The 54310-nt window shown below is 66.2% G+C and carries 62 protein-coding genes and 2 tRNA genes (2 of these 64 running past the window's edge); 41 read left to right on the forward strand and 23 right to left on the reverse strand.

What is annotated here, in order from left to right:
• Together trxB and AB0N75_RS10860 are read right to left on the reverse strand one after the other, a co-directional pair.
• Positions 1-852 carry the 5' portion of a thioredoxin-disulfide reductase gene (gene trxB, locus AB0N75_RS10855; RefSeq protein ID WP_364649204.1) on the reverse strand. 126 nt of this gene lie to the left of the window's left edge, so only the first 852 of its 978 coding nucleotides appear in the window; the start codon lies at positions 850-852; its stop codon lies beyond the left edge, outside the window.
• 29 nt (positions 853-881) lie between these two features.
• Positions 882-1322: a heat-shock protein HtpX gene (locus AB0N75_RS10860; RefSeq protein WP_364649207.1), complete on the reverse strand. Its 441-nt coding sequence runs from the start codon at positions 1320-1322 to the stop codon at positions 882-884.
• Between the two features lie 113 nt (positions 1323-1435).
• On the opposite strand from AB0N75_RS10860, the gene AB0N75_RS10865 reads away from it, so the two are divergent.
• Positions 1436-1858 (forward strand): low molecular weight phosphatase family protein, encoded by a 423-nt coding sequence (locus AB0N75_RS10865; RefSeq protein WP_364649210.1) that lies wholly within the window; start codon positions 1436-1438, stop codon positions 1856-1858.
• 65 nt (positions 1859-1923) lie between these two features.
• On the opposite strand, the gene AB0N75_RS10870 is transcribed toward AB0N75_RS10865, so the two are convergent.
• A complete protein-coding gene (locus tag AB0N75_RS10870; protein WP_364649213.1) occupies positions 1924-2379 on the reverse strand; it encodes a VOC family protein in 456 nt (151 codons plus the stop codon).
• Between the two features lie 232 nt (positions 2380-2611).
• Between AB0N75_RS10870 and AB0N75_RS10875 the strand changes: the two genes are divergently transcribed.
• The 3 genes from AB0N75_RS10875 to AB0N75_RS10885 all read left to right on the forward strand — a co-directional run bounded on the left by AB0N75_RS10875 (position 2612) and on the right by AB0N75_RS10885 (position 4577).
• The gene (locus tag AB0N75_RS10875; protein WP_364649216.1) at positions 2612-2815 is read left to right on the forward strand and encodes a hypothetical protein; all 204 of its coding nucleotides are present in this window, start codon (positions 2612-2614) and stop codon (positions 2813-2815) included.
• A 108-nt stretch (positions 2816-2923) separates the two neighbouring features.
• Entirely contained in the window at positions 2924-3346 is a 423-nt protein-coding gene (locus AB0N75_RS10880) for a universal stress protein (RefSeq protein WP_364649219.1), read from the forward strand.
• A 64-nt stretch (positions 3347-3410) separates the two neighbouring features.
• Positions 3411-4577 carry an aminotransferase class I/II-fold pyridoxal phosphate-dependent enzyme gene (locus AB0N75_RS10885; protein WP_364649562.1) on the forward strand — a complete coding sequence of 389 codons (1167 nt, stop codon included), beginning with the start codon at positions 3411-3413 and terminating at the stop codon, positions 4575-4577.
• A 73-nt stretch (positions 4578-4650) separates the two neighbouring features.
• Here the strand turns inward: AB0N75_RS10885 and AB0N75_RS10890 are convergent, their stop codons facing one another.
• The gene (locus tag AB0N75_RS10890) at positions 4651-5145 is read right to left on the reverse strand and encodes a pyrimidine dimer DNA glycosylase/endonuclease V (RefSeq protein WP_364649222.1); all 495 of its coding nucleotides are present in this window, start codon (positions 5143-5145) and stop codon (positions 4651-4653) included.
• 136 nt (positions 5146-5281) lie between these two features.
• Here AB0N75_RS10890 and rlmN point away from each other — a divergent pair, with 136 nt between their 5' ends.
• Positions 5282-6499: a 23S rRNA (adenine(2503)-C(2))-methyltransferase RlmN gene (gene rlmN / locus AB0N75_RS10895; RefSeq protein ID WP_364649225.1), complete on the forward strand. Its 1218-nt coding sequence runs from the start codon at positions 5282-5284 to the stop codon at positions 6497-6499.
• 203 nt (positions 6500-6702) lie between these two features.
• Here rlmN and AB0N75_RS10900 read toward each other — a convergent pair whose 3' ends face one another.
• The 5 genes from AB0N75_RS10900 to purB form a co-directional block, all read right to left on the reverse strand.
• A complete protein-coding gene (locus AB0N75_RS10900; RefSeq protein WP_364649228.1) occupies positions 6703-7413 on the reverse strand; it encodes a haloacid dehalogenase type II in 711 nt (236 codons plus the stop codon).
• Positions 7414-7560: 147 nt separating this feature from the next.
• Entirely contained in the window at positions 7561-7998 is a 438-nt protein-coding gene (locus AB0N75_RS10905; RefSeq protein WP_353917612.1) for a hotdog domain-containing protein, read from the reverse strand.
• A 77-nt stretch (positions 7999-8075) separates the two neighbouring features.
• Entirely contained in the window at positions 8076-10337 is a 2262-nt protein-coding gene (betT, locus tag AB0N75_RS10910; RefSeq protein ID WP_364649231.1) for a choline BCCT transporter BetT, read from the reverse strand.
• A 277-nt stretch (positions 10338-10614) separates the two neighbouring features.
• Positions 10615-10688 (reverse strand) — tRNA-Met (locus AB0N75_RS10915).
• 158 nt (positions 10689-10846) lie between these two features.
• The gene (purB, locus tag AB0N75_RS10920; protein WP_364649234.1) at positions 10847-12259 is read right to left on the reverse strand and encodes an adenylosuccinate lyase; all 1413 of its coding nucleotides are present in this window, start codon (positions 12257-12259) and stop codon (positions 10847-10849) included.
• A gap of 159 nt (positions 12260-12418) precedes the next feature.
• On the opposite strand from purB, the gene AB0N75_RS10925 reads away from it, so the two are divergent.
• Together AB0N75_RS10925 and AB0N75_RS10930 are read left to right on the forward strand one after the other, a co-directional pair.
• The gene (locus tag AB0N75_RS10925; RefSeq protein WP_364649237.1) at positions 12419-12718 is read left to right on the forward strand and encodes a hypothetical protein; all 300 of its coding nucleotides are present in this window, start codon (positions 12419-12421) and stop codon (positions 12716-12718) included.
• Between the two features lie 33 nt (positions 12719-12751).
• Positions 12752-14269: a hypothetical protein gene (locus AB0N75_RS10930; RefSeq protein ID WP_364649240.1), complete on the forward strand. Its 1518-nt coding sequence runs from the start codon at positions 12752-12754 to the stop codon at positions 14267-14269.
• A gap of 1 nt (position 14270) precedes the next feature.
• Here the strand turns inward: AB0N75_RS10930 and AB0N75_RS10935 are convergent, their stop codons facing one another.
• Positions 14271-14672, reverse strand: a complete 402-nt coding sequence (locus AB0N75_RS10935; protein WP_364649242.1) for a phage holin family protein — start codon at positions 14670-14672, stop codon at positions 14271-14273.
• Positions 14673-14745: 73 nt separating this feature from the next.
• On the opposite strand from AB0N75_RS10935, the gene AB0N75_RS10940 reads away from it, so the two are divergent.
• From AB0N75_RS10940 to AB0N75_RS10970, 7 genes are all read left to right on the forward strand, one after another.
• Positions 14746-15897: a histidinol-phosphate transaminase gene (locus AB0N75_RS10940; RefSeq protein ID WP_364649245.1), complete on the forward strand. Its 1152-nt coding sequence runs from the start codon at positions 14746-14748 to the stop codon at positions 15895-15897.
• A gap of 148 nt (positions 15898-16045) precedes the next feature.
• Entirely contained in the window at positions 16046-17227 is a 1182-nt protein-coding gene (gene pdhA / locus AB0N75_RS10945; RefSeq protein WP_364649248.1) for a pyruvate dehydrogenase (acetyl-transferring) E1 component subunit alpha, read from the forward strand.
• On the forward strand, positions 17227-18201 hold the full coding sequence (locus AB0N75_RS10950) for a transketolase C-terminal domain-containing protein (protein WP_364649251.1): 975 nt from the start codon (positions 17227-17229) through the stop codon (positions 18199-18201). The genes pdhA and AB0N75_RS10950 overlap by 1 nt, the downstream gene beginning before the upstream one ends.
• Before the next feature lie 13 nt (positions 18202-18214).
• Positions 18215-19777 carry a dihydrolipoamide acetyltransferase family protein gene (locus AB0N75_RS10955; RefSeq protein ID WP_364649254.1) on the forward strand — a complete coding sequence of 521 codons (1563 nt, stop codon included), beginning with the start codon at positions 18215-18217 and terminating at the stop codon, positions 19775-19777.
• A 100-nt stretch (positions 19778-19877) separates the two neighbouring features.
• A complete protein-coding gene (gene rraA, locus AB0N75_RS10960; RefSeq protein WP_364649257.1) occupies positions 19878-20393 on the forward strand; it encodes a ribonuclease E activity regulator RraA in 516 nt (171 codons plus the stop codon).
• Positions 20394-20413: 20 nt separating this feature from the next.
• On the forward strand, positions 20414-21454 hold the full coding sequence (locus tag AB0N75_RS10965; protein ID WP_364649260.1) for a serine hydrolase domain-containing protein: 1041 nt from the start codon (positions 20414-20416) through the stop codon (positions 21452-21454).
• 44 nt (positions 21455-21498) lie between these two features.
• Positions 21499-21726 carry a hypothetical protein gene (locus AB0N75_RS10970; RefSeq protein ID WP_364649263.1) on the forward strand — a complete coding sequence of 76 codons (228 nt, stop codon included), beginning with the start codon at positions 21499-21501 and terminating at the stop codon, positions 21724-21726.
• Here AB0N75_RS10970 and AB0N75_RS10975 read toward each other — a convergent pair.
• On the reverse strand, positions 21704-22993 hold the full coding sequence (locus tag AB0N75_RS10975) for a PLP-dependent aminotransferase family protein (protein WP_364649267.1): 1290 nt from the start codon (positions 22991-22993) through the stop codon (positions 21704-21706). The genes AB0N75_RS10970 and AB0N75_RS10975 overlap by 23 nt on opposite strands.
• A 66-nt stretch (positions 22994-23059) precedes the next feature.
• Positions 23060-24034 carry a helix-turn-helix transcriptional regulator gene (locus AB0N75_RS10980; RefSeq protein WP_364649269.1) on the reverse strand — a complete coding sequence of 325 codons (975 nt, stop codon included), beginning with the start codon at positions 24032-24034 and terminating at the stop codon, positions 23060-23062.
• Positions 24035-24439: 405 nt separating this feature from the next.
• Between AB0N75_RS10980 and AB0N75_RS10985 the strand changes: the two genes are divergently transcribed.
• The 3 genes from AB0N75_RS10985 (at position 24440) to AB0N75_RS10995 (ending at position 25846) form a co-directional block, all read left to right on the forward strand.
• Positions 24440-24589, forward strand: a complete 150-nt coding sequence (locus AB0N75_RS10985; protein WP_364649272.1) for a hypothetical protein — start codon at positions 24440-24442, stop codon at positions 24587-24589.
• A gap of 100 nt (positions 24590-24689) precedes the next feature.
• Complete coding sequence (locus tag AB0N75_RS10990) at positions 24690-25661, forward strand: lantibiotic dehydratase C-terminal domain-containing protein (RefSeq protein WP_364649275.1); 972 nt, start codon at positions 24690-24692, stop codon at positions 25659-25661.
• A complete protein-coding gene (locus AB0N75_RS10995; RefSeq protein ID WP_364649278.1) occupies positions 25658-25846 on the forward strand; it encodes a hypothetical protein in 189 nt (62 codons plus the stop codon). The genes AB0N75_RS10990 and AB0N75_RS10995 overlap by 4 nt, the downstream gene beginning before the upstream one ends.
• A 111-nt stretch (positions 25847-25957) precedes the next feature.
• Here the strand turns inward: AB0N75_RS10995 and AB0N75_RS11000 are convergent, their stop codons facing one another.
• Together AB0N75_RS11000 and AB0N75_RS11005 are read right to left on the reverse strand one after the other, a co-directional pair.
• Positions 25958-26251, reverse strand: a complete 294-nt coding sequence (locus tag AB0N75_RS11000) for a hypothetical protein (RefSeq protein ID WP_364649281.1) — start codon at positions 26249-26251, stop codon at positions 25958-25960.
• Between the two features lie 190 nt (positions 26252-26441).
• Complete coding sequence (locus AB0N75_RS11005) at positions 26442-26927, reverse strand: MarR family winged helix-turn-helix transcriptional regulator (protein ID WP_364649284.1); 486 nt, start codon at positions 26925-26927, stop codon at positions 26442-26444.
• Positions 26928-27119: 192 nt separating this feature from the next.
• On the opposite strand from AB0N75_RS11005, the gene AB0N75_RS11010 reads away from it, so the two are divergent.
• Positions 27120-28499, forward strand: a complete 1380-nt coding sequence (locus tag AB0N75_RS11010) for an MFS transporter (RefSeq protein ID WP_364649287.1) — start codon at positions 27120-27122, stop codon at positions 28497-28499.
• A gap of 113 nt (positions 28500-28612) precedes the next feature.
• On the opposite strand, the gene AB0N75_RS11015 is transcribed toward AB0N75_RS11010, so the two are convergent.
• Entirely contained in the window at positions 28613-29446 is an 834-nt protein-coding gene (locus AB0N75_RS11015) for an aldo/keto reductase (protein WP_364649290.1), read from the reverse strand.
• Positions 29447-29580: 134 nt separating this feature from the next.
• Positions 29581-30015, reverse strand: a complete 435-nt coding sequence (locus AB0N75_RS11020) for a helix-turn-helix domain-containing protein (protein WP_364649293.1) — start codon at positions 30013-30015, stop codon at positions 29581-29583.
• A gap of 139 nt (positions 30016-30154) precedes the next feature.
• On the opposite strand from AB0N75_RS11020, the gene AB0N75_RS11025 reads away from it, so the two are divergent.
• The 3 genes from AB0N75_RS11025 to AB0N75_RS11035 all read left to right on the forward strand — a co-directional run bounded on the left by AB0N75_RS11025 (position 30155) and on the right by AB0N75_RS11035 (position 31738).
• Positions 30155-30307 carry a hypothetical protein gene (locus AB0N75_RS11025; RefSeq protein WP_364649296.1) on the forward strand — a complete coding sequence of 51 codons (153 nt, stop codon included), beginning with the start codon at positions 30155-30157 and terminating at the stop codon, positions 30305-30307.
• 16 nt (positions 30308-30323) lie between these two features.
• Positions 30324-30803, forward strand: a complete 480-nt coding sequence (locus AB0N75_RS11030) for a VTT domain-containing protein (protein WP_364649299.1) — start codon at positions 30324-30326, stop codon at positions 30801-30803.
• Positions 30804-30892: 89 nt separating this feature from the next.
• Positions 30893-31738, forward strand: a complete 846-nt coding sequence (locus AB0N75_RS11035; protein ID WP_364649302.1) for a CoA ester lyase — start codon at positions 30893-30895, stop codon at positions 31736-31738.
• A gap of 94 nt (positions 31739-31832) precedes the next feature.
• Here AB0N75_RS11035 and AB0N75_RS11040 read toward each other — a convergent pair whose 3' ends face one another.
• Positions 31833-32693, reverse strand: coding sequence for an SDR family oxidoreductase (locus AB0N75_RS11040; protein WP_364649305.1), 861 nt, complete (start codon positions 32691-32693; stop codon positions 31833-31835).
• Positions 32694-32846: 153 nt separating this feature from the next.
• Here AB0N75_RS11040 and gluQRS point away from each other — a divergent pair, with 153 nt between their 5' ends.
• The 16 genes from gluQRS to AB0N75_RS11120 all read left to right on the forward strand — a co-directional run bounded on the left by gluQRS (position 32847) and on the right by AB0N75_RS11120 (position 48333).
• On the forward strand, positions 32847-33779 hold the full coding sequence (gene gluQRS, locus AB0N75_RS11045; RefSeq protein ID WP_364649308.1) for a tRNA glutamyl-Q(34) synthetase GluQRS: 933 nt from the start codon (positions 32847-32849) through the stop codon (positions 33777-33779).
• A 67-nt stretch (positions 33780-33846) separates the two neighbouring features.
• Positions 33847-34653 carry an SGNH/GDSL hydrolase family protein gene (locus AB0N75_RS11050; protein WP_364649311.1) on the forward strand — a complete coding sequence of 269 codons (807 nt, stop codon included), beginning with the start codon at positions 33847-33849 and terminating at the stop codon, positions 34651-34653.
• 153 nt (positions 34654-34806) lie between these two features.
• Positions 34807-36078: an MFS transporter gene (locus tag AB0N75_RS11055; RefSeq protein ID WP_364649314.1), complete on the forward strand. Its 1272-nt coding sequence runs from the start codon at positions 34807-34809 to the stop codon at positions 36076-36078.
• A gap of 407 nt (positions 36079-36485) precedes the next feature.
• Complete coding sequence (locus AB0N75_RS11060; protein WP_364649317.1) at positions 36486-37658, forward strand: cytochrome P450; 1173 nt, start codon at positions 36486-36488, stop codon at positions 37656-37658.
• Entirely contained in the window at positions 37655-37849 is a 195-nt protein-coding gene (locus AB0N75_RS11065) for a ferredoxin (RefSeq protein ID WP_364649320.1), read from the forward strand. Before AB0N75_RS11060 ends, AB0N75_RS11065 begins: the two co-directional genes overlap by 4 nt.
• Positions 37846-39030 (forward strand): FAD/NAD(P)-binding oxidoreductase, encoded by a 1185-nt coding sequence (locus AB0N75_RS11070; protein ID WP_364649323.1) that lies wholly within the window; start codon positions 37846-37848, stop codon positions 39028-39030. The genes AB0N75_RS11065 and AB0N75_RS11070 overlap by 4 nt, the downstream gene beginning before the upstream one ends.
• Before the next feature lie 90 nt (positions 39031-39120).
• Positions 39121-39735: a TetR/AcrR family transcriptional regulator gene (locus AB0N75_RS11075; protein ID WP_364649326.1), complete on the forward strand. Its 615-nt coding sequence runs from the start codon at positions 39121-39123 to the stop codon at positions 39733-39735.
• 396 nt (positions 39736-40131) lie between these two features.
• Positions 40132-41307, forward strand: a complete 1176-nt coding sequence (locus AB0N75_RS11080) for a zinc-dependent alcohol dehydrogenase (RefSeq protein ID WP_364649329.1) — start codon at positions 40132-40134, stop codon at positions 41305-41307.
• Between the two features lie 96 nt (positions 41308-41403).
• The gene (locus AB0N75_RS11085; RefSeq protein WP_364649332.1) at positions 41404-41589 is read left to right on the forward strand and encodes a hypothetical protein; all 186 of its coding nucleotides are present in this window, start codon (positions 41404-41406) and stop codon (positions 41587-41589) included.
• Positions 41590-41849: 260 nt separating this feature from the next.
• The gene (locus tag AB0N75_RS11090; protein WP_364649335.1) at positions 41850-42818 is read left to right on the forward strand and encodes an asparaginase; all 969 of its coding nucleotides are present in this window, start codon (positions 41850-41852) and stop codon (positions 42816-42818) included.
• A gap of 29 nt (positions 42819-42847) precedes the next feature.
• Positions 42848-43735 (forward strand): polysaccharide deacetylase, encoded by an 888-nt coding sequence (locus AB0N75_RS11095; RefSeq protein ID WP_364649338.1) that lies wholly within the window; start codon positions 42848-42850, stop codon positions 43733-43735.
• 27 nt (positions 43736-43762) lie between these two features.
• The gene (locus AB0N75_RS11100) at positions 43763-45100 is read left to right on the forward strand and encodes an MFS transporter (RefSeq protein ID WP_364649341.1); all 1338 of its coding nucleotides are present in this window, start codon (positions 43763-43765) and stop codon (positions 45098-45100) included.
• 46 nt (positions 45101-45146) lie between these two features.
• Entirely contained in the window at positions 45147-45926 is a 780-nt protein-coding gene (locus tag AB0N75_RS11105; protein WP_364649344.1) for an SDR family oxidoreductase, read from the forward strand.
• Positions 45927-45946: 20 nt separating this feature from the next.
• Positions 45947-46699 (forward strand): SDR family NAD(P)-dependent oxidoreductase, encoded by a 753-nt coding sequence (locus tag AB0N75_RS11110; protein ID WP_364649347.1) that lies wholly within the window; start codon positions 45947-45949, stop codon positions 46697-46699.
• 235 nt (positions 46700-46934) lie between these two features.
• Entirely contained in the window at positions 46935-47543 is a 609-nt protein-coding gene (locus AB0N75_RS11115; protein WP_364649350.1) for a VTT domain-containing protein, read from the forward strand.
• A gap of 148 nt (positions 47544-47691) precedes the next feature.
• On the forward strand, positions 47692-48333 hold the full coding sequence (locus AB0N75_RS11120) for a potassium channel family protein (RefSeq protein WP_364649353.1): 642 nt from the start codon (positions 47692-47694) through the stop codon (positions 48331-48333).
• A gap of 23 nt (positions 48334-48356) precedes the next feature.
• On the opposite strand, the gene AB0N75_RS11125 is transcribed toward AB0N75_RS11120, so the two are convergent.
• Positions 48357-48848 (reverse strand): SHOCT domain-containing protein, encoded by a 492-nt coding sequence (locus AB0N75_RS11125; protein ID WP_364649355.1) that lies wholly within the window; start codon positions 48846-48848, stop codon positions 48357-48359.
• Positions 48849-49080: 232 nt separating this feature from the next.
• On the opposite strand from AB0N75_RS11125, the gene AB0N75_RS11130 reads away from it, so the two are divergent.
• Positions 49081-49575, forward strand: a complete 495-nt coding sequence (locus AB0N75_RS11130) for a DUF456 domain-containing protein (protein WP_364649358.1) — start codon at positions 49081-49083, stop codon at positions 49573-49575.
• Positions 49576-49578: 3 nt separating this feature from the next.
• On the opposite strand, the gene AB0N75_RS11135 is transcribed toward AB0N75_RS11130, so the two are convergent.
• From AB0N75_RS11135 to AB0N75_RS11145, 3 genes are all read right to left on the reverse strand, one after another.
• Positions 49579-50040 (reverse strand): Lrp/AsnC family transcriptional regulator, encoded by a 462-nt coding sequence (locus AB0N75_RS11135; RefSeq protein ID WP_364649565.1) that lies wholly within the window; start codon positions 50038-50040, stop codon positions 49579-49581.
• Between the two features lie 280 nt (positions 50041-50320).
• Complete coding sequence (locus AB0N75_RS11140) at positions 50321-51460, reverse strand: thermonuclease family protein (RefSeq protein WP_364649361.1); 1140 nt, start codon at positions 51458-51460, stop codon at positions 50321-50323.
• Positions 51461-51726: 266 nt separating this feature from the next.
• Positions 51727-52254, reverse strand: coding sequence for a hypothetical protein (locus AB0N75_RS11145; protein ID WP_364649368.1), 528 nt, complete (start codon positions 52252-52254; stop codon positions 51727-51729).
• Between the two features lie 204 nt (positions 52255-52458).
• On the opposite strand from AB0N75_RS11145, the gene AB0N75_RS11150 reads away from it, so the two are divergent.
• Positions 52459-52531 (forward strand) — tRNA-Ala (locus AB0N75_RS11150).
• Positions 52532-52761: 230 nt separating this feature from the next.
• Positions 52762-53328 (forward strand): hypothetical protein, encoded by a 567-nt coding sequence (locus AB0N75_RS11155; protein WP_364649371.1) that lies wholly within the window; start codon positions 52762-52764, stop codon positions 53326-53328.
• A gap of 43 nt (positions 53329-53371) precedes the next feature.
• Here the strand turns inward: AB0N75_RS11155 and AB0N75_RS11160 are convergent, their stop codons facing one another.
• Positions 53372-53542: a hypothetical protein gene (locus tag AB0N75_RS11160; RefSeq protein ID WP_364649374.1), complete on the reverse strand. Its 171-nt coding sequence runs from the start codon at positions 53540-53542 to the stop codon at positions 53372-53374.
• A gap of 76 nt (positions 53543-53618) precedes the next feature.
• Here AB0N75_RS11160 and AB0N75_RS11165 point away from each other — a divergent pair, with 76 nt between their 5' ends.
• Positions 53619-53822: a hypothetical protein gene (locus AB0N75_RS11165; protein WP_364649377.1), complete on the forward strand. Its 204-nt coding sequence runs from the start codon at positions 53619-53621 to the stop codon at positions 53820-53822.
• A 386-nt stretch (positions 53823-54208) separates the two neighbouring features.
• On the opposite strand, the gene AB0N75_RS11170 is transcribed toward AB0N75_RS11165, so the two are convergent.
• Positions 54209-54310: the end of a VOC family protein gene (locus tag AB0N75_RS11170; protein WP_364649380.1), read on the reverse strand. 372 nt of this gene lie beyond the right edge of the window; the window shows 102 of its 474 coding nt (coding positions 373-474); its start codon lies off the right edge, out of view; its stop codon occupies positions 54209-54211.

Consider the following 54310-nt stretch of genomic DNA (forward strand, 5'->3'; position numbering starts at 1 on the left):
GTAGCGGTGGTCCACCGCATCGCCGCAGGCAAAAACGCCGTGGATATTCGTGACGGTGGTCGGCGAATCCACCTTGATGTAGCCGGCATCGTCCAGTTCCACCTGGCCCTTGACCAGTTCGGTGCGCGGCAGATGCCCGATCGCCACGAACAACCCGGCCGCCGGCAGCTCGCGGGTGGCACCGGATACGGTGTCGGCCAGCGTCACGCCGGTGACCTTGCTGTCGCCGTGGATCGCGGTGATGGTGCTGTTCCACTCAAACCTGATCTTGGGGTTGTCCTTGGCCCGCTGGGCCATGATCTTGGAGGCGCGCAGCGTGTCCCGGCGGACGACGACGGTGACCGACTTCCCGAAACGGGTCAGGAACAGCGCTTCCTCCATCGCCGAATCACCGCCGCCGGCCACGAAGATGTCCTGATCGCGGAAGAAGAAGCCGTCGCAGGTGGCGCACCATGACACCCCGTGGCCGGAGAGCCGTTTCTCATCCGGCAGCCCGAGTTCCTTGTAGGCCGAGCCGGTAGCCAGGATGACCGCCGGCGCCTGATACTCGTCGCCGCCCAAAGTGGTCACGCTCTTCAGGTGGCCCGAGAGCTCAACGGAGGCAACGTCGTCGTACTCCACAGTTGCGCCGAATTTCTCCGCCTGCTTCTGGAGCAGCTCCATCAGCTCCGGCCCCTGCACGCCGTCCGGGAAGCCCGGGAAGTTCTCCACCTCCGTGGTGTTCATCAGCGCGCCGCCGGCGGTGACCGAGCCGGCCAGGACCCGCGGCGCCAGACCGGCCCGAGCGGCGTAGATGGCCGCGGTGTAACCGGCCGGACCGGAACCGACAATGATGAGCTTCTCGCTGTTCATCCTGAGCTCCTCCAGAGCGTGGACAGGGTTTACTGGGCGTCCGGATGCAGGGCCGGCTGCAGCTCGGACATCAATTGCTGGACGCGGTGCTTGATGTCATCCCGGACCGCGCGGACACCATCCGGCGACTGCCCGGCGGGGTCGTCCACGTCCCAGTCTTCGTAGCGCCGGCCCGGAATCACCGGGCAGTCGCCGCCGGAGCCCAAGGTCACCACCATCTGGGCGTTGTTGATGGACTCCACGGTCACTTCCGCCGGCTGCGCCGAGGACAGATCGATCCCGTCTTCCGCCATGGCATCAACCACGGCGGGGTCCAGCCTGGCAGCCGGCCGGATGCCGGCCGAGCGCGCGTTGAGGGCGCCGTCGGCCAGTTGGGTCAGGTAGGCGGCGGCCATTTGCGAGCGTCCGGCGTCGCGCACGGCCACGAACAGGACGGTGGGGCGGACGGCGCCCGTTGGTTCGGCAGTCATGGCGGCCCCTCGCGTCGATCGGCTCCCGGCCACCGCTGCCGGCGCCGGCTGCTTCCTTCACTGTGCCAGAAGTTCGGGCAGACCCATAGGGTGCGCCGGAGATAATGGCAGGCATGAGGTACAAAGCCGAGAAGCCCAGCGTCCTGTTCGTCTGCTCCAGCAACAGCGGGAAATCGCCGATGGCCGCGGGGCTGATGGAAGCCGCCGCGGCCGGCACGGTTGACGTCCGCTCCTGCGGCACGAAGCCGGGGGAGTCCGTCAACCCGGAATCCGCCGCGGCCTTGGCGGAACTGGGCATCGACATTTCCGGCCAGGTCCCAACGGCGGTGACCGAGGAAGCGCAGCGACGCGCCGACGTCGTGGTCATCTTGGGCAGCAACGCGCGGCTGGAGGAACTCCCCGGCACCCGGTACGAGCGCTGGGAAATCGAGGAACCGAGCCTGCGCGGGATCCACGGCGAGGAGCGGATGCGCCTGGTCCGCGACCAGATCGCCGCCAAGGTGCGCGGCCTGCAGCAGGAACTGACCGGCCCCTAGCCCGGGGTTCTTGGCGCGGCGATAGCGGAGGCGGCAGCCAACTCGCCGGCGCGGCGCCGGCGGATCTAGATGCCGGCGCCGGTGTCAGTGGCGGCGGTGTTTTCCCCCGCTGCACCTTGCAGCGCCTCCGGCGACATGTACATGATCTCCCAGACGTGGCCGTCCGGATCCGCCATAGCGCCCCCGTACATCCCTGGCATCTCCTCTTCCGTCGGCCGGTAGGCGGTGCCGCCGCCGGACTGCGCGTTGGCCAGGAAGCGGTCCACTTCCTCGTTCGATTCGGCGCTGAGGGCCACCAGTATTTCCTTGGCATCCGAGCCCAGATGCGGGGTGCCGTTGCGCAGGAACTTGCCGAAGTACTCCTCGGTCAACAGCATCACCGCGATGGTGCCGGAAATGGTCATGTAGGAGGCATCCGGGGAGGAGAAGTCCGGATTCTGCGTGAAGCCCAGACCCTTGTAGAAGTCGGTGGACTTCTTCAGGTCGCTGACGGGGAGGTTGATGAAAACCATGCGGTCCATGTGTGGTCCTTTTCAGAAGACGGCCGCCGTTGGCGTTGGCGGGCGGGTGATTGCGGACGAAGTCCACCTTGGCACTCCGGTGCGTTCCCGCCAATGGCTATCGGCGGAGGTATTTGGCCGCGGCACCGCCGGCGCCACGTCCTGTTCCGCCGGCGGTGCGGGCCACACGTCCCTTGTCCGCCGCGACCGGCCGACCTACGGTTGAAGTACCGGCGAGCAGAGGATGCGTGAGATGGCGGAATTGCGGATTGAACAGTGGTGGCTGAAACTGCCGACGGGGCACAAGCAGTGGTTCCGGGAGAACCTGCGCGCCGACGTGGTGGATCCGGATGCGGCCGCCGCGGTCTACGAGGCCGGCGGGCCGGACCTGAAGGAGGCCACGCTGCCGGAAGAGGACTGGGAGTTCATTGAGACCCAGTCGGAGTTCGTGGACTGATAACGACGACGGCGGTCCGCGGCTGACGGCGGATCGGCGCCGGTGCGGGTAAGTTGGTGTGAAACGGCCCACATGGCCGCTAGACGACGCGCTCGAAGGGGTGGCCCAATGGCCGGAATCATCATCGTAGGAGTAGACGGCAGCGAAACCGCCATGAAGGCGGCGCGCACGGCGGCGAAACTTGCCGCGTCCATGGGCGCCGAGCTCCGGGTGGTTACCGCCCATGAATCCGATACGACGGAAGTTGTGGAGATCGGCAACGACAAGTGGTTCATCCACGAGTCCGAGAAGGCCGAGAAGGTTGCCCGCGATGTGGCGACGGAGCTGGGCGCGGAAGGGCTGCGGACCAGTTTCACCGCGGTGCTCGGCAAGCCCCAGGACGCGCTGGTGGCCGAGGCCGAACGGGTCAACGCCCGCTTGATTGTGGTGGGCAACGTCGGGATGCAGGGGCTGGGTCGGGTGCTCGGCAGCGTGGCCAGCTCGGTGACGCACAAGGCGGCCTGCGACGTGTACATCGCCAAGACCGCCTAGCGGGCGCCGGGACGTGAGCGAGCTGCAGGTATCCGGCCGGGCGCAGGTTCCGCCGTTCCAGGTGATGAACATCCTGGACCGGGTGGCGCAGATGCGCGCCGCGGGCCGGGACGTGATTTCGCTGTGCGCCGGCGAGCCCTCGGGCGGCGCACCGCAGGCCGTCTCGGCGCAGGCCGCAAGGATCCACGCCTCCGGCCAGGCGCTGACCTACACCAGCGCGTTGGGCATCCGCGAACTGCGGACGGCGATCGCCGGGCACTACCGGCGCTGGTACGGGCTGGACGTGTCGCCGGAGGAAGTGGCCGTGACCACCGGGTCATCGGGCGGGTTCCTGCTGGCGTTCCTTTCCGCGTTCAACGCGGGGGACCGGGTGGCGTTGGCGCGGCCCGGATACCCGGCCTACCGGAACATCCTGCGCGCGCTCGGCTGCGAGGTGGTGGAGATCGACTGCGGGCCGGAGGTCCGCTACCAGCCCACGCCGGAACTGCTGGACACTGCGGCTGCCGCCCACGGGCCGCTCTCGGGGCTGGTGCTGGCCTCGCCCGCCAACCCCACCGGCACCATGGTGTCGCGCAGCGAACTGGCCGCCCTGACCGCCTGGTGCGCCGAGCACGGCGTTCGGCTGGTCAGCGACGAGATCTACCACGGCATTACCTACCCGGCCGACCCCTCGGCACCCGACGCCCGCGGAACTTGTGCCTGGGAACTGGACCGCACCGGCGTCGTTATTTCCTCTTTCTCCAAGTACTGGGGGATGACGGGATGGCGGCTGGGCTGGGCGCTGATGCCCGCCGACCTCGCCCCGGCCATCGAGGCGCTCGCCGGCAACGTTGCGCTGTGCCCGCCGGCGCCGGCCCAACTGGCGGCGCTGGCGGCGTTCAGCGAGGAATCCTACGAGCAGGCCGACGCCGCGGTGGCCGCCTTCGCCGAGGTGAGGGCCGTCCTGCTGCGGAACCTGGACCGGCTGCAGTGGGGAACGGCGGCACCGGCCGACGGCGCGTTCTATCTGTACGCGGACCTAGGGGACCAGCTGAGCGGCTTCGCGGATTCGGCCGACTACTGCCGGGCGCTGCTGGAGGAAGAGGGCGTGGCACTGGTGCCAGGCGCCGATTTCGACGCCGTCAACGGCACCCGCTCAGTCCGGCTGTCCTTCGCCGCCGGCGCGGAAGCAGTGGCCGCAGCCGTGGAACGGATCATCCGCTTCCAAACGAACCGCGCACCGCAGGGCTGACCTCCGGAAGGCGGTGCCCCGAGGGCACTGACCTCCGGAAGGCGGTGCCCCGAGGGCACTGACCTCCGGAGGGTCAGGCGGCACGCTCCCAGTCCTCCACCGGCCCGTCGATCACGGTGAACAGCGGGTGGGCCTCCGGGACGTACGCCGGATCCGAGGTGATGCGTGGCAATGGTGTTCCGCCGGTCAAGACCAGCGCGTGTGCCGGGTCCCTGATGGCCACCTTGGCCATCAGGTGCTCGAACTCGTAGCGGAGCTGTCCGGTGGTGACCGGTAGGGGAGGGGCCAGCGTGCCGGGTGCACATCCCGCCACCAGCTCGGGCGTTACCCGGATCAGGCCGGCATTGAACGCGTAGCCGCGGCTCAGCGCCTCGGCCTCCATGCCGCAGAGGTAGGCGCCGATGGCGGCCATCGGATCCGCGGTGGCTCGGAAGCGCTGCAGTTGCGGGTGGTTGCGGTAGCCCTTGGTCTCGCCGGCGAGCACCTTTTGGGCCAGCAGGGTCTCCCGCCAGCACGCCACCAGGCCTTTGCCGTCGAGCAACCGGGGGTGCAGGCTCCAGATACGCATTGATCCAGAATAGGCACACCGGGGCCTCTGGGACGGGCACTGCGGGACCCATGGACGGGCCGCCGCGTTCTCGCAGCTAGTGCCACTTTGATGGCGGAGGGAGAACTATATCCTGTCTGTGCGACAATGGATGGCAATGTCTTCGCAGATTTCTTCCCCCCAGAATATTTCCGATCGGCCCCAAGTGCGCCCCGCCGCAGAGGGCTGGGATCAAGCCGTCACCACCGAGGGCCGGCCGCTGCTGCAGTTCAAGTCCCCGCGGGTCAAGCAGCCGCCGGTGCATCTGGCGGATATGACGCTGGCCGAGCGGCAGGACAAGATGAAGGAGCTGGGGCTGCCGGCGTTCCGCGCCAAGCAACTCTCCACGCACTACTTCCAGCACTACACCACCGATCCCGAGCGGATGAGCGACCTGCCCAAGGAGCGCCGTGCGGAGTTGGCGGAGACGTTCTTCCCCACCCTGTTGACCGAGGTCAAGCGGCTGAAGACGGACAACGGCGACACGATCAAGTTCCTCTGGCGGCTCTTTGACGGCTCGCTGGTCGAGTCCGTGCTGATGCGCTACCCCGGCCGGATCACGCTCTGCGTTTCCAGCCAGTGCGGCTGCGGCATGAACTGCCCGTTCTGCGCCACCGGCCAGGCCGGTCTGACCCGCAACATGTCCACCGCGGAGATCCTGGACCAGATTGTCCAGGCGAACCGCGTGATCGCCGAGGGCGGCCTGGGTGGCAAGCGCAAGGACGCCGGCCACGACGCCGAGCGCGTCACCAACATCGTCTTCATGGGCATGGGCGAGCCGCTGGCCAACTACAAGCGCGTCATGAACGCCGTGCACCGGATGGTGGACGAGGCCCCCGAGGGCTTGGGCATGAGCGCCCGCGGCATCACCGTCTCCACCGTCGGCCTGGTGCCGGCGATCAACAAGCTGGCCGGTGAGAATTTGCCCTTCACCTTCGCGCTCAGCCTGCACGCCCCCGACGACGAACTGCGCGACGAACTGATCCCGGTGAACTCCCGCTGGAAGGTGGACGAGGCCCTCGACGCCGCGTACGGCTACTTCCGGGCGACCGGGCGCCGAGTGTCCATCGAATACGCGCTGATTAAGGACATGAACGACCACGCTTGGCGGGCCGATCTGCTGGCCAAGAAGCTGAACCAGCGCGCCCGCGGCTGGGTGCACGTCAACCCGATCCCGCTGAACCCGACGCCCGGCTCGATCTGGACCTCGTCCGATCCGGCCGTCACCCGCGAGTTCGTCAACCGGTTGAACGACGCCGGCATCCCCACCACGCTGCGCGACACCCGCGGCAAGGAGATCGACGGCGCCTGCGGCCAGCTCGCCGCAGCAGAATAACTGACGCCAGACAACGACGACGGCCGACCCGGTGGTCGACCGCAACGACCGGTGGTCGACCAAGCGAGCCTGGCCCCTCCGGTGGTCGACCGCGTCCCCGGTGGTCGACCAAGCGAGCGCCAGCGAGCGCGTGGAGACCAGCGCGCTTCCCGGCAGCCCGCCGTGGCCTGGCCAAACGAGCCCCTGCGGCCACCGGCCTAGCTTCAGTCGGATCCCTGCGGGACTGCCGCCTCGGCGAATTCGGCCATAAAGTTGAACGTCCAGTCGGGTTTGACGTCGACGCCGGGATCCGGCGTTGCTCCCCATCCGGCGCGATGATGGCGACGGTTGATCCAGACTCCCTTTAGCCCGGCTTGGGCCGCGGGGACGTGGTCATGGAACAGGCTTTGTGCCACGTGGAGGACCTTTAGGTCCGCGCCGTCAGCGTACTTTTTGAGGGCTTCGAAGTTTTGGACTGAGGGCTTGTAGCTGCCGACCTCCTCGGCGGTGATGACGCGGTCGAACTCAATGCCCAGGCGTGCGTTGCTGCCGGCAAAGCTCTTCTTGTCGACGTTGGACAGAATGATCAGCTTGAACCGCTTGCTAAGCCGCTGAAGGGCCGAAGCGGAGTCGAGGAAGGCGGGCCAGTCGGGCACGGAGGCGCCGAGACGCTTGGCGTCGGCTTCGGAAACGGGAAGTCCGAGCTTGGCACCGGTGGCACGAAAGGCCTCTTCGAGTACCTGCGGATACAGGGTGGTCGGATTCTCCCTCTCAACGCGGGCTTCTTCGTCCGCGTAGGCGAGCAGCAACTCTTCGTCCGTCAGTTCGGGCCGCGCGGCCCGTCCCCACGGTCCAAGGACCGCGCCGATCCCTGCTTCCCAATCAATCAAGGTGCCATAGCAGTCGAAACTGAGGGCATTAAACTCTTCGAACATGCGTGTCCCTTCAACGAATACGCGGCGAGGATCAAACTCGAAGGTCGAGTAGCCGACGCGGTGTGCGTTCCCTGCGACCGCGGGACTGGCGAGCGGTTATGGCCGCCATTCTGCCACCGGCTACCGGCTACCGGAAACGGAACACGGTCACTCGGCAGCGCGGCGGACAGCGTCCAGATGCTGGCTCGGCACGCGGTCCCGGGAGTAGGTGATCTCGGTGTAGCCGTGCGGCGCCGGCTTGCCGTCCTCGCCCAGGTTCACGAACACGATCTTCTCGATCGTCAGGATCGACTGGCGGGTGAACATGTTCCGAACCTCGGCCCGCATAGTCAGCGAAGTCCGGCCGAAGTGCGTCGCCGTCAGCCCCATTTCAATCAGGTCGCCCTGCTGCGCGGAGCTGACGAAGTTGATCTCGGACATGTACTTGGTCACCGCCATCCCGTTGCCCAACTGGACGATGGCGTAGATGGCCGCCTCTTCATCGATCCAGCGCAGCAGGCTGCCTCCGAACAAGGTGCCGTTGGCATTGAGGTCTTCGGGCCGCACCCACTTGCGGGTGTGGAACGTGATGTCGCCGTTCTCCATGGAAACGACACTAGCCGACGTTCCCGCCCGCAGCCCATGCCCGGGATCGAACGCATCCGCCGCGGGCCGCCGCGGGGCTACTCGTCGATCTGCTCGACGTCGTCGGCCTTCTGGGGGACCAGCGGTATCGATTCGGTCGTCGGCGGCACCCGGGGCGTGAGCACCGACGCGTAGTCGTGTTCGGTGGAGTAGCTGAGGAAGCCAAGGTGCGCCTCGTATCGGTCCAGCACATCGTTGATGATCTGCTGCTGGGTCAGGCCCATCAGGTCGTAGCCCTCGGTCCCCGTTTGGGTGAAGACTTCCAGACGATAGTAGGTGTCGATCTCCCGTGGCATGCTGCGGCCGCCGAACGTCGGCACCGGCGCCTCAACCGCGGCCACCTGGTAGTGGAAGTTGCGGTGGTTTTCCATGTTCACCACCAGCGTGTACTCGTCGATGCCGGTTTCCTCGTTCGGTGCGGTCGCCAGCTCCGCCTCGTAGCCGAGGCTGGTGAACTCCCTGGCCACTTCCTGCATGGCCGGCAGGACGGTCCGTTCGGCGAACTGCGCCACCGCCTTCTTCGACGGGTAGGAACGCAGGCGGGCCAGGCGTTGCCGCCAGGTCTTCTCCGGGACCTGTCCACCGTGGGCGGCAGTCGAACGCCTGCGCCGCACCTGCCCTTCCCGCTCCGCACGCTCCATCCGGAGCACTTTCGAGAACGAGGCCATCACCAAGTAGGCGATGATCGTGACCGGCAGGGCGAAGATCAAGGTGGCATATTCCATCGTGGTCACGCCGCCGGCCACCAGCATGGCCACCGTGAGGACCGCGGTGACCAGGGCCCAGAAGATGCGCAGCCACTTGGCCCCGTCCATCGCCGGATCGGGGATCGAGGAGGAGAAGTTGGACATCACCATCGCGCCGGAGTTGGCGCTGGTGAGATAGAACAGCAGGCCCGACAGCGTCGCCAGTCCGATCAGGAACGGCGCGCCTGGGAACATCTCCAGCAACGCGTACCACCCATGCTCGGGGCTGTCGACGGCGAGCTGTGCGAAGTCAGTATTCCCGCCGAGCACCTCGCTCATGGCGCTGTTGCCGAAAATCGAGACGATGAAGAAGTCGCAGAGCACCGGGGCGGTGATGGCGGCGATGACGAACTCGCGCAGCGTCCTGCCGCGCGAGATCCGTGCCAGGAAGAGTCCGACGAACGGACCCCACGCCAGCCAGAAGGCCCAGAAGAAGAGCGTCCAGCCGGCCATCCACGAAGATCCGTCCTCTTCGTAGGCCAGGGTCTGCAGCGTGCGCTCCGGCAGCGTGAAGATGAAGCGGCCGATGTTCTCGACCATGGCGTTGAGCAGGAAGGATGTCTTGCCCGTGACGAGGATGTAGAGCATCATCGCTCCGGCCGCCCACAGGTTGAGTTCGGAAATCCAGCGGATCCCCTTATCCACGCCTGAGGTACACGCGGCGACCGTCATCACGACGGCGACCAGCACCAGGGCGATCTGCAGCGCCAGTCCCTCCGGCAGGCCGAACAGCCAACTGAAGCCGACGTTGAGCAGGACGACGCCGATGCCCATCGAGGTGGCCACGCCGAAGACCGTGCCCACCAAGGCGAAAATGTCGATCACGTCGCCGGTTGCCCCTCGCACCCGCTTGCCCAGCAGCGGGTAGAGGGCAGCCCGGATGGACAGCGGCATTCCCCACCGGTAGGCGAAGTAGCCCATCGCCATGCCCAGCAGCGCATACACGGACCAGCCGGCCACGCCGTAGTGGAACATGGTCCAGACCACAGCGTCCTGGGCGGCTTCCGCGGATTCCGGGGTAGCGGTGGGCGGCGAGATGAATTGCGTGATCGGGCCCGTCACGGAGTAGAAGAGCATGTCGATGCCCACCCCCGCAGCAAAGAGCATGGCGACCCAGGTGAACAGGTTGTACTGGGGGCGTGAATGATCCGGACCCAGCCGGACGCTGCCCTCCTTGGAGAAGGCCACCCAGAGGACGAAGAGGATGACCAGCGTGACGGTCACAACGTAGAACCAGCCAAGGTTGGTGGCGATCCAGGTGACCACCGTGTGCATGATGGCGGCCGCGTTGTCCGGGGCAGCCATTGCCCAGACGGAGAACGCCAGCACGACCGCAGAGGCAATGATGAACACGCGCCAGTTGACCCGCGGGCCGCGATGCTCGGCTAGTTCGGTGGGTCCCTTGCTCAACTCGGTGCTGGAAATCGGCGGACGCCTGGCCTCAACCTCGGCGTCCACGGGTTTCCGTCGTTCCACGGCGCCGAAGCGGCTGCGTTCAACCAGCGGCTTCGGGGTCTCGTTTTCCGGTGTGGATGCGTCTTCGGCCTCGGCCATAACGATCTCCTTCTATCACGGGGCCGGACGCACCGCCCCGTAAGAGGCACGGTACTCGGACCTTGGCCGGCGCTCCAGACATGCCGGAGCGAGGGAGCCCGGCGCTGCTTAATCAGCGCTCTCGGTGCTGCTCATCGGCCCGCGGGCTTGCCCTGTGGGCGAACGGCATGGCGTCGTCTCGTCGCCGTCGGTCGAGGCCAATCGGCGGTTCGCTGCAGGCAGCGCGCACAAAAAAGAACCCCGACCCGGTGACCCGGGCCGGGATTCTTCAGTGGAGTTGCGGGGGTAGGATTTGAACCTACGACCTCCGGGTTATGAGCCCGGCGAGCTACCGAACTGCTCCACCCCGCGGCGTATTAACGACTGTAGACCCCCAAGTGGCCAAACGACGAATTTGGTGAGGCGCGTCACCACCGGCGTCCAAAACCGCTGTCCCGAAAGCACGACGGCGGCCGGGCGCCTTCCCGGGAAGGTGCGCGGCCGCCGTCGTCGGCAGAACCAGTGGAGGACTAGTTGAGGTGGTCCACCAGCCTGCCGGCAATGCCGTTGTAGTTGCCCGGAGTCAGCGCCAGCAGGCGGGCTTCGGCGTCGGGGGAGAGCCCCAGGTCGGAGACGAACTCCTTCATCCGCTCGGCGTCCACCCGGTGGCCGCGGGTGAGCTCCTTGAGCCGCTCGTACGGGTTCTCCATGCCCTTCACGCCCGCGATGGCCTCGGCGCGCATGACCATCTGGATGGCCTCGCCGAGCACCTCCCAGTTCTGGTCCAGGTCGGCGGCCAGCACGTCGGCCGGCACGCTGAGCCGGTCCAGGCCTTTGGCCACGTTGGAGATGGCCAGCAGCGAGTGCCCGAAGGCCACGCCGATGTTGCGCTGCGAGGACGAGTCCGTCAGGTCGCGCTGCCAGCGGGAGGTGACCAGGGTGGCGGCCAGCGTGTCCAGCAGCCCGTTGGAGATCTCCAGGTTGGCTTCGGCGTTTTCGAAGCGGATCGGGTTCACCTTGTGCGGCATGGTGGAGGAGCCGGTGGCGCCCTCCACGGGGATCTGCGCGAAGTAGCCGATGGAGATGTAGCTCCAGATATCGGTGCAGGCGTTGTGCAGGATCCGGTTGAAGCGGGCCATGTCCGCGTACAGCTCGGCCTGCCAATCGTGCGATTCGATCTGCGTGGTCAGCGGGTTCCAGGTCAGCCCCAGGCCCTCGATGAAGGACCGGGACACGGCTTGCCAGTCGGCCGACGGAACCGAGGCGTAGTGTGCCGCGTAGGTGCCGGTGGCGCCGTTGATCTTGCCCAGGTACTCGGTCTTGGCGACCCGGTCCAGCTGGCGGTTCAGACGGTGCGCAATGACCGCCATTTCCTTGCCCAGGGTGGTCGGGGTGGCGGGCTGCCCGTGGGTGCGGGAGAGCATCGGCACGTCGCGGTGCTCGCGGGCCATCGCCGCGAACTGCTCCACCAGGGCGCGGGCGGCGGGCAGCCAGACCTGCTCCACGGCTCCCTTGACGCCCACCGCGTAGGAGAGGTTATTGATGTCCTCGGAAGTGCAGCCGAAGTGCACCATGGCGGTGAGGTCCTCGATGCCGATCCCGCCGAGCCGGCGGCCAATGAAGTACTCCACGGCCTTCACATCGTGGACGGTGACGGCTTCTATCTCGGCCAGTTCACGGACGGCGTTGCCGTCGAAGTCGGTGACGATCTTGCGCAGCGCAGCCTGCTGGTCCTCGCTCAGCGGGCCCGCGCCGGGTAGGACGGACTGACTGGTCAGGTGGATCAGCCATTCCACCTCAACGTGGACGCGGTCGCGGTTCAGTGCCGCTTCGGAGAGGTAGTCCACCAGCGGTGCGACCGCGTGGTGGTACCGCCCGTCCAGCGGACCGAGCGCGATAGCGGGGGTGACTTCTGCCAAGGGGACGCGGTGAGTTTCAGCCATGGCCCCTATTCTCCCATGTTCAATGCCGCCGATTCCTGCGTGACTTCGCCTCCACAGCGGTGCTCCGGCCGACGCCGTGCACAACGCCGGATTGCCTCGGCGGCAGGGGAGGGCGCCGGGCCTAGCGTCGATGGTGGAGGCGCAAAGGAGGTCTGGGTGATGTTTTGGCAAACAACGACGGCGGAGGTCGGGTGGGGCGGGCCGCCGGGCCCGGAATGGGGGTCGGCTCCCGGGCGGCTCCTTTCCTGCGAGCAGGAACTGTTAGGCGTGCGCGTGGATCTGGCGGCCGCCGCTCAGGCGTGGGTCTCGCCGGCCGGCAAGGCCTTCAGGGAACGGCTTTACGAGCACCGCTATCGGCTGGCCGAGGCAGCGGAACTGTTGCGCGACGCCGCGCGTGCCGTCGATGCAGCGGACGTGGCTGCGCAGACCGCTGGCCTCTACGGCCGCCTCCCGCAATGATCGGAACACTCTTCTCCCGCCGGACGCCCGACGGTGGCTGAGGCGGAATGGCTCATCGGGTTGCCCACGGTGGCCGCGGCCGGCTGGCTGCCCGGGGGAGCCCGGTGGCGGGGTGGCGGGGCCGGGTACCGCAGCTATGACGGCTACCGGGTGGCCGGCGGCATTGGCGGCACTGCGTTTGAATGGCAGGAGCTGGCGTCGGCCGCGACCGGACTCGAAGCTGCGGCTGCGACCATCAACGAGCTGTGGCGGCAGGTGCTGGGAGTGCAGCTGCTGTTGGCCGATCCGCGCTGGGCCTTGCTGCCGGAGCGAATGGCGGCCGAAGCAGCCGTGCAGGCCGCTGCCGGATCGCTGGCCGGGATCGCCGGCGGCTGCGGTTCATTGGCGGCAAAGGTGCGGCTGGCTCACGGCACCTACCGGGCCGCGGACCAGGCTGCTTCCAGCGGAATGCAGGCCGTCGATGCGGCGACTTGGTGGTTCACGGTTCCCGTCGGCATGGCCGCGAACGAGGGCCGGCCCACGCTGGCCGGAGCGGAGCGGTTGCTGAACCAGGGACCGGCCGCGCTCGCCGGAGCGCTGGGTGGACCGGTGGCTGGCATGCTGCTGCGGGACGCCCGGCACGGGGGCCCGTGGGAAGAGCCCGTAAGCCGGCACATCGCGGTCGTGCTGGGCGCGGCAGTCCGCGATGCCGGTGTGCTCCACGGTTCCCGCATCGAAATCGTGCGCGTGGACGTGTCGGCAGAGGAAAGCGGACCGGCACCGGCCTCGCTGGCGGGACTGCTGGAACGGACTGCCGTCGCCGCTGAAGCCGGTGACGGCACCGTGGAGATACTTGAGATCCAGTCCGGCGGCCAGAAGCGCTGGGTGGTGGCGCTTCCCGGTACGCAGGCCGCCGACACGGCCCAGCCGACGGTCAATCCCTTCGACGAGTCCGGTATTGCCGAAGCGGTCGCCGGCGGCAGCCCTTATGTTGCGGATGCCGTGTCGCGCGCCCTGCGCGAGGCGGGGGCCGGCGCCGACGACCTGGTGGTGCTGACCGGCTACAGCCAGGGCGGCATCCACGCGATGAACCTCGCCGCGGATCCGGCTTTCCTGGCCGAGCACAACGTCGGATTCGTGCTGACGGCCGGGTCGCCGGTAGCCGGTATTGCGGCCGGCCCCGGCGTGCGCAGCGTCCACGTGGAGCATGTCCACGACTGGGTTCCCGGGACGGATGCCAGTCCCAATCCGGACCGGCGCGAACAGGTGACCGTGACGCTGACCGATCCCGTGGCCACTCCCGCGGGCGCAGGCATCGGCCTGGGGCCGGGCCACGATCTGCAGAACTACGTGCAGGGTGCCCGAGAGATGGAGGCGAGCCCGGATCCTTCGGTGCAGGATGCGGCAGCGTACGTGGGTGCCGCGCTCGCCGGCGGTACGGCCCGGCAGCATCTGTTTACGCTGCGCCGCTCCCAGCAGGATGGCGGACGGCCGCCCCGGACGGGTTCACCGGCCGGCCGCACGGCTCAGCCTCGGGCCGCTGCCGGTGGGCTCCGGAAAAGGCAGCCTTGACTCAGCGGCTCCGGGTCAACGTGCCGGCCACCAGCGACACCACGCTGATGATCAGCGAGCCGAGGATCGCCGTCCAGAAGAACGAATCGACCACGAATTCCACCGGGGTGAAGCTGGACAGCCAGGCGGTCAGCACCAGCATCAGCGCGTTGATCACAATGGTGAACAGTCCCAACGTCAGGATCGTCACGGGAATCGAGAGGAAGGAAACGACCGGACGGACGATCGCGTTGACCAGGCCAAAGATCAGCCCGATGAACAGATAACCCAGGACCGTGCCGAGCGTTTCATTGCCTACCGCGTCGGCCGCGGCGGATCCGTGGATGTCCATGCCGGGCAAAATCCAGTTCGCCACCCAGAGCGCCAGCGCGTTGATGATGACCCGCACGATGAACTTTCCCATGGGCTTATGCTGCCACACCCCGCCGTCGCCACGGGCGAATGAACTGTGCCGCGGCCCACGTATCCTTAAAGGCATGATTTCTCCTGAGAACCCCATCAAGGAAGCTGCGGTTCAGGCAGCAGGAACGTCGGCCCGGATACACCCCCGCCCGGTCCTCGACAGGCTGCCTAAGTACGCTGCCGGCAAACCGCCGACGGCGATCGAGGGACTGCAGTCCTACAAATTGTCCTCCAACGAAAACCCCTTGCCGCCGCTGGCTGCGGTGCTGGAAGCCGTAAACGCGCAGACGGACATCATGCGCTACCCCGACCCGCTGTGCACCGCGCTGCGGACCGAGCTGGGCCGCTTCCTGGATGTCCCGGCCGACGATATTGTCACCGGCGCCGGAAGCCTGGGCGCCCTAGTGCAGATCCTGCAGACGTTTGCCGGACAGCACGAGGACGGCAGCGAAGACGAAGTCGTCTACCCCTGGCGGTCGTTCGAGGCCTACCCGATCATGGTGGGACTCTCCGGCGCCCGGAGCGTCCAGATCCCCAACCGGTCCGACGGAACGCACGACCTCGAAGCGATGCTGGACGCCGTGACCGAGCGGACCAAGGTCATGCTGCTGTGCACACCGAACAACCCGACAGGACCGGCGCTGAAGGCAGCCGACGTGGAGAACTTTGTCCGCGCGGTCCGGGACGACATCATCGTGGTCATCGACGAGGCCTACACCGAGTTCGTCCGCGACCCGGAGGTAGTCGATGGCGTGGCGATGTACCGCAAGTACCCGAATGTGGTGGTGCTGCGTACCTTCTCCAAGGCGCACGGCCTGGCCGGCCTGCGCGTGGGCTATTCGATCTCGCAGCCACAGATCACCCAGCACCTACGCGTCGCGGCAACACCGTTTGCTGTCTCCAGTCTGGCCGAGCATGCGGCCATCACGTCGCTTCAGCACTACGACGAAGTTGTAGAAAGGGTACAAAGCCTGGTCGACGAACGTGACCGTGTGGTCGCCGGACTCAGCATGCTGGGCTGGAAGATTCCGCAGACTCAGGGCAACTTTGTGTGGCTGCCGCTGGGTGACCGGTCGCAGGAGTTTGCCGAACTGGCCGGGCAGCAAGCACTGTCCGTCCGGGCCTTCGCCGGCGACGGTGTCCGGGTCACTATCGGCGAGGTCGAGGCCAATACGCGTTTCCTGGCGCTCTGTGAGAACTATACAAACGGTCCCGGCGTTTCCTGACGGTAATAGCACGGGTCACCGCACCCGCTGCCGTTAGGCTAGGACGAGACAAACGACCGATATATGCCGGGTCCGGAATGCATTCCCGACCCGGCATATATGAACAGCGAAGATCGCCGGATGCCCGGCGGATCGGCGAGGAGTTCATATGGGCGCTGAGCACTTGCCCGCCTCGGAGTTCGATATCGAAGAACTCGAGCAGTCTTTGGTGACCGGCGACCCCGCTGACGCGCCGCCGCTGGTGCAGTTGATGGCGCCCGACGGCAGTGTCCGCGAGGATGCCAAGTACGCCCAGTTCGCAGCCCACCTGGACGGCGACGCGCTCCGCGCCATGTACCGGGACATGGCCCTGGTCCGCCGGTTTGACCAGGAGGCCACCGCGCTGCAGCGGCAGGGCCAGCTGCTGCTGTGGCCGCCCCTGCTCGGGCAGGAAGCGGCGCAGATCGGCTCCGGCAGCGCGCTGCAGCCCCAGGATTATGTGTTCCCGACCTACCGCGAGCACGGTGTGGCGCTCACCCGCGGGCTGGAGCTGTCCAAGGTGCTCCGGCTCTTCCGCGGCGTCAGCAACGGCGGCTGGGACCCGCGGGAAAACAACTTCCACCTCTACACGCTGGTGCTGGCCGCCCAATCACTGCATGCGGTCGGCTACGCCATGGGCGTCCAGCGCGACGGCGAGGATGCCGTGACGGTCGCCTACTTCGGCGACGGGGCGAGTTCGGAAGGCGATGTCCACGAGTCGATGGTGTTTGCCGCCTCCAACCAGTCGCCGGTGATCTTTTTCTGCCAGAACAACCACTGGGCGATCTCCGTCCCCTCGGAGGTCCAGTCGCGGATCCCGCTGTCCAACCGGGCCAGCGGCTACGGCTTCCCGGGCATCCGGGTGGACGGCAATGACGTGGTGGCCGTCCACGCAGTGACGCGCTGGGCGCTGGAGCGGGCGCGTTCGGGCAAGGGCCCGGTGCTGATCGAGGCGTTTACCTACCGGATGAGCGCCCACACCACCGCGGACGATCCGACCAAATACCGCGAGGCCGCGGAAGAAGAGAAGTGGCGCGAGCGCGATCCGCTGCTGCGGTTGGAACGGTATCTGCGCAGCACCAACACCGCAGGCCAGGACTTCTTCGACCAGGTCACCGAGGAGGCAGACAAGCTCGCGGCCAGCACGCGCGCCGATGTGCTGGCGATGGAGGCCCCGGACTTCGAGGACCACTTCGCCAACGTGTACGGAGATCCGCACCCACTAGTCCAAGAGGAGCTGGAGTGGCACCGGCAGTACCAGGCCGGCTTCGCCGAGGACAACGCCGGACAGGCTGAAGGGGAGGCACGCTGATGGCCACCATGACCATTGCCAAGGCGATTACCAGCGGCCTCCGCGCCGTCCTGGCCGACGACCCGAAGACGCTCATCATGGGCGAGGACATCGGCAAGCTCGGCGGCGTCTACCGCGTCACCGAAGGGCTGCAGGCCGAATTCGGTGCGGACCGGGTGGTCGACACCCCGCTGGCCGAGTCGGGCATCCTCGGCACCGCGATCGGATTGTGCTTCCGCGGCTACCGGCCGATCTGCGAGATCCAGTTCGACGGATTTGTCTTCCCGGCGTTCAACCAGATCACCACGCAGTTGGCCAAGATCCGCTCCCGCAGTTCCGGCATGCTGTCCGCCCCGGTCGTCATCCGCATTCCCTACGGCGGCGGCATCGGATCGATCGAGCACCATTCGGAGTCCCCGGAAGCGCTCTTCGCGCATACCCCCGGACTGCGCATCATCACCCCGTCCAACGCGCACGATGCCTACTGGATGACCCAGCAGGCCGTGGCCAGCGAGGACCCGGTGATCATCTTCGAACCCAAGCGCCGCTACTGGCTCAAGGGCGAGGTGGACACCGAGTCGGCCGGCCGCGATGCCTTCAGCGCGCAGGTGGTCCGGGAGGGGACGGACGCCACCATTGTGGCCTACGGCCCGCTGGTCCCGGTCGCCCTGGCCGCGGCGATGGCGGCCGAAGAGGACGGCAACAGCGTCGAGGTGATCGACCTGCGCTCCATCTCGCCGATCGATTTCGACACCGTCACGGCATCGGTCGAGAAGACCGGCCGGCTGATCGTCACGCACGAGGCCCCGACCTTCGGCGGCATTGGCGGCGAAATTGCCGCACGGGTGGGCGAACGCGCCTTCCTGAGCCTGGAGGCCCCGGTGCTGCGCGTCGGCGGCTTCCACATGCCCTACCCACTGGCCAAGGTAGAGGAACAGTACCTGCCGGACATCGACCGCCTGCTCGAGGCCCTCGACCGTTCGCTCGCCTACTGATATCGGAGATTTCATGTCGAACACGCAGATTTTCAACCTCCCCGACGTCGGCGAGGGACTGGTCGAAGCCGAGATCGTGTCCTGGAAGGTCAAGGCAGGAGATACCGTGGCGGTCAACGACGTGATCGTCGAGATCGAAACCGCCAAGTCCTTGGTCGAGCTGCCCAGCCCTTACGCCGGCGTGGTCTCAGAACTGCTGGTGCCGGAGGGCCGGACCGTGGAGGTCGGCACGCCGATCATCGCCGTGGCCCCCGAAGGCGCTCAACCCGACGCCGGAGCCTCCGCCGCAGCGCCGCAACCCGCCGCCGGAGCATCCGCCGCAGCGCCGCAACCCGCCGCCGGAGCATCCGCCGCAGCGCCCGCGCCGGAGCAGCCGGAGCCGGATGCGACCCCAGCCGCTGGCCCGCTGGTCGGTTCCGGCCCCAAGGCCGATCCGGTCCGGCGCCGGTTGCGGCGCGGCGGCGCAGCTTCAACTGCCGAATCAACGACGGCGGGGAGCGGCTCCGTGGTCCCGTCCGGCAAGGCGACCCCGCCTGCCGCCACCATGCACTTGCCCGAACCGCAGGGCCAGGCACAGCACGTGCCCCCGGTTCCCACCGACGACGACGCTGCAGTCCCCGGTTCGGCCCCGGCCGCTGCCGGGCACCGGGGCGAAGCGGTCCAGGCCGCGGTCTCCCGGCTGCTCACGCGGGTGCTGGCCAAACCTCCGGTCCGCAAGGCCGCCAAGGATCTGGGCATCAATCTGGCGGACATCACCCCCACCGGCAAGGGCGGCGAGGTGACCAAGCAGGATTTGCTCAGCTACCAGGCCCAGCGCGAGGCGGAACAAGCGGCAGCCCCCACCTTCTGGACGGCGCGGAAGGGCCTGCTGGACAACCGGATCGAGCGCATCCCGGTCAAGGGCGTGCGCAAGGCCACCGCTAAGGCCATGGTCGAATCCGCCTTCAGCGCCCCGCACGTCAGCATCTTCGTGGATGTGGACGCGTCGCGGACCATGGAGTTTGTCCAGCGGCTGAAGAAGTCCCGCGACTTCGAAGGCGTCAAGGTGTCCCCGCTGCTCATTCTGGCCAAGGCGGTCATCTGGGCAGCCGCCCGCAACCCCAGCGTCAACGCCAGCTGGGTGGAGACGGAGTCCGGCGACGAGATCCACGTCAAGCACTTCATGAACCTGGGCATTGCCGCCGCCACCCCGCGCGGCCTGCTGGTGCCGAACATCAAGGACGCACAGAACCTCTCGCTCAAGGAACTCGCGGTGGCCCTCAACGAACTGGCCACCACGGCCCGCGCCGGCAAGACCAAGCCGGCGGACATGCAGCACGGCACGCTGTCCATCACCAACATCGGTGCCCTCGGCATCGATATCGGCACGCCGATCATCAACCCGGGCGAAGTCGCGATCGTCGCCTTCGGCACCATCCGGCAGAAGCCCTGGGTGGTGTCAGGCGAAGTCATCCCGCGCTGGATTACCACGCTGGGCGGATCGTTCGACCACCGCGTGGTGGATGGCGACCTCTCCGCCCGGTTCATGGCCGACGTCGCCGCCATCATGGAAGAACCGGCACTGCTGCTCGACTGACGCGGGGGCCGCGGCGGCGAGCTGTTTCGCCGCGGCGCCTTGATGCCCGCTCGCACCGCGCTTGCTAGGATCACCGTGTGGCGAGGAGGAGCACCATCACGTGACCAATCCAGCAGGCAATGCCAAGGCAAGCACCGCCGTCGAACCCGCGGTGACGCCCACCGCCGACCTGTACGACGAGCGCGGTGACGAGCTGGCCTCGGTGGCGCTCCAGTTCGGCAACTTCGGCGGCCGGGATGCGTTCAGCGGACCGGTCCGAACCATCAGGTGCTTTCAGGACAACGGCCTGGTGAAGTCAGTGCTCAACTCCCGGGGGGACGGCGCGGTGCTGGTTGTCGATGGCGGAGGATCGCTGGAGACGGCGCTGATGGGGGACCTGATCGCCGCCGCCGCCGTGGCCAACGGTTGGTCCGGCGTGATCATCAACGGAGCGGTCCGGGACCGGGCTGCCCTGGCACAGTTGCCGCTCGGCGTGAAGGCCCTCGGCAGCAACCCCCGCAAAAGCGCCAAACAGGGCAGCGGCGAATCGGACGTGCCGGTCGAGATCGGGGGAGTGGTCTTCCGGCCCGGAGCCACGGTCCACGCCGATCTGGACGGCGTCCTCGTCGACGGCTGACCGCACGGTACAGTCGCCCCATGACTGCTTCTTTCGACGCCGAGGTTGCCGCCGGGATCATGCAGAGCGCGGCAGCGGAAGACTTTTCCGGGGCCATCCACGTCCGCCAAGGTGGGCAGGTCCTGCTGGATGAGGCCTACGGCGTGGCCACCCGGCGCTGGAACGTGCCGGTCAGCACGGAGACCCGGTTCGACGTCGCGTCCGTGACCAAGCTGTTCACTGCCGTGGCCGTGCTGCAGCAGGTCGACGCCGGGACGCTGAGCCTGGATGGGCTGATCCACGACCACGTGGACCTGGTTGGCACGCAGGTTCCGGCCGACGTCACGCTGAAGCAGTTGCTGACCCACACCTCGGGCATTGCCGACGACGCGGACGAGGAAGCGGGCGAATCCTATGAGGCGCTCTGGCACGAGCGGCCCAATTACTCGGTGACGGAGACCGGAGATTTCCTGCCGCAGTTTGTCCACAAAACGCCCAACTTCCCGCCTGGCAAGGGCTGCCGTTACTGCAACGTCGGCTACATCCTGGCGGGCTTGGCCCTGGAAAAGGCGACCGGAGGCAGCTACCGGGACTACGTCGTCGAAAACATCTTTGCCCCCACAGGGATGACGGGAGGATTCTTCGACATGCGCCAGGCGGTCCCGGATGTGGCCGAGGGCTGGGAGCCCGCCGCTGACGGGAGCGGCTGGCGGTCGAACATCTACAGCTACCCGCCGATCGGCTCCCCCGACGGGGGAGCCTATGCCACCGCACGTGATCTGGTGGTTTTCCTGGACGCGGTCAGGGCCGGACGGCTGCTTTCGCCCGCAACCACGGAAGCCTTACTGACGCCCCAGGTAAAGCACCACGAGAACGGCGACCAGCTCCTGGAATACGGGTTCGGGGTCGAATTCCGGTCCATCGGCGGACGCCTGCGGTCGCTGTCCAAGGACGGCATCAATACCGGAGCCAGCGCCATCGTCGAGTATTTCCCGGACCACGACTTGACCCTGGCGATGGTCTCCAACGCGGAGGACGGAGTCTGGGGTCCGCTGCGCCGGATCCACGCGCTGGTCCAGTGAGCCTGCCGGCCGCGCCGCCGCACACGCTGTGAAAGACTGGGCGCATGAGTAACAACAGGCCCTCGGGTCAGCGAGGCAATGACTCAGGGGTGCCAAGGATCGACTGGAAGGGCACGCTGTGGGCCATGGCTGCCGTCTTCCTGCTCAGCTATGTGATGATCTGGCTGGTTCCCGGCCTACATCCGATCCTGCGCATCATCATCGTGATCGGGCTGTACTTCGCCGGCCGCTACGCGTACTACCGCTACATCAAGAACCGGCGCCGGCCATAGCCTTCTCGAGGACCGGGGCAAGCCTTCGCACGCCCTCGCGGATGGCCTCCTCGGGCACGGCGCTGAAGGCCAGCCGAAGCTGGTTCGACGGCTCGTCCGAGGGGCTGAATGCGGCCCCGGGGATGAAGACCACGCCGGCATCGATCGCGTCATAGAGCAGCGGGTAGGTGTCCACGCCCTCCGGCAGGGTCACCCAGACAAAGAATCCGCCCTCCGGCTCGGTCCAGCTGGCACCGTCCGGCATGAACTCCTTCAAGGCGCCCAGCATGGCCGAGCAGCGCTCGGCGTACAGCTGACGGTAGGTATCGATCTGGTCCAACCAGTCATGCTCGGCCAAATACGTGGTGATCAGCATCTGGTTCAGCGTGGGCGGACACAGGGTGACCGCCTCATTGGCCAGGTAGAAGCTCCGCTGCAGGTGGTCGGGCAGCAACGCCCAGCCGATCCGAAGGCCCGGCGCCAGAATCTTGGAGAACGAGCCCAAATAGATCACGTCGTCGGGGTTGTCGGCACGCAGCGGCCTCAGCGGTTGGCCGTCGAAGCGCAGCAGCCCGTACGGGTTGTCCTCGAGCACCAGAATTCCTGCCTCGCGGCAGATCTCCACGACGTGCTGCCGGCGCTCGGAGGCCAGGGTGATGCCGGATGGATTGTTGAAGCTGGGAATCGTGTACAGGAACTTGATGCTGCGGCCTTCGCCCTGCAACTCTTCGATGCGGCGCTGGAGTTCTGACGGGATGAGGCCGTGCTCGTCCATGGCGACCGGTTCCACCTGGACCTCATAGGCCTCGAAAGTGTTGAGCGCCCCCACATAGGTCGGGTTCTCGCAGAGCACCACGTCACCAGGATTGCAGAAGACTTTGGCGGCCACATCCTGGGCCGACTGGGAACCGGCGGTGATCACCACGTTCGCCGGGTCTGCGCCGGTGATGCCTTCGTGCTCCATCACGCCGCAGATCGCGCGGCGAAGCTCTTCGGTGCCCTGTCCGCCGCCGTACTGGAGGGCGGCCATCCCATGCTCGGCGATCAGACGCTGCGCCATGCCGGCGATCTTCTCCAGCGGCAGGGACTGCAGGTAAGGGTTGCCGCCTGCCAGCGAGACCAGGCCGGGCCGCATCGAGATGTCGAAGACGTCGCGGACGGCCGATTGCTTGATGTTGGCCGACCGCTGCGAGAAGAGATGTTGGTGCCGGTGCGCCGCCGTCGCACGTTCCAGCGCCACTTCCGTTTCGGCTGGCAGGGCCGCGAGGTCTGCATCCTGTGAAGTCACTCACACAGGATACCGCGACATGTTACGGAACAGGAAACAGAAGTTTTCTATTAGTGCTGCTTCGGCTCAGAGCCAGCCGGCGTCCCGGGCCTTCAGCGCGGCCTGGAAACGGCTGTCCGCGCCAAGCTGTTCAAGCATCCAGGCGATGTGCCGCCTGCAGGTGCGGACGCTGATGTCCAGCCTCCGGGCGATGACCTCGTCGGAGTACCCGGCTGCCATCGCGTTGAGGATGGAATGCTGGATGCCGTTGAGGGCGGACGCGTCGCCGTCCTGCCCGTCGAGCACGTAGGGATCCGCCAGCTCCCATGCCACATGGAACAGGTTGATGAAGACCTGGATGAGGTTGAAGTCGCGAACCACCAGAGCGCCGCGGTCTTCCGGGTGCAGTTGGCGTCCGATCAGGGCGAGGTTCCGGTCGAAGATCATGATCTTCAGCGGCACGTAGGGGAGTGTGCGGTACTCGCCTCCGGCCGGGGAGATCGCGGCGACCGCTTTGCGCGTCGGCACGTGGTCCAAGGTGCTGGCGTGGCTGATGTTCTTGCGGACTACGCCTCGTTCGAGCAGTTCGAGGTCCTTCTGGATGCCCTCTTCATGGACGTCGGCCGAGGAGCCAGAGCCGGGCTGGCTGATGAGCACCTGCTCGGCGACGTCGCGGCCGTAATCCACCAGCAGCTTGCGGATCACAGAGGGGTCCTCGAGGACCTCGACGGAGGAATCGAGCGAGACGCGCTTGCGGGCCGCAAGATAGGTGGGGACCAGGGCGGCCATATCGGCGCGGTGTCCGCTGATCTTGGTGCGCAGGTCGATCAGGAGCCGCTCGTCGGAGTCCACCAACTGCGAGAGTGCGACGTCGGGGGAAATGGCAACATAGGACTCCACGTCCGGTGCCGGCTGCTGCAGCAACTGCCGGCTGACCAGCTCCCCGATGGCAATGTTGAGGTCGCGGATGGTGTAGCCAAGGGCCGTGGATGCGGTTTCCTTGGTCCAGCCGGGATGGGCCACAGCGAATTCGTAGACCTCGAATGCCGTCCCGCTCAGCATGGGGCGCTCCTCCGGTTGATCCATTTATGTATCACGCAGGGCTTGCAATTTCAGCCGCTGTTCGGCGGCTCTTGGGCCAGTCTAGGGCACTTCTTGGGCTAATCCTGCGCTGTCCGAAGGCTGCTACTTGCTGCCATGGCCACATTATGCCACCCGCTCGCGGTGTTTGTCTGGCCAACCGTCTAACCACCTGAATTCCCCGGTTTCAAGCGGAGAAGAGCGCTGTCTGTGGCCTGTCCGGAACCTGTCACCGCAAGCCCCGAGGCACGATCAGGGCATGTCCGGATGTTGCAAGTGGATTGGCTGGACAGGCGGAGCGCTGGCACGGAACTCTTGGAGTTGTCGGGCCGAACAGTTCGGCTGGATTAGCCACCGTACGAACCGAAGCCATGTGAAGGGAATGACATGTTCAAGAAGATCGCAAGCATCGCGGCAGGGCTGCTGGTTGCATTGGGGGCGGTCTCCGCGGCCACCCCGGCAGTAGCCGCCGATCTAGGTCCGGTTCCCCAGTCAGCAAAGACAGTTTCTACTTCCGCCCTTATCTGGGACTGGTAAAAAGCCGCCCCATCTCATCGGCACTGCGCTGAATCCGTAACCAGGACGACGCCGGCTATCCCTCCCCAAAACCACCAGAACATCGAACCAGGAGAAGCGCATGAGCCAGCTGACAGCCATCCGCCCGACAAGTTCGGTGAACGTCAAACCGTACTGGTGGGTTCTGTCTATTTACACGGGTAGGCAGGACGTAGTCGACGCCGTCATAGGAGAACTGGTTACGCCGCTGGTCGCCCACGCTCGCCGCGAAGGCGTGGGCCGCTGGTACTTCAGCCACAGTGCCGACCAGATGGGGCCTCACCTGAAGGTCCGGTTCCTGGGCCGCCGTCCAATCCTTGACAGCCTCCAAAGGTTTGAGCTGGCGGCCCGGGACCGGGTCCTCGATATCCTCCCCGATGTGACCACCCAGGAGAACTTCGTTTTGCCCTCCGGCAGCGAGGACTCCATCCAGACTTCCCCGGGCGACGCAGTTGTCCCCGTTCCGGAAGCCGACCTGGACCGTTTCGGCGGTGCCGACGGGTTGGAGCTGGCGGAGGAGGTGTTCGAACTTTCGTCCGAGTTGGCCATGTGGGCCACGCAGCGCTTCAGCAAGTCGCAAGGCCGGTCGGCGTTGGCCTCGCTGCTCCTCTGCGATGCAGCCTGGGCCATGATGTACGGGCCGAAGGCGCAGCAGTGGCCGGACCGCAGCCGGCTTTCCTGGGAGTACTGCTGGGACAACCACCTGAGGGTTTCCACCGCCGAGTTGGGCCGCTCGGCACCGAAGGCCCGGCACAGCCTCACCGCCGGTTTGGTCGCGCGCACGGCGCCCATGCACCGGTTGATGGCAGCCACCGCGGACGAGAGCAGCGTACAGAACTGGCGCCGTCGCTGGATCAGGACGCTTGACTCGTATCTCTACCGGGCGGATCGGGCCCGCGTGAGCCGCAGTGCCCAGCAACTGACGTTCTGCCAGGCCCACCTGTTGATGAACCGGCTGGGTTTCACTACCTGGGAGGAAGCCGCACTGGGTGTCTATGCCCGAGCATGGTCGCCTGAGGTCGAATCCTCACTGTTGGAAAAGAGGACAAAATGAGCCCGTTCGGTTTCTCGTCGACCGGACCCGAATCCAGGGTGCCGGAAGTCCCGAACGAAAGAGCATCATCTGATTTGGACCAGATCGGCGTACTGGGTGCGCACGGTCAGGATGACGATCTCTGGAATCTCACCGGCAGCAATTACCTGCGTGATGCCGCGTGGGCAGACCAGGCCTGGCAATAAGAGAAAACCCCGCCGGCATTCCGTCGGCCACCAAGCCATCCTCCCCCCATAGGATCAGGCCGGAGCCTCCCCCCCCAACGCTCCGGCCTGATCCGTTTTTTGCGCGGGATCCTACTTTTGTGGGACTGCGGGACTGGCCTCGTTCCAGGAAAGCCGCCGGTCCTGGCCCAGGATGGATATGGTCAGCGGCTTTCGGCGGTCGACGTCCGGCGGGATGTCGAAAACGTGTGTCATGGGCGCAAGATCGTCCGTGCAGGACGGTGAGCGTGGATCGTCATAGGTGTCGACGGCGTCGATGGCGACGTGGTTGGGCGACAAGACCGTACTGCCGGTGCTGACCACCGGGCACGACGACGACCCATAAGTGACGACGGCGAATTCGGTGCCGCCCTCGAGGAGAACCATCTGGATGGTGGATTCGGGATCTGTTAGGGGGTCGGGCTCCCGTAGCTCGGGGACTGAACCCGGCGGCGTCCCGCTGTACATATGGTTGCCCGGCCCGGGAAGCGGCCCGGCAGGTCCGCTGCATCCGACGAGAAGCAGGGCGACAGCAACGATGGCTGAAGCCAGGGACGCGGAAGAAGTACAGCGCACGTCAGCCGCCGGCGTCGGTTCCGGCTGCGGGTGAGGCCAGCAGCTTGTCCAGCAGCGCATCCAGCTGTGTCGCTTCCGCCGGATCCAGCCCTTCCGCCAGCAGTTCGTTGACGCGCAGGGCGCCGGGCATCAATTCGTGGAGCAGGCTCGCGCCGGCGTCCTCCAGAGTCACGCACTTGCGCCGCCGGTCGGCTTCGTCGCGGCAGGTGCTGATCAGGCCCAACAGCTCCAGGCGTTTCAGCAGCTCGGCCAGGGTGGACTTGTCCAGCTGTGCAAGCTGGCCCAATTCGCGTTGCCCGATGCCGGGTGCGTGCCGCAGCACCAGCAGCACTCCGTAGGCCACCGAAGACACCTCGGCGGACACTTCCCGCTGCCACAGGGTGCCGTGGAACTGCAGGGCGCGCCGGAGCTGGAAGCTGCGGTAGCGCTCCGGCTCAGATTCCGGCGCACTGCCGGCAGGCACCTCGGTGGCGGGGGACACGTTCACGACTACATCAATTGCTTAATCTGTGACGAAGGTCAAATTGTGATCCGTGCCGGAGGCCGAGTAGTGTAACCCTCCGTATACGGACGAAGTTTCCGAACGTTCGGTCGGTGCGGGGCGCAGCGAAGCCTCACACCGCCGTCGGAGTTCGAAGCAGGCGCCCTTGGCACCAGATCCAGAAGAGAAGTAGGCAGCATGGACATCAAGGCACGCATCGAAGCGTCTCCGATGACGAAGGCGCAGGTTGGCATTGTTGCCATCTGTCTGGCCCTGAACTTCATTGACGGCTACGACGTCCTGGTCATGGCCTTCAGCGCGACGGCGATCACCGAAGCCTGGGGGCTGAGTGGGTCGGACCTGGGCATCCTGCTCAGCTCCGCGCTGGCCGGAATGACCATCGGCGCGATCTTCGTGGCGCAGATCGCGGACAAGATCGGCCGGCGGAAGACCATCATCCTGTCCACTTCGCTGATCACGCTTGGCATGTTCGCCTCCGCATTGGCTCCGAACTACGAAGTTCTGTTGGTGCTGCGCATCCTCACCGGCATCGCGGTGGGAACCATGCAGACCAGTCTGAATGTGATGGTGGCCGAATACGCCAATGCCCGGCGACGGGCCACGGCAGTGAGCATCTACGCCGCCGGTCAGCCAATCGGCGGCGTGCTTGGCGGCATCATCGTGGCCGCGCTCCTGACCTACTTCGAATGGCACGCAGGGTTCATTTTCGGCGGCGTGATCACGCTGGCCATGCTCCCCATTGTGCTCAAGTGGCTGCCCGAGTCCATCGACTACCTCAATGCCACGCGGCCGGCGAACGCACTGGCGGAGATCAACAAGGTCCTGGTCCGGCTGGAGCAGCCCGAATTGGACGCCCTTCCTGGCGCTCCGGTCGCCAGCGGGCGTCCCAAGAACAATCTGGTGGCGGTCTTCGCCAACGGCCAGGCCAAGAAGACCGTGCTGCTGGCCTTCGCCTTCATGATGATCATGGGCAGCTTCTACTTCGCCAACTCCTGGACCCCACGCCTCCTGACCGAATCCGGATATTCGGCCAACCAGGGCATCACCGCTGGCGTGCTGTTCAGCGTCGGCGCGATTATCGGTGCAATGGTCTTCGCCTGGGCCGGCGCCCGGTTCCCGCTCAAGCGCACGCTGGCCGTCTTCTTCGTCTTGGCGGCGGTATCCTTCGCCGTCTTTGCCCTGCTGGCCGACACGCTGAATCCGGCGCTGATGGGAGCGGTGTTGCTGGGCATGCTCACTAATGCGTCCATTGCCGGTATGTTCACCATTGGCCCGGTCTACTACGACGCCGCGGTGCGCGCCACCGCGGTGGGCCTGATCGGCGGCATCGGCCGGTGCGGCGGGATCATCTCGCCGATCCTGGCCGGAGCGCTGGTGGATGCCGGCTGGATCCCGGGCAACATCTACTTTGTGTTTGTGCTGCCGCTGGTGCTGGGTGCCGTTGCCCTGCTGGTGCTGCGCAAGCCGGCGTCGCTGGTGGCTCCGGCCGCCGCCACCCAGTCGGAAGTCACCCAGCCAGAAGCCGCCCAGTCGGAAGCCCTGGTCGAAAGCCGCTAGGACCCGACGCTGCCGTTGCGGGCGCTCCTCCGACCGGAGGGGCGCCCGCTGCGCGTCCGGACAGAACCGTTCCGGCGGCAGGCGAATGGCGGCAGGCGGCGGAAGCGGGCTGCCTAATGTCCGAAGACGTCGGCGTCGGCAATGTCCTTGGTACCGCGGTCCAGCGCGGACAATTGGTCCAACTCCGCGGCCTCCATCATGAAGTCGAAGATTGCGAAGTTCTCGGCCAGCCGTTCCGGGTGCGCAGACTTGGGGATGGGTACGTGCCCCAACTGGGTGTGCCAGCGCAGCACTACTTGGGCAGGGCTCTTGCCGTACTTTTCGGCCAGAGCCCTCACTGCCGGTTCGCTGAGCAAGTCCCCGCCCTTGCCCAGCGGACTCCATGATTCCGTCACGATGCCGTGTCCGCGGTGGATCTCCACCAAGTCGCTGCGGGTGTGCCGCGGGTCCAACTGGATCTGGTTGACCTCGGGCACCAGGCCGGCGTCGAACAGTCGCTGCAAGTGCGCGGGCTTGAAGTTGGACGTGCCGATCGCCCGCACGCTCCCGTCAGCCAGCAGCCGGGCCAGTCCCTGGAACGCCTCCACGTAGCGGTCTTGCGCGGGATTCGGCCAGTGGATCAGCAGCAAGTCCACGTAGTCAACGCCCAGCCGCCGGGCGCTGGCCTCGAAAGCCGCCCGCGCGCCGTCGATGCTGTGCCACTCCTTGTTGAACTTGGTGGTGATGAAGACGTCGGACCGGTCCAGTCCGCTGCGCCGCAAGCCTTCGGCCACGCCCTCTTCGTTCTGGTAGTTCTCCGCCGTGTCGATCAGCCGGTAGCCCTGCCCGAGGGCGGTTTCGACCGTCCGGGCAACTTCGGCATTGTCCAGCGGCCAGGTTCCCAGCCCAAGCAACGGCATTTTGGCCCCATTGCGCAGGGTCACGAGCGGAGCAAGCAGGTCGGCCACGATGAGAGTCTCCTCTGGTTGTCCTTCCGGCCCGACCTCCGGGCCAGTGGCACCCAGCCTAAGCGCGATCGCGTGCGCTGTGCACCCCGGCGGCGGCCGCCCGCGTCGGAACGTCTTAAGAGAGCCGAGCGGTCCTACCGGCGGGAGGGCGCGGTTGAGCCGTCGGCTGCCTCCGGCGCCGATTCCGGTGTACCCGCGTCCGGAGCCGCGGTGCGGGTCTCCAGCCAGGCCAGCACATCGGAGAGCCGGATCCGCCGGTGCGTCCCGCGGTACTGGACCGGAATGGTGCCGGCGTCGGTCAAGCGCCGCATATAGGTCAGCGAGACCCCGGCAACCTCCGCCGCCTGCGAAGTGTTCAGCAGTTCCACCGAGGAGCTGACCATCACCGCGTCGCCGTGGGCAAACCTCCGCAGCATGTCGACGACGGCGTCCGCCGCCTGGGCCGGCAGCTTCACCGCCGTGCCGTTCACGAACACGGTGACATCGGCGCTTTCGTCGAGCGCGCGCTGCAGCCGCTGCGCCTGGGCAGCGGGAAGGGCGTCGGCGGTGCGGGGCGTCAGCTGGGCCATGAACCAAGCGTAGGTCACTTCCCCCGCCTGACGGCGGAAGATGCGCGCCGCCGTCGTCGTCAGAATCTGGCGCGCACTTCAGGAGACGTTGACATTCCTTCGGGCGGTAACGTTAGGTGCTCCTAGCATCACCGCCTACATGGCAGAGCCTCCCCATGCCGCCATCCGCCCCCACCCGCAGGAGGACACCGTGCGGCAGACGCGCTCGCTGAGCCGGACAGCTGCCGCTGCCTTCCTGCACCGCGAGGCGGAAGGTGCCGGGGCCACTGCGCCGGGAAGCAGCGGAGCGTAGTGGAGCCTGCGGCCTGATGGAGCAGATTGCCAGCCTCCCGTTCGGGCTTTCGGTGCTCATCTTGTTTGGCATTGTGATGCTGCGCGCCAACGCCACGTATTGGGCCGGCCGGGCCGTGGCCGCCGGCGGCCGGCACACCCGCTTGGCGCGCCAACTGGATTCGCAGCCGATGCGCCGGGCGGAGGCTGTCATCGCGCGCTGGGGAGCCCCCGCCGTCGCGCTCTGTTTCCTCACCGTGGGCATCCAGACCGCGGTCAATGCCACGGCGGGGCTGGGGCGGATGCCGCTGCGCCGATATCTGCCAGCCGTGGTGATCGGCTCGGTGTTGTGGGCGTTACTCTACGCCACCGTCGGACTGGCGGCGCTGGAAGCCTGGCTGGCCGCGACCGCCGGCTCCCCGGCGGGGATCGGCGTCGTGGTGCTGCTGGCCGTCGCGGTGGCAGTGGGAATCGTGCTGGCCCGGCGTCGTCGGCGGCGGGACCAGGCCTCAGCCTGATGCGCCGGCGCCGACCACGTGGCAGACGCCTCAGCCGGTAATCATCCGGCCGTTGGTGGCTCCGGCGGCGGAAACATTAGGCTAGGGGTATGCCCGCTTTCAGAAACCGTCGTGCCGCTGCCCTCCCCGCCAAACTTTCCCGCTCCTGGCTGCTGGCCTCCGCTGCGGACAAAGCGAATTTCGGCCCGGCGCTCGCCTCTGAAGCGGACTCGGTCATTTTCGACATGGAAGACGCCGTACCCGCCGCGGGCAAGGCCGAGGCCCGCGAACGCGTGGTGGAGGCGCTGTCCACCGGCATGACTGCCTGGGTCCGCGTGAACGGCATCGAAACCGAATACTGGGCCGACGATCTGGCCGCCCTGTCCAAGGCGCCGGGCCTACGTGGCGTCATGCTGGCCATGACGGAGAAGCCCGAGCAGGTCACGCACACCGCCATGCGGCTGCAGGCCGGCACCCCGGTCCTCGCCCTGATCGAGTCCGCCATCGGCATCGAGAACGCCACGGACATCGCCCGCGCGCCGGGCACCTTCCGGCTGGCCTTCGGCGTGGGTGACTTCCGCCGTGACACCGGCGCCAGCGATTCACCGATGGCGCTGGCCTACGCCCGCTCCCGGCTGGTGGTCGCCTCCCGGGTGGGCCAGCTGCCCGGCCCGATCGACGGCCCCACCGTGGGCGCACTCGGCGAGGAACTGCTCGAGGCCTGCAAGGTGACCGCGTCCATGGGCATGACCGGCAAGCTCTGCCTGCTCACCGATGCCGCGGACACCATCAACCAGGGGCTCTCGCCCAGCGACTCGGAGATCAAGTGGGCGCACGAGCTGCTGGACGCGCACGCGGCCGGCGCCGTGGTGGGCGACGGATCCTACCTGCCGCGCCTGGCCCGCGCCGAGAAGATCTCCTCGCTGGCGGATTCCTACGGCCTCTGGAACGCGTAAAGCGCTAGGCTCGGCCCTGCCCGGCTTCGGGCCGCCCGACGGCGGTGCCTCCGACGGCGTCGGCCCGCAGTACCGCGGGGGTACTTGCTTCGGGTCAGTCCCGGGCGAACAGCTCGCGCAGGCTCAGCGCCGGACGTCCGGTCAGCAGGTCCACGTCGTGGGTCACCCGGTCCAGCTCCCCGGCGGCGATCGCCGTATAGGTGCTGACCCAGGCGTCCACCTGCCAGTCCGGGGCGCCGTAGGGCGCGCGGCTGGCGTACGCCTCCTCCAGCGTTTCGTCGAGGAACGACGTCGGACGGCCGGTTGCCTCCGCGATGGCCGCTGCCGCTTCGGCCAGGGTCACCGATTCCGGACCGGTCAGCTCGTAGGTGAAGCCGGCGTGCGGCATCGGTTCGGCCAAGATGGCCGCGGCCGCCCGGGCCACGTCTGCGCGCGCCACAAACCCGGCTTTTCCCTCGCCTGCCGGCCCTCGGATCACGCCGGCCTCGTCGGCGAAGAGCGGCAGGATGTCTGCGTAGAGGTTGTTGCGCAGCAGCGTGTGCTTCAGGCCGGACCCGCGAAGTTTCTCCTCGGTGGCGAAGTGGTCGCGTGCCAGCGTGAAGGTGGCGTCCTCGGCCGCGCCGATGAACGAGGTGTAGACGATGTGTTCCACGCCCGCGTCGATAGCGGCGTCGATGAAGGTGAAGTGCTGCTGAAGCCTGTCCTCGGCTTCGGCCGCGGAGACCATGAACAGGGTCTCGATGCCCTCCAGCGCCGCGGTCGCGGCGGCCTTGTCACCGTGCCCGGCGCGCGCCGTCGTCGTTCCCGGCAGTTGCGGCGCTCGGGAGGGATCGCGCAGGATCAGCCGAAGCGGCAGGTTCTGCTCCGCCAGCAAGCTGGCCACCAGCCCGCCCACTTGGCCAGTGGATCCGGTGATGGCAATCGGGGTTGCCGCAGGGGAGTCGGGTGCGCTCATGGGTACAGCATATTAGCCCGCGGCACCACCCGGCAGGCGAGGTGGCCGACCGCGGCTGTTCCCTGCCACCCGGCCGGGCCCTGCCACCGGCCCGACCTTGCTGCCCGGCGGCCGGCCGCCTGCGGCCCGCTACCGTCCTGCTAACGTGGGGACGTGCCAGCAGTCCAGAGTCCCGCCGGTCCGCCGGCGTCCGCCGGCAGGTTCGCGCCCAGCCCCTCCGGTGAACTGCACATCGGCAACCTGCGCACCGCGATGCTGGCCTGGCTCTTCGCGCGCAGCAGTGGACGCCGCTTCCTCATCCGGGTCGAGGATCTGGACCGGGCCCGCGCCGGCTTTGAGGCCCAGCAGCTCGAAGACCTGGCCGCCATCGGACTCGACTGGGACGGCGAGGTGGTGCGGCAGACCGACCGCGGGCCGATCTACCAGCGGGCCCTCGAGCAGCTGGCCGGGGCCGGTCTGGTCTACGAATGCTTCTGCACCCGGCGGGAAATTGCGGAAGCGCCCAGCGCTCCGCACGCCCCGGAAGGCGCCTACCCGGGGACCTGCCGCAACCTGACCGACGCCGAACGCGAGGAGCGCCGCCAGGGCCGGCCCGCCGCGCTGCGGCTGCGCGCGGACACCGCCAGCTACACGGTCGCCGACCGGCTGCACGGGGACTACACCGGTTTGGTGGACGACTTTGTGCTGCGGCGAAATGACGGTGTGCCCGCCTACAACCTCGCGGTGGTGGTGGATGATGCGGCCCAGGGCGTTGACCAGGTGGTGCGCGGCGACGATCTGCTGTCCTCCGCACCGCGGCAGGCGTATCTTGCCCAGCTGCTGGAGTTGCCGCCGGTGGAATACGCGCACGTGCCGCTGGTTCTGAATGAACGACGGCGGCGCCTGGCCAAGCGAGATGGTGCGGTGACGCTGGGGGCACTGGCGATGGTCGGGTTCAACTCGGCCGCCGTGCGCGGCATGCTGCTGGAGTCACTGGGCCTGCCGGACGTGCCGCTGGACCGGTTGGCCGCCGACTTCCGGCCAAAGGCGCTCCCGCTTCAGCCGTGGATCTTCGACCCGCCGCAGGTGGCACTCTCCCGCGGCTGACTTTTCCGCACCTCGACCTTCACGCGGAGTTTGCCCGGGCTTTCCCCGTCCGCGCTAGCGTGAGGGCGTGGGCGGACTCTTCGTGGCGTTGGGCGACAGTTTTACCGAGGGGGTCGGGGACTACAACCCGAACTTCCCGAACGGGGTCCGCGGTTGGGCTGACCGGGTGGCCAAGCAACTGGGCAGGCAGGACCCGGAGTTCCGCTACGCCAACCTTGCGGTACGCAGCAAGCGGCTGCACCAGATCATTGCCGACCAGTTGGAACCGGCCATCGCCATGCAGCCCACGCTGGTCTCCTTCTACGCGGGCGGCAATGACATCTTGGAGTTCAAGCGGAGCATGCCCGAGCTGCTGGCGGAATACGAATCGGCCATCAGACAGCTGTCCGAGACCGGCGCGCGGCTGATCCTTTTCACCGGGTTCGAGGTGATGTTGCCGCCGGTGCTGGAACCGATGCGGCGGCGCAACTGGACGTTCAACGAGGCAGTCCGGGAAATGTCCCGCCGCTACGATGCCGTGCTGGTGGACCACTGGGCGTTCGAGCGATACCAGGACCGCCGGATGTGGGACACGGACCGGCTGCACATGTCCCCGCTGGGGCACAGATACATGGCCGCCCGAGTGCTCGAGGCCCTCGGCGTCGACCACACCCTCCGGCTGAAGCAGCCCGAGCCCCTGGTGCCGGCCGGTTGGCGGCAGGCGGTCCGCCGCGACCGCGATTGGCTGCAGGAGTGGGTGATCCCGATGTTCGGGCGCAAGTTCAAGGGCGTCACCTTGGGAGACAATCTGCCGCCGCGTTGGCCGGAGCCGGTGCGCGTCTCGCGCGGTCTGAAGAAGCTCGCCAGGCAGCGTTCTGCCGCCCCGGCTGGCTGAAGAACCGCCCGGTTGCCGCTCCAGACCCGCCGTTTGCCGAACACGCAGACATAAACGGAATGGTTGTGCCGGCTTATTCGGCAGCGGTTGTACGCTGTTGCCACGAAAGAGGCCTGCGGCGATGCCGCATCGTCGGGTAGGGAGGCTGCCGCCATGACAGTCCAGGAACCGCGCGAGCCGGTGCCGGCGCTCGCTGTTCCGGCGGCGTTCCAGGAACCCGTCGCCAAGGTCCGTGCCGGCTGGGTGACCGCCGTCGTGCTCACCAACCTCGGCATCAACGCGGCGTTCTTCGGCCCGCTGCAGGTCCTGCTGGCGCAGCAATCGCAGACCTTCGACGCGGTGAATAAGGAAGCAGTCCTCGCGCTGGCCACCGGATTCGGCGCTGCCGTGTCGCTGGTCGCGAATCCGATCTTCGGCGCGCTGAGCGACCGCACCACGTCCCGGTTCGGACGACGGGTGCCATGGGCGCTCGCCGGCGGTGTCCTGGGCTTCGCGGCACTGCTGCTGCTTTCCGGCGCGCCCAACATCGCCGTGATGGTGATCGGCTGGTGCCTGGTGCAGGCCGGATGCAACGGTGCCTACGCGGCCGTCACCGCCAGCATCCCGGACCGTGTGCCCCGGCGGCAGCGCGGCCAGATCGGCGGATTGGCCGCCATCGGGCAGACGCTGGGCATCGTGATGGGCGCCGTGTTGGCAAACGTGGCCGGCGGCTTTGCCGCCGGTTACATCTACTGCGCCATCTTCCTGCTGGCCAGCATCGTCCCGTTCGTGATTGCCGGCCGGGATACGCCGCTGGATAAGAAAGACCGCCAGTCCTTCGCTTGGTCAAGGTTCCTCAAGAGCTTTTGGATTTCCCCTGCCAAGCATCCGGATTTCGGCTGGGCATGGCTAACCCGGTTCCTGGTCAACCTGGGCAACAACATCTTCACCCTCTACCTGTTTTTCTTCCTGCAGGACGCCGTGGGACATCCGAACCCCGCCGCCGGCGTGCTCCTGCTGACCGGTATCTATGCCGCCACGGTGGTGCTGATGGCCTTGCTCGGCGGACCGCTGAGCGACCGGGTGGGACGGCGCAAGCCGTTCGTGATCGCGTCCTCGGTGACCATCGCGACTGCCTCCGTCATTGTGGCCGTTGCTCCTGCGTGGCCGACGGTGATCGTGGCTGCGATGGTCCTCGGGGCGGGCTTCGGCATGTTCCTAGCCGTGGACTTCGCCCTGCTGACGGAGGTTCTGCCCAGCGCTGCTGACCGCGGCAAGGACATGGGCGTCATCAACATCGCTGCCTCCTCGCCGCAAGTCATTGCCCCGCTGATCGCCGCCCCCACCGTGCTCTACCTCGGCGGCTACACCGCGCTGTTCGCCCTGTCCGCCGTGATCGGGCTGCTGGGTGCGGTCTTCGTGGTCAAGATCAAGGGCGTGCGCTGATCAGGGCGGCCCCACGGCCAGGCAGAATGACGGCGGCGGGTGGTTGCGTGACGCCACTACTCGTGGTCGGAGAAGAGGACTGGGTTTAGTCAACGACCTCGAACGTAATGGTCTCGGCGAGCCCCCGCCGTGCCTCGGCCGCGGTGACCTTGGCTGTGCTCGCCACCCGCCACGCCGGCCGGCAATTACGGACCCACAAGGCATTACGAAGCGTCCATATATGACCCAGATCATACATTTGCTTGACACGTTGTAAAGTTTCCGGTCACACTGTCATGGACGCCTCAACGTTGAGGCGCCGCCCGCGCCGGGTGCCCTGCCGGTGGCGCCGTAGGAGAGCGCCGAAGCGGCCATCTGAGCCGCGCCGACTTCACGCCACCCGCCTGACATTCCCCGAGGAGAACACAGTGACCGCACCTCTCGAATCAGACATCGATATTTGGAATGACGACGTCCTTGTCGACCCTTACCCCACGTACGCCGCGCTGCGCGAGCAGGCCGGCGTCGTGCACCTGCCGAAGAACGACCTGTATGTCCTGACCCGTTATGACATCATTCGCGACGCCCTCGGAGATCCGGAAACGTTCTCATCCACCAACCTTGGTTTCAACCCGATGGTGAACGAAGCGCTGCAGGGCACCTCGCTTGCCTCCGACCCGCCACTGCACACTCAGCTGCGTGCGACGCTGTCAGCGAATCTCACGCCACGCGCCCTGCGCGGCCTGAAGGTCACCATCGATGAGAAGGCGGACAAGCTCGTTGCAGAGCTCGTGGCCAGCGGCAGCTTTGAGGCCGTTGACTCCCTGGCTCGCGCCTTCCCGCTTGAGATCGTCGCCGACCTCATCGGCTTCAGCGGCCATGTGAAGGACAACATGCTGCGTTGGGGGCAGGCCGCCATGCAGGTCTTGGGCCCGATGAACCACCGCACCCAGGAGAGCTTCCCGATTGCCGGAGAGCTTTACGGCTGGTGCGCCTCGGTCACCGCCGACGACCTCGTGCCGGGCTCGATTGGGCGCGGCATCTTCGACGCCGAGACCCGCGGCGACATTCCCGAGGGGTCTGCCGGGCACATCATCCACCAGTACCTTGGAGCCGGAGTCGACACCACGATCGCCTCCATCGGCAATATCGTTGCGCTCTTCGGCCGCCATCCCGAACAGCTTCAACTCGTGCGTGAGAACCCGGAGCTCGTTTCGGCAGCCTTCGCCGAGGTGCTGCGCTACTGGCCCCCGATCCACATCTGGGGCCGTACGGCGACCCGCGACGTCGAGATCGACGGCGCTACCGTTCCCGCAGGAGCCCAGCTGGGCATCCTGTTCGGTGCCGGTAACCGAGATCCGCGGCACTATGAGAACCCTGACGTCTTCGACGTGACCCGCAATCCGGTAGACCACCTCACCTTCGGCTACGGGCCGCACGGCTGCGCCGGTCAAGGCTTGGCGAAGCTTGAGGCACACGCGATCATCGAAGCCCTCGCCCGCCGGGCGAAGGTCCTGGAGACCGGGGATGAGGTCCGGGTGCCGAGCAACATCACGCGCAGTCACGAGAAGCTCGAGGTCGTCAGGGTGGTGGCAGTATGAGGATCGAGCTCGACCGTCCCCGCTGCGAGGGGCACGGGCTCTGCGAGGAAGCCGCACCGACGCTGATGCACCTCGACGACGACGGCGAACTCGTGATCGATGTCCCCGAGGTGGACGGGGCGGAGCTGAATGCAGCGAAAGCGGCGGTCCGTGTTTGCCCGGTTGCCGCGCTTCGGTTGGCAGGCAAATGACGATGCGCCGGATCGTCGTCGTTGGCAACGGCATAGCCGGACTCACCGCTTGCGACTCCCTGCGTTCGAATGGCTTCGACGGTGAACTGACCGTCGTCGGTAGCGAGCCCCACCAACCGTACAGCCGCCCGGCTCTGTCGAAGGCGCTGCTGCACGGCGACGACGGGCTGCAATCCCACGAGCTGCCCGCGCCGACCCACGAAGCGATCGAGTTGCTCGGCGTGAGTGCCGCAGGCATCGACCCGGACGCGAAGCTCATTCGGCTCGACGGAGGCGATGAACTGCCGTACGACGGCTTGGTCATCGCCTCCGGCTCCCGCGCCAAGCGTCTCGCCGCGGAACCGCGGCTTGACGGCACCCCCCGGGAAATCATGCTGCGCACCATCGAGGACGCGATGGCCCTCAAGCAGCATGTCGCGGGTCGTCCCTCGGTTGTCGTGGTTGGCGGCGGGCCCCTGGGCATGGAGGTCGCCTCGGGTTTGCTGCACGTCGGTTGCCAGGTCACCCTCGTCTCAGACGCGGACCCCCTCTCGCGTCAACTCGGCGACTTCCTGTCCGGGGTCTTCACTTCTGCCGCCGCCCGGCGCGGACTGCGGGTGGTCAACGGCGGAAGGGCCCGCCTTATCGGCTCCGACGGCGGGACGCGGGTCGCGCTGGCCGACGGCAACCAGCTGGAAGCGGATCTTGTCGTCTCGGCCATCGGAGACGTGCCGAACATCGACTGGCTGGCGGGCTCGGATCTCCTCGTTGACGGGGCTTTGCGCGTCGATTCACGCGGCCGTCTCCGGCCGGACATTGTCGCCGCCGGAGACGTGGCGTTTTTCCCCACCCGCCACGGGCTAGCACGGGTGCCGTTGTGGACGAGCGCGATCGACCAGGCCAAGACCGCGGCCGCCGGCCTGCTCAGGGGCGACGCCGCGCCCGAGCTCGACTTCCAACCGTACTTCTGGACCGAGGGATTCGGACTGTCGCTGAAGTCGGTCGGTTTCACACCGGTCGCCGGGATGCCGGACTACCAGGAGTCAGGCGGCGAGATGGACTCGATGCTGCTGCACTGGGAGAACGCGGACGGGTCCGGCACCGCCGCGGCGATCAACTACCGCATCCCCATCCCGAAACTGCGGCGGCTCGCCAATGCTGGACCGGCGGCCCTGCGGCCGGCAGCGCCGGCCAAGCTGTGAGCCGGTGCCGCAACTTTCAGCACGGCTGCCGCCGCCGAGGCGTCGCTCTTCCTGCCCAAGGGGTCCTTGCGCCACCGATAGGATTGCCTCATGCCGTCGCTGCGAGAAGCTCAAAAACAGCTGACCCGCGACAGGATCGTGGAACGGGCGCTCAAACTCTTCACCGAAAAGGGCTACGCCGCGACGACGATCGACGAGATCGCAGCCGCAGCCGGTACAACCAGGGTGACGTTCTACGCGTACTACCCCTCGCGCTACGACCTGATGCGGGACTTCATGGCACGCGTCAATGCCGTACTGGACCGCGAGAACGGGCCTGGCCTCGCTTCCACCGCCCCGGAACTTGTGGACGTGGTGCGTGCGGGCAAGCTCTCGGGCATCCTCGACTGGCTCGAGTCGCGCGCTGCGCTTTGGCCGGACTTCCGCCCCTATCTTGACGTGCTCGATGAGGCTGCCGCGGTCGACCGGGAGGTGCGGGCACTGCTCAAGGACTGGCGCGAGGAAGTCATCTCCGACCTGATCCGCGGGATGCAGTTGGCCGGGCGGTTCTCGGAGGAGACGCACCACGTCCGGGGAATGCTCGCCTTCACGCAGCTCAACTACATCTCCACGCTGTGGACCAGCCGCAGGTTCGATCCGAACCGCGATGAAGCACTCGGGGTGCTCGCCGAAAGCTGGTACCACCTGCTCTGCGACGAAGACTGAGCCCGCGCGGCGTCGCTTCGGGCACGAAACCGACACGACTTCGCGGTCATGCGCATACGCATCTACAGTCGTCTATTTAGTTGAGGCGCCAGCCTTCTGCCAAGGGCGACGGGTAGCGGGGCGCGGGCAGGGCAGCCGCTCCGCATGTCGCCATAGACAGCTTGCTTACTATTTTCGTCTGTGCTTAGGGTAAGGCTGAAGGCGAAATGAAAGGACAGCAACGGCTGACCGGCGCTGAAGCAACCGACGAGGAGGGGGAACCTTTCCTCTTCAGTTCATCCAGACACAATGACCGCCGCGGCGCACCTGCGGGGACGAGACACAGCCCGGCCGGGCGTCGACCGCGGCCGAGGGCCGATAGCGGCGTCCTGCCGGCGGCCCTGAAAAGGAGGACAGATGAAGGCACTGACATGGCAGGGAAAGCGCTCGGTGAGCGTCGAGGAGGTTCCGGATCCCCGGATCCAAGAACCCACGGACGCGATCGTCCGCATCACCTCGACAGCCATCTGCGGTTCCGACCTGCACCTGTATGAGGTGCTCGGCCCGTTCATGGACAAGGGCGACATCATTGGTCACGAGCCTATGGGGATCGTCGAGGAAGTCGGTTCCGCCGTCACGCATATCAAGGCCGGCGACCGCGTTGTCATCCCTTTCAACGTCTCTTGCGGCCATTGCTTCATGTGTAAGCAGGGACTGCAATCGCAGTGTGAGACCACCCAGGTCCGGGAGTACAACAGCGGCGCGGGTTTCCTGGGCTATTCCCGCCTCTATGGCTCGGTGCCCGGCGGGCAGGCCGAGTACCTGCGCGTTCCCCATGCGGATTATGGTCCTATCAAGGTCCCTAACACGGGTGAGGACGAGCGCTACCTCTTCCTGTCCGACGTTGTGCCCACCGCTTGGCAGGCCGTGCAGTATGCTGCGCCCCCGGAGGGCGGCTCCCTGGCCGTGCTGGGCCTGGGCCCGATCGGCCAGATGTCCGCCCGGATCGGCCGGCATCTGGGCTACCGCGTGCTCGCGGTTGACCCGGTCGCCGAGCGACGCGCCATGGCCGAGCGACACGGCGTTGAGACGCTGGACTCTTCCGGCGACGTCGCCGAGCGGCTGAAGGACCTCACGGACGGCCGCGGCCCTGACTCCGTGGTGGACGCGGTCGGAATGGAGGCCCACGATTCACACGTGGCGGGCCTGGCACACAAAGCGGTGGGGCTGCTGCCCTCCCCGCTGGGACGAAAGGCGATGGAGACGGCAGGGGTGGACAAGCTTGACGCTTTGTACACCGCCATCGACGCCGTACGTCGCGGCGGCACGATCTCGATCAGCGGGGTATACGGCGGTATGAAGGATCCCTTGCCGATGCTCACGATGTTCGACAAGCAGCTCCAGCTGCGGATGGGCCAGTGCAACGTGAAGTCCTGGATCGACGATCTGCTGCCGCTGGTCGACGACCCTTCAGACCCGCTCGGCGTCCTCGACCTCAAGACGCACACCGCGCCCCTGAACGAGGCCCCGGCGATGTACGAGATGTTCCAGAAGAAGCAGGACGGCTGCATCAAGGCGGTGCTTAAGCCGTAATCCTGGCACTCGCGACGGCCACGGGCCGGCGTCGGGCCCTTGGCTTCCGCCACTGACCGGAGGACGATTAAAAGGTCGAGGTGAAGGAGGTTTGTGATGTGCTACTCCTCGAACAGGGATTTCGGTTGGCGCTTCAGGAGGGAAAACGAGCGCGCTCCGGAGACCCGCCGGGAAGACCAGGACGCCAAGGGCGAGACCTGGACGAAGTCTGATGACTCCGAAGTGAAGGCTTTCCTGGATCAGTCCCCAGCCGACGAGCCGACCAGCGACCGGACGTTGTAGCCGAGTACCTTGATTAACGATTGAAGCCCCGCGGTCACCCTGCGGGGCTTCAATCGTGTCCGGGGTTGACGCTGTGACCGCCCGAAGAGCAGGGTTCCTATGCTGTAGCAGACCGGTGGTGAACCCGGATCCGCCGCGTTGAATGCCGCTTTGTCTTTTCTTGGTGTCATTGGAGTCATATTCTGGAGCCGTTGCAGCTTGCTTTTGAAAGATAGCCCGACCCTTCGGAGCCGGCCCCTCGCTCAAGAAGGAGGCGCGCGGTGGCCCGTATCCAATTGCTGGGCACCGGCGGTACTATCGCCTCGCGCAGCCAAGGCGCGCGGGGAGCTGTCGCTAGCGACGCCTCGTCCGCGCTGGCCGATACGCAGTACGGCGACATCTCCGTCCGCGCCAGCGACGTACTAACCATCGGCAGCTACCGGCTGGATCTGGCAGACCTGCGCCGGATCGCCGAGGCGGCCGGGCAGGCCCTCGCGGATCCAGATACCGACGGCGTGGTGGTCACCCATGGAACGGACACACTGGAGGAAACGGCTTTCCTGCTCGACCTCGTGCATGCTTCGCCCAAGCCGGTGGTGGTCACCGGTGCCCAACGGACTGCCGATAGTCCCGACGCCGATGGACCACGCAACGTCGCCGAGGCGGTCCGTGCAGCAGCCGACGAGCATTTGCGCGGGGCCGGAGCGCTCGTCTGCTTTAACGGAACAGTCCGCTCCGCACGGGGTGCCCGCAAGGTACACACCACGGCCGGCAGCGCATTCGGCGGCGGCACGGAAGTGGCGCACATGGCAGGCGGCCAACTGGTAGTGACAGCCACGCCCCGTCGCTACCCTCCGTTGCCGATGCCGTCGACCGGGTTCGATACAACCCGGGTGGAGATCATCACCGCCTACCCCGGCGCGACGCCGGACCTGTTGGACTACGCCGTGCAGCTCGGGAGCCGCGCCGTCGTGCTGGCCGGTACGGGGGTAGGCAACGCCGGGCCGGGGTTCGCCGAGGCCGTCAAGCGGGCGACGGGGGATGGCTGCATCGTCGTGCTCAGCACTCGCGCTCAGTGGGGACCCGTGGTCCCGACCTATGGAGATGGCGGCGGTATCGATTTGGTCGCGGCCGGGGCCATCCCCTCGATGGACCTCAACCCCTTCCAGGCGCGCATCCTCACCGCCGTCCTGCTTTCCTACGGCAAACCGCGAGATGAATTCCCGGCAGTGTTCGGAACCTACCTCTAAGAACATCCACCGCCACCAGAGGAGACATTATGTCCAAGAAAATCTACGTCTCGGTCGGTATCGACGTCGACGCCGTCGGCGGCTGGTTGGGTTCCTACGGGGGAGAGGACTCCCCGGGCGACATCTCCCGCGGGCTGTTCGCCGGCGAGGTTGGTGTGCCCCGACTGCTTCAGCTCGCCCAGCGTCGTGAGATGCCCGTGACCTGGTTTTGGCCGGGGCACTCCGTCGAGACATTTCCGGAGCAGTTCGACGCCGTCGTTGCTGCCGGGCACGAGATCGGGGTGCACGGCTATAGCCATGAAAACCCCATCGCCATGACCCGAAAGCAGGAGACCGAGGTCCTTGACTACTGCACCGACCTCATCGAGCAGCGTTCAGGGCGCAGGCCAGTGGGCTACGTGGCGCCCTGGTGGGAGTTCTCTCCGGTCACCAATGAGATCCTGCTCGAGCGCGGGTTCCTCTATGACCACTCGTTGATGCACAACGACTTCACCCCGTACTACGTGCGGGTTGGGGACAGCTGGACCAAAATCGACTACGAAGCCGAGTCGGCCCGGGAATGGATGAAGCCGCTGGTGCGCGGCCGGGAGACCGATCTCATTGAAGTGGCGGCGTCGTGGTATCTCGATGACCTGCCGCCGATGATGTTCATCAAGTCCAGCCCCAACAGCCACGGCTTCGTCAATCCCCGGGACATCGAGCAGCTCTGGCAAGACCAGTTTGACTGGGTGTACCGCGAGATGGATTACGCAGTCTTCCCCATCACGATTCACCCCGATGTCTCGGGCAAGCCACAGAACCTGCTCATGCTCGAGCGGCTGTTCGACCACATCCAACAGCATGACGGCGTCGAGTTCGCCTTCATGGAAGACCTCGCGCGGGACTTCGCCGCCCGCCACCCCCGAAAGGACTCCTGAGTCCTTGCGTCACGGAAAGCAACTGCCATGTCATCGCCTCGTTCCCCCGGCGGCCGCTCCGTCGAGCCGTGGAATGTCCCCATCACCAAGAAGACCATCACGCAGGTCTCAGTCGTCTGCTTTATCGCCTGGGTCGCGTCGGTCTATGACTACACCCTGTTCGGCACCCTGCTGCCGGTCATCGCCGAGGAGTTCGGCTGGTCAACCGCTCAATCGACGGCCGTCAACACCTTCGCAACGATCGGCGTTTTCATCGTCTCCCTGCTCGTCGGTACCATCCTCGACCGGATGGGCCGCAAACGAGCCCTCATCATCCTCATGCTCGGCGGGGCGGTGGCTTCCGGCCTGACAGGCCTCGCGGCCGGCGCCGTCAGCCTGATCATCATCCGCTCCTTCACCGGGTTCTCCATGTCCGAGGAGGTCGTCAACGCGGTCTACCTAAACGAGATCTACAAGGAGGCCAAAAGCCGGGGCCTGATGTACTCCCTGGTGCAGGGCGGCTGGCCGGTCGGAGCCCTCATCTCTGCGGGCCTCTCGGCGCTGCTGCTGCCGATCATCGGCTGGCGCTGGACCTTCGTGGTGGCAGCCGTCCTGTCCCTGGTCGTGGTGGCCATGGCCTTGCGGTTGCCCGAATCGCCCACCTTCGCCGCCATGCAGGAGGTCAAGCGCCGCCGTGCCAGCGGCGACGTCGACGGCGCCCACCGGCTGGCGGACGAACACGACCTCGAGGAGGCAGCCCACCATGCCACCGGTGTAAAGGATGTCTTTACCCCCGAGTTGCGCTGGCACACCATCCTTCTGTCCCTGTCGTGGTTCTTCAACTGGGTCTCCATCATGATCTTCTCGGTCCTCGGCACCACGATCCTGGTCGATGCCAAGGGGGTCTCCTTCGACAACGCCCTGGTCATTCTGGTCCTGGCCAACGCGGTGGGCTTCGTCGGCTACGTCTTCCACGGCTGGCTCGGCGACAAAATCACCCGGAAGCGCACCGTCGTCCTCGGCTGGCTGGCGGGCGGCATCGTCAGCCTGATCATGCTGCTGGGCCCGGGCATCCCGGGAATCATCATCCCGCTGTACGCGCTGACCCTCTTCTTCCTCACCGGCCCCTACGCGGCGCTGCTGTTCTACATGGGCGAGTCCTTCCCCGCCCATGTGCGGGGCATGGGCACCAACGTGGCCCACGTGATGGCGCCGGTCGGCGGCATCGCCGGCTCCGGTCTGCTATCCATCCTGCTCGCCGCCGGAGTGGATACCGGCTGGGCAGCGATCATCACCGGCACCGGTGGGCTGTTCATCTCGGCCCTGTGCATGGCCGGCACGCGCACCATCCGCGATGCCCATCAGAAGACGACGGTGATCGCATGACCACCAACGACACCGACCGCAAGAACAACAGAAGGACGGTGGCGGCGTGAACCGCGACGACGGACTCGAGGGCAAGGTGGCCGTTATCTCCGGCGGTGGCAGCGGGATCGGCCGGGCGCTCGCCGTCGCCTACGCCCGGGCCGGCGCCCACAGCGTGATCGGCTACCTCCCGTCCGATCCCCACGACGCGACGGACACGGTCCGTGCCGTCGAAGCTGCCGCCGGCCGCTGCGCCGCCGTCGCGATGGATGTGCGCCGTTTCGACGACACGGAGAAGCTGGCCCAAGCCGCGCTGGACGAGTTCGGCCGGCTGGACATCGCGGTGGCCGCGGCCGGCATTCTGCGACGGGCGCCACTGGCGGACATGACCGACCAGGCATGGGACGACATGATGGCCGTTGACCTTTCCGGCGTCCTGCGGGTCTTTCGCTCCTGCAGTACACGGATGGACCGAGGCGGTGCGATGGTTGCGACGTCCTCGATCGCGGGCGGCGTTTACGGTTGGGAAGAGCACAGCCATTACGCCGCCGCAAAGTCGGGCCTGCTGGGACTGTGCAGGTCTTTGGCTGTGGAGCTGGCCCCGCGCCGGATCCGGGTCAACGCCATTATCCCGGGGCTCATCGAGAGCCCGCAGTCCCTGGACCCGGTGAACTCGCTGGGACGGGAAGGCCTCGACGCCGCCGGCTCCATCATCCCGTGGGGCCGGGTAGGCAACGTCGACGAGGCCGCTCGCGCAATCCGGTTCCTCACCAGCGACGACTCGGCCTACATCACGGGACAACAGCTCATTGTCGACGGCGGGCTGACCGTCCGCTGGCCGAGTTGAGCACCGGAGAGGGATTTCAGATGGAAAAACAGCTGGCAGACAAGGTCGCCGTCATATCCGGCGGAGGCAGCGGCATCGGTGCTGCGATCGCGCTGCTCTTTGCCCAGGAGGGCGCCGATGTGGCGCTGCTGGACCGGGACGAACAAAGCGCCGCGGCCGTAGCCGGCGAAGCTGGCAGCTTCGGCGGCCGCAGCGCAGCCCTAGCAGTGGACGTCACCAACGGCGACGCCATGCGGCGGGTGATGGACGACGTCGCAGCAACGTTCGGCGGCATCGACATCCTGGTCAGCGCCGCAGGCATTCTCGACGAGACGCCGCTGCTGGAAATGAGCGAAGCGACCTTCGACAAGACGCTCGCCGTGGACCTCAAAGGCGTGTTCCTAGCCGCGCGTTGGGCCGCGCCCCACATGGTGGAACGCGGCGGAGGACGGATCATCAACATCGCCTCGCAGCTCGGGCTCAAAGGCGGCGTCGGCTTGACCCACTACGTGGCCGCCAAGGCAGGGGTGATCGGCATGACCAAGGCCATGGCACTGGAGTTGGCCGAGCACCACATCCTCGTCAATGCGATCGCCCCGGGCCCCATCTTCACTCCGTTGATCGAAGGACTCTCCGAGGAGTGGAAGGCCGCCAAGCAGGCGGAGCTTCCGATCGGCCGCTTCGGACACGTCCACGAGGTAGCGCCCACGGCCTTGCTGCTGGCTTCCTCGCCCGGTGGAGACCTCTACACCGGACAGACGCTGGGTCCCAACAGCGGGGACGTGATGCCGTAATCGGGTCGAAGGTCGTGGGGCGGCGAGCGTGCCCTGCGTAAAGACATCAACGGGGTCTTTCTCGCCAACACATCGGTCGAAACTGCGGCGGCTGGCCATTTTGGTGCCGGCGCGGGACTTTCCCGGACTCGGCGGTGGTTATGCCGCAACAAGAGTTGCTCCGCGACAACCTCCGATCATTTCTACAAGGCGTAGAATTGAGGTGTCCGGTCCGCTCGCCAGAGAAAGGACGGTCATGGACTTCTTCCTCGGGCTGCCGCTGGGCTGGGCGATCGCCGCGCTCTTCGGCGGTGCGATGATCCGGTCCAACGCCACGTACTGGCTGGGCCGCGGTGTTGCCACTGGCTGCCGCCACACCCGGCTGGAGAAGCATTTGGACGGTCCGCTGATGCGCCGGGCGGAGGCGATGATGGCCAAGTTTGGCCCGTTCGCCGTAACGCTGTGCTTCCTGACCGTCGGTCTGCAGACCGCCGTGATCGGCAGCTCCGGCATCGCGCGCATGCCGCTGCGCCGCTTCCTGCCCGCAGTCATCGCCGGTAGCCTGCTCTGGGCCGTCCTCTACGCCACGGTCGGATTGGCCGCGATCGCGGCCTGGTTCGCCCTCATCCTCGCGTCCCCGTGGGCTGCGGCAGGCGCAGCGGTGGCCATCGCCGTCGTCGTGCCGTTGTTGGTGAGGCGGAGGCAGCGCGCCCAGCGCCATCAGGAGGCGGACGACGGCGGTGCTCTGGTTGGGCGGGAACATCCCGTGGAGCGGTTGCAGGCCGCCGCCGACCGCGATCTTCTCGATCGACCGAGAGACCCTCACGCTCCGGCGCGCGAAAGGGACCACACCCGCCGACGGTGACCGCGTGCTGGCCACCGCAACGTCCTCGCCCCGCGCAGCGAACATTGCGACTCCGCTCGCTGCGCACGCCGAGCCGGTGGATCCCGCCGCAAGTGTCATCCGCTGCGGGCGATGGTCCGACGGTGCGGGCGGAGGATAATGGTGCGCGATGAGCACGGTGCACCATCCTTCCGCTCCGCGGCGTGGGCAGCGCCTGTGGGCGCTGCTGCGTCCGGCATTGACCGGCATCGCCCTGGTGGTGGTTTATTTCACCATGCCGCTTAACCGGCAAGGCTCTGTCCCTGTGCTTTTGATCGGCCTCGGCGCGCTGACCGCACTGGTCGCCTGGCAAATACGGGCGGTGACCACATCGCCGTCACCGCGGCTGCGCGCCGCCGAGTCGCTGGCAACGTCGATCCCGCTTTACATTGTCTTATTCGCCATCTCCCACGCGACCATGTCCTCTTGGGACCCGGATTCCTTCTCGGAGCCGCTGGACCGAACCGACGCGTTGTACTTCACCATCACCACGCTGGCCACAGTGGGATATGGCGATATCGTCCCGGTGTCGGAAACCGCCCGAGTCGTTGTCACGGTGCAAATGGTCACCGGCTTGGTGCTTCTAGGGCTGGTGATCAAGATGTTTTTGGGTGCCGTGGAAGTCGGCCTCAGGAACGCCCAGGCCAAGCCTGCCGGCAAAACGGAGCCCGACGGGCCCGCCCCAGGCCAGGAGGACGGCGAGCACACCCAGGCTGACGGGCCTGAACCCGGCATTGGCGGAACCGCCGACAGCGGCCCCGCCGGCCGGTAAACGACAGGCTGGACAGGCCAGTGCTACCAGTCAGCACCGGGATTCGTTGGCGCTGTCCCCGGTGTTGCGCCCGGTGTTGAGCCGGGCATAACGCCGCCCGTTGTTGCGCCAGACGAACTCGGCTGCTCAAACCTGAGGGCCCGCGCCTTGACGTGTTCGAACTCTTGCTGGTTGATCGCGCCGGAGTCCAGCAGTTCCTTGGCTTTTGCTATCTCCGCAGTAGGGCTAGCGCCAGCCACCCCGCGGATGTACGACTCGGTGTCCGTGCGCATCGCCTGCGATGCTTCGTGGCTGCGCTCGGCCATGCCCCTGCCACGGGCGATCAGATAGATCAGCGAGGTCAGGAAGGGCAGGAAAAGCAGGAAGATCAGCCACACTGCCTTCAGCCACCCGTTCAGCGATTTGTCACGGAACAGGTCGGTGATGATTCCGAACAGTACGAAGAGGTAGGCGATGAAAGCGAACGCCCAAAAGAACCACCAGATTGTGTCCCAAAAGGATTCCCCAAAGTTCATGGCACCCACCTCCGATTTCCCGGCACCGCCGCACCGGATAGCCTAGAGCCCTTCCAGAACGTGGGCGCAGTCTACAACCTTGCCGGGCAGGACCGTCAAGACCCCGGCGTGCGGGCGGCGGGGTTTTAGCCGCCGGAGCCCGTGCATCCGGCCCGTCTGCGTCCGGTCCCTGCGGCGCCGAGCCATCATCCGACCGCGGAAAGGCCGGGCGATCCCTATTAGTGTGGGGTGGGTGGAACCCCAGATTATTGCGACAGTCGTCTCCGGTCTGCTCATCGCCGTCGGCATTGCCGGCATCGTCGTGCCCGTTTTGCCCGGCACCATCACCATCGGCATCAGCCTGCTGGTCTGGGCCATTGCCCTGCAGAACACGGTGGGTTGGGTGGTCTTCGCCGTCGGCATGGTATTCGTGGCCGCCGGCATGCTGGCCAGCCTGGTGCTCACGGGCCGGCGGCTGAAGCAGCGGCAGGTGCCCAACTGGTCCATTATGGTCGCCGTACTGACGGGCGTGGTGGGGATGTTCGTGATTCCCGTGGTGGGGCTGTTCATCGGCTTTGCGGCCGGCCTGCTGCTCAGCGAATATGCCCGACGGCGGCGCTTCGGCCAGGCGGTCGAAGCCAGTTGGGCGGCGCTCAAGGCCGTGGGCCTCGGCATGCTGGTAGAGCTAGGCTGCGCGTTCGCCGCCGGGGCCGTCTGGGTGGTCGGCGTGCTGGTGCAGTTCGTCTAGAGCTCAGTCCTGCTTGAGCAGTCCGGTGGTCCGGTAGGGGATGACCTCGCGGAGGAACATCTGCGTGGACGTGCGGGTGATGCCGGGGCAGAACCGGATCTCCTCGCTCACCCGGTACAGGTCGTCCGGGCTGTGCGCCACCACCCGGATCAGCAGGTCAGTATCGCCGGCTGGGGCATGGCATTCAAGCACTTCGGGAATCTTCCGCAGGGCTTCCACTGCATCATTGAGCTTGCTCTGGTCCAGTTCGGCGCTCACCAACGCCATCACCCCGCGGTCTAGCGCCTGCGGAAGCACCCGGGCCGAGTGGGTGCGCAGAGAGCCCGAGGCTGCGAGGCGTTCCAGTCGGGAGTGGACGGTGCCGCGCGCCAGGCCGAGCCGCTGCGCCAGCATCATCACCGGGACCCGAGGGTCCTCGTCCAGCGCCAGCAGGATCCGCCGGTCGGTGGCGTCCAATTGCTGCAATGTGACCACTTCCTGTCGATTGATGGCCGAGTGCTTGAACAGTCTGATCAAGTATAGAGCAGCCTCTTGCACGGATTGTAGCCGTGCTGTTGGAATAGTCATCAGATCGGGCGAAGCCACAAGCCGCAGCCCGCTGAGGTGCACAGTCCCAGTTCACGACGCCGAGGCAGTGTTTGCGGGCCCGCGAAGCCCGGACCTTGTTGTTCACACAGCCGAAGACCCCTGCCAGTCCGGATTCCGGACCGCCAGGGGTCTCGCTGGTTAAGGGGTCTGGAGCGGGCTAAGGGCAGGGCTTCCAAGACTGCCCGCCCGGTGCGTAACAACGCGGTCCCGTGTACCCGGGGTAGGGATTGGAAGCCGGAGGCGCCGGAGCTGGCGCCTCCTGCTGTTGAAATTGGCGCTGACGCTCTGCGTCGGCAATTTGGGTTTGCCTAGCTGCCTCGGCAGCCTGTGCTGCAGCTTGTTCAGCGGCGACCCGTTCTGCGGCCGCGCGTTCCTTGGCAGCCTTCTTTTCCGCTGCTATGCGTTCAGCTTTGGCCTTTGCTTCTGCTTTGCGCTTTTTCTCGGCGGCCTTCTTTTCTGCAGCAGCCTTCTCTTCGGCCGCTTTCAGCTTGTCGCGCCGCTCTGATAGCTGCTCTTGTTTCGCTTCACCGGACTTGATGGTGGCACTAATTTGGGAGGTCAGTCGATTTCGTTCAGTCGTCGCTAGAGCTGCCCAAAGGATTGCATCGGCAGTGTTAGTGGCTGCATGGAGGCTGGACTCAATAGATTTCGCGGCAGCGAGGGCAGCGGCCAAAGCCGTGAGCGTTTCGCCTGTTGCCGAGGAGGTATTTTCTGGCGTTGCGGCCATCGCCGCCTCGACTTGCTCGACGGCTTCCTCAACTTGTCCGGGAATCGTGCAGCCGATGGAAGGGTCGTACATGCCCAAGTCCGACGCCTCCGCTTGTGCCTGAGCCTGTTGAACCTGGCTGAGGTATTTCTTGTTGGGCTCGTAGTAAACAGCATGGCCGAGGCCGCGTCGGGCAATTTCTGCGTTGACTAACGAGTCGCCGACAAAGACCGCGGCTAGCGTGCGTCCGTATCGGTCCTTCCGCTCGATGTCGAAGGCGAGCCGGACCTTGGTCCCGGGAGGAACAATGTTTTCGAGGGTTTGCGTGGCTTCCGTGCCAAGACATTCCACAGGCTTGTTCGGATCTTTGGTCTCCGGCGTGTCTATATTCAGTAGCCGCACGGTTTCATCTTGGTGCCGGTAATTTATGACGAGGGTGTCGCCATCTACGATTCGGACGACTTCGCCGCGGTCTTGATTAATTGCACCGGCGACGGCCAAGCTGCCGGCCGCTATTGCAACCGCCGATACAGCGGCCACCGCCGTTTTCCCGATGACTGTGCTTGTGATTGCCTGCCATGCAGTTGACATGGTTGTGCCAACAGGTGCCACTTTTCCCCCAACGAATATATCTATTTTCGAAACTGCGAATGTCTATTCTCCCTCAAATTTGTGAGGACCTCATCGACGAGTGCACGCGCTCATCGATGAATGCAGCTTGTCTAGGGTCGCTGGTAGCCCGGGCGCGGACGGGTTGTCACTGGACTGGAAGAAACTCTATGAACGGCAAAAGGGGACATAACCGGCCGACTGCCCATGGGCAAAGATGTGTGGCAGCTGAGAGTAGGGGCGCAGGCTTAGCCAGCATTCGCCGGAGCGTCGCCGTTGAGCGGGGGAGTGTCTTGCTTTTCGCGCGGTTGGAAGAACCGCTTGTAGCCAAGGAAGAGCACGATAGCCAGGCCCACGGTCACCACGATGAACGAGAGAGTGGTGTTGCCGGACATGAAGCTGCGCGTGATGCTGTAGATCAGCGTGAACAGACTGCCGAACATGACGCCGTTGGCCAACACTCGGTTGCGCCTCTCCACCACCAGGCTCAGGCCGAGTAGAACGACCGAGCTGATCAGTGCCGCGACGGTGACGTTGCCGTTGTAGATTTCGGATGCTTCCTCGTACTCGCGGAAAGCTGCCTCCTGCTTCATCTGCAGCTCCCGCTGCTTCGCCAGTTCCTCATCCGTCGGGTTGGTCTTCTCGAAGATCATCTCCACCGGGTACTCCGGCACCTCCGGCGGGGCATAAAACGTGCGGATGCCCAGCCCTACGAAGAGCGCGATGATGACCCCTAAAAAGACCGTGTAGACGGCCTTGAGAACCTTGTTGTCCATGGGCAGAGTCTAGGGCGAGGGTACGTCTCGATTGCGCGGACGCCAGTGAGCGCTGCACATTCGTTATCAGAATGGGTGAACTGGGTCCCTGGGTCGGGGTGCTGCTTGTGCCGGGCACCACGGCAGTGTGTCTGACGCGCAACACTGCGTCCTGTCAGCTTGGCGATCGGCGCGCCACGGTCTTATGATCAAACGCAGTGGCACGGGGCTTTAGCTCAGTTGGTAGAGCGTTTCGTTCGCAATGAAAAGGTCAGGGGTTCGATTCCCCTAAGCTCCACTACACGAAAGGCCCCTACTTCCTTATAGAAAAAGGGAAGCAGGGGCCTTTCGCTTGTCTTGGACGAGTGACGACAATTGCCGGTTCAAAGCGCAATCAGGCCCGCTGCCGGGAGTTCGTGGCGAAGGCTAGGAGCCGGATGGCGAGCCGAAGTTGACCGGTAGGCTGGGCAGAAGGACTGGCGCCAGCCCGTCCCCTTCCTGCGCCGACTACTACGAGAGCGTTAGCCGATGCCGCTACTCACGGACCAGCCATCTACCCGGCGGTGGTGGTCATCCATCTGGACAAGAACGGCGATCGGTCTTGCACTGGTTCCTGCATACGTGCTGCTCTTACATCGGTTCGCTTATCTGTCTGAGAACGCCATCCGGACGGATTCCCAGACGATCGGTGCTGCGGTAGGCGACGTTGCGCTCTGGGGGGCAGCTTCGATGGCAGGCTTCGGGCTGTTCGGGATCCTGGCCGCGCTCTACTTCCCTAACGGACGCGCCGTCGTGCCGGCTTGGGCGCTCGTACTCTTGTTGCTGCTTGTCGTGCCGGCGATCTGGCTCCTTGCAGCACTGACGCAAGCTGCGATGACTCTTCCTGACGTCCCTGTCCACCCATCGGTTGGGACATTGGTGAGCGATATGTATCTGCCCGTGACGCTACTCGTTACAATCGTGGCGCTGGTCCAGCGGATGACGCAGCAGCCGGAACATCGGCGGTGGCGTTGGACGGCGTTGACGCTCGGCGTGGTTCCCTTCCTGGCGGTCACCATCCTGCAAGTGGTCGTGATAGCTGCGGATATTGGCTGAAGGGTGCCGGCCTTCGTTGGACCGGCAGTAGCCGGGAACCAGGTTACTGACCGATGGCGGTGCCCTGTTGCGCTGCCCGGCAAAGCTGCTCCCGCTGTTCCTCAGGGGAGAGCTTGTTCCAGACTTCGGTCTGCGTCCTGATCGCGCTCTCGGGCATGCCGATTGCGCGCATTTCTGCCGGGGAGACCACGATACTGTTCTCCGCGCCGATCATGTTCCGCTTATCCAGGTCGGCACCAGGACCGGTGGCATAGCCAGGGGAGCACGCAGCGAACCCTGCATCCGCGCCCGTGGCAGTGCCGGCCGCTGCTGCCGGCTCCGTGGCTGGCAACGAGGCGGTGGAAGCCGCTGGACTGACCGAGTCGGAGGAGAAGGACCCGCTGAAAAGCGAGCCCGCGCCCACAACCATTCCTGCCGTCAACAGTAAAACAATGGTCAGTCCGACCGATGGTCTCTTCAAGCTGAACCCCCAACATCAGGATCCGCCGATGTGAGAGCGGCGGCGACGATTATCATCGTCAGACTACGGCAGAGTGCGCCATACAGCACTTCCTGCACTTGCCTGCGCCGCCTGCTGGGCGAGATCCCCGGCCACGGCTTGGAACTAGGCTTGCGCCCAATTGAAATAGAGTTTCATCTCTTCAGGACCGGGGACTGCATTGGCCAAGACAACTTCATCATTCGGGCTGCTCTGTCACGCCCCTGCAACGAGCCTTCCATAGTGGCTGCGGGTTCTATAAGGATGGCCCAAACACACTACGCACCAGTCATTCTTGCTGGTCTGTAGTGGCTTGTGCCTGTTGCGTCGTATTGTTTCCATAGTCGATGACCGCGTGCACCGACGGGGTGGCCTGCCGCCCTCGCGGAGACAGCTCGGAGGCTAGCTGGGGTCGGACCAGCTTTGCAGCTCGATAAAGTTGCCCTCAGGATCACTTACGTAGCACCACGTGACCTGTCGTCCGTCGGCTGTCTGGAGTGTGAC

Origin of the sequence: Arthrobacter sp. NPDC089319 (genome assembly GCF_040684925.1) — a bacterium.
Lineage (GTDB): Bacteria > Actinomycetota > Actinomycetes > Actinomycetales > Micrococcaceae > Crystallibacter.

Excerpts from the sequence above, each read along its gene's own strand:
- AB0N75_RS10860 (WP_364649207.1), bottom strand. The coding sequence starts at position 1,322 with ATGACTGCCGAACCAACGGGCGCCGTCCGCCCCACCGTCCTGTTCGTG.
- AB0N75_RS10865 (WP_364649210.1), top strand. The coding sequence starts at position 1,436 with ATGAGGTACAAAGCCGAGAAGCCCAGCGTCCTGTTCGTCTGCTCCAGC.
- AB0N75_RS10870 (WP_364649213.1), bottom strand. The coding sequence starts at position 2,379 with ATGGACCGCATGGTTTTCATCAACCTCCCCGTCAGCGACCTGAAGAAG.
- AB0N75_RS10875 (WP_364649216.1), top strand. The coding sequence starts at position 2,612 with ATGGCGGAATTGCGGATTGAACAGTGGTGGCTGAAACTGCCGACGGGG.
- AB0N75_RS10880 (WP_364649219.1), top strand. The coding sequence starts at position 2,924 with ATGGCCGGAATCATCATCGTAGGAGTAGACGGCAGCGAAACCGCCATG.
- AB0N75_RS10885 (WP_364649562.1), top strand. The coding sequence starts at position 3,411 with ATGAACATCCTGGACCGGGTGGCGCAGATGCGCGCCGCGGGCCGGGAC.
- AB0N75_RS10890 (WP_364649222.1), bottom strand. The coding sequence starts at position 5,145 with ATGCGTATCTGGAGCCTGCACCCCCGGTTGCTCGACGGCAAAGGCCTG.
- rlmN (WP_364649225.1), top strand. The coding sequence starts at position 5,282 with ATGTCTTCGCAGATTTCTTCCCCCCAGAATATTTCCGATCGGCCCCAA.
- AB0N75_RS10900 (WP_364649228.1), bottom strand. The coding sequence starts at position 7,413 with ATGTTCGAAGAGTTTAATGCCCTCAGTTTCGACTGCTATGGCACCTTG.
- AB0N75_RS10905 (WP_353917612.1), bottom strand. The coding sequence starts at position 7,998 with ATGGAGAACGGCGACATCACGTTCCACACCCGCAAGTGGGTGCGGCCC.
- betT (WP_364649231.1), bottom strand. The coding sequence starts at position 10,337 with ATGGCCGAGGCCGAAGACGCATCCACACCGGAAAACGAGACCCCGAAG.
- purB (WP_364649234.1), bottom strand. The coding sequence starts at position 12,259 with ATGGCTGAAACTCACCGCGTCCCCTTGGCAGAAGTCACCCCCGCTATC.
- AB0N75_RS10925 (WP_364649237.1), top strand. The coding sequence starts at position 12,419 with ATGTTTTGGCAAACAACGACGGCGGAGGTCGGGTGGGGCGGGCCGCCG.
- AB0N75_RS10935 (WP_364649242.1), bottom strand. The coding sequence starts at position 14,672 with ATGGGAAAGTTCATCGTGCGGGTCATCATCAACGCGCTGGCGCTCTGG.
- AB0N75_RS10940 (WP_364649245.1), top strand. The coding sequence starts at position 14,746 with ATGATTTCTCCTGAGAACCCCATCAAGGAAGCTGCGGTTCAGGCAGCA.
- pdhA (WP_364649248.1), top strand. The coding sequence starts at position 16,046 with ATGGGCGCTGAGCACTTGCCCGCCTCGGAGTTCGATATCGAAGAACTC.
- AB0N75_RS10950 (WP_364649251.1), top strand. The coding sequence starts at position 17,227 with ATGGCCACCATGACCATTGCCAAGGCGATTACCAGCGGCCTCCGCGCC.
- AB0N75_RS10955 (WP_364649254.1), top strand. The coding sequence starts at position 18,215 with ATGTCGAACACGCAGATTTTCAACCTCCCCGACGTCGGCGAGGGACTG.
- AB0N75_RS10965 (WP_364649260.1), top strand. The coding sequence starts at position 20,414 with ATGACTGCTTCTTTCGACGCCGAGGTTGCCGCCGGGATCATGCAGAGC.
- AB0N75_RS10970 (WP_364649263.1), top strand. The coding sequence starts at position 21,499 with ATGAGTAACAACAGGCCCTCGGGTCAGCGAGGCAATGACTCAGGGGTG.
- AB0N75_RS10980 (WP_364649269.1), bottom strand. The coding sequence starts at position 24,034 with ATGCTGAGCGGGACGGCATTCGAGGTCTACGAATTCGCTGTGGCCCAT.
- AB0N75_RS10985 (WP_364649272.1), top strand. The coding sequence starts at position 24,440 with ATGTTCAAGAAGATCGCAAGCATCGCGGCAGGGCTGCTGGTTGCATTG.
- AB0N75_RS10990 (WP_364649275.1), top strand. The coding sequence starts at position 24,690 with ATGAGCCAGCTGACAGCCATCCGCCCGACAAGTTCGGTGAACGTCAAA.
- AB0N75_RS10995 (WP_364649278.1), top strand. The coding sequence starts at position 25,658 with ATGAGCCCGTTCGGTTTCTCGTCGACCGGACCCGAATCCAGGGTGCCG.
- AB0N75_RS11000 (WP_364649281.1), bottom strand. The coding sequence starts at position 26,251 with ATGGTTCTCCTCGAGGGCGGCACCGAATTCGCCGTCGTCACTTATGGG.
- AB0N75_RS11010 (WP_364649287.1), top strand. The coding sequence starts at position 27,120 with ATGGACATCAAGGCACGCATCGAAGCGTCTCCGATGACGAAGGCGCAG.
- AB0N75_RS11020 (WP_364649293.1), bottom strand. The coding sequence starts at position 30,015 with ATGGCCCAGCTGACGCCCCGCACCGCCGACGCCCTTCCCGCTGCCCAG.
- AB0N75_RS11025 (WP_364649296.1), top strand. The coding sequence starts at position 30,155 with ATGGCAGAGCCTCCCCATGCCGCCATCCGCCCCCACCCGCAGGAGGAC.
- AB0N75_RS11030 (WP_364649299.1), top strand. The coding sequence starts at position 30,324 with ATGGAGCAGATTGCCAGCCTCCCGTTCGGGCTTTCGGTGCTCATCTTG.
- AB0N75_RS11035 (WP_364649302.1), top strand. The coding sequence starts at position 30,893 with ATGCCCGCTTTCAGAAACCGTCGTGCCGCTGCCCTCCCCGCCAAACTT.
- AB0N75_RS11040 (WP_364649305.1), bottom strand. The coding sequence starts at position 32,693 with ATGAGCGCACCCGACTCCCCTGCGGCAACCCCGATTGCCATCACCGGA.
- AB0N75_RS11055 (WP_364649314.1), top strand. The coding sequence starts at position 34,807 with ATGACAGTCCAGGAACCGCGCGAGCCGGTGCCGGCGCTCGCTGTTCCG.
- AB0N75_RS11065 (WP_364649320.1), top strand. The coding sequence starts at position 37,655 with ATGAGGATCGAGCTCGACCGTCCCCGCTGCGAGGGGCACGGGCTCTGC.
- AB0N75_RS11070 (WP_364649323.1), top strand. The coding sequence starts at position 37,846 with ATGACGATGCGCCGGATCGTCGTCGTTGGCAACGGCATAGCCGGACTC.
- AB0N75_RS11075 (WP_364649326.1), top strand. The coding sequence starts at position 39,121 with ATGCCGTCGCTGCGAGAAGCTCAAAAACAGCTGACCCGCGACAGGATC.
- AB0N75_RS11080 (WP_364649329.1), top strand. The coding sequence starts at position 40,132 with ATGAAGGCACTGACATGGCAGGGAAAGCGCTCGGTGAGCGTCGAGGAG.
- AB0N75_RS11085 (WP_364649332.1), top strand. The coding sequence starts at position 41,404 with ATGTGCTACTCCTCGAACAGGGATTTCGGTTGGCGCTTCAGGAGGGAA.
- AB0N75_RS11095 (WP_364649338.1), top strand. The coding sequence starts at position 42,848 with ATGTCCAAGAAAATCTACGTCTCGGTCGGTATCGACGTCGACGCCGTC.
- AB0N75_RS11100 (WP_364649341.1), top strand. The coding sequence starts at position 43,763 with ATGTCATCGCCTCGTTCCCCCGGCGGCCGCTCCGTCGAGCCGTGGAAT.
- AB0N75_RS11110 (WP_364649347.1), top strand. The coding sequence starts at position 45,947 with ATGGAAAAACAGCTGGCAGACAAGGTCGCCGTCATATCCGGCGGAGGC.
- AB0N75_RS11115 (WP_364649350.1), top strand. The coding sequence starts at position 46,935 with ATGGACTTCTTCCTCGGGCTGCCGCTGGGCTGGGCGATCGCCGCGCTC.
- AB0N75_RS11120 (WP_364649353.1), top strand. The coding sequence starts at position 47,692 with ATGAGCACGGTGCACCATCCTTCCGCTCCGCGGCGTGGGCAGCGCCTG.
- AB0N75_RS11125 (WP_364649355.1), bottom strand. The coding sequence starts at position 48,848 with ATGAACTTTGGGGAATCCTTTTGGGACACAATCTGGTGGTTCTTTTGG.
- AB0N75_RS11140 (WP_364649361.1), bottom strand. The coding sequence starts at position 51,460 with ATGTCAACTGCATGGCAGGCAATCACAAGCACAGTCATCGGGAAAACG.
- AB0N75_RS11145 (WP_364649368.1), bottom strand. The coding sequence starts at position 52,254 with ATGGACAACAAGGTTCTCAAGGCCGTCTACACGGTCTTTTTAGGGGTC.
- AB0N75_RS11155 (WP_364649371.1), top strand. The coding sequence starts at position 52,762 with ATGCCGCTACTCACGGACCAGCCATCTACCCGGCGGTGGTGGTCATCC.
- AB0N75_RS11160 (WP_364649374.1), bottom strand. The coding sequence starts at position 53,542 with ATGATCGGCGCGGAGAACAGTATCGTGGTCTCCCCGGCAGAAATGCGC.